The following is a 43,592-nucleotide window of genomic DNA, read 5'->3' as shown; positions in this document are numbered from 1 at the left end:
TTAATTCTCGCCCATTGGTCATCTCGTAGGGCATGGCGTCTTGTCATGAGGGTTTTACTCAGATTGCTAAATATAGAGTTACTATAGCTTATTCTAAAATAACTGTGCTAATTGATGACACGCCCTAGCTTATTGCAACATATCAGCCAAGTATCTGAATATAAGCGCCAGCACGTAGCTCTTGTAACCAGTCTTCTTGAGCTTGTGGTGCTAAGCGTTGATACAATGCTTGACGCGCCATATTGCGACGATATTGCTCGCTAATATCTTGATCGCGTTTACCATCGACTTTTAGGATATGCCAACCAAACTGTGTCTTAAATGGCGCAGAGTAGTCGCCAACTGCCGTATTTTTCATTGTGGCTTCAAATGGACCAACCATATCTTCTTCGCTAACCCAATCAAGGTCACCGCCACGTCCAGCAGAACCTGGATCATCTGAATACGTTGAAGCTAAACTAGCAAAGTCAGCGCCGCCACGAAGTTGCTCGTATAGATCATTGATTTTTTGTTCAGCAAGCGCGTCAGTTTGTAGGTCATCGACTTTAACTAGGATATGGCGAGTATGCCACTGTGGTATCAGCATCGTATTGCTGGCTTTTTTATCAGCAAGCTTGATGATGTCAATCCCTTCAGGAGTCAATAATGGCTCGCTTACAGTACCAACATCTAGCTTGGTAATTTTGCTGGACAGCTCTGTCGGTAAAGAAGCGGCCTTGTGAAAGCCCATATCTCCACCTTGCAATGGAATCGGATAGCTACCTTGGCTAGCAGCAACAGCTTCAGCGACATTGACATTTGGCTCAAGCAAACGTGTACGTAATGCTTGCGCGACTTTTAATGCTTCTTCACGTTGAGCGGGCGATAGGCGACTATAGTCATCTATATAAGGAACACGTACGTGAATGGTTTGATATTCGCTTTGATTCAGACGTTTGGCTTCAGGTGAGGCCAAAAATGCATCAATGTCTTGCTCGCTAATACGTACTCGGCGAGTAATTTGACGCTGCTGTAGCGCTTGGATAGAAGCCTCTTCGATCAATTTGGCACGTAGATTGGCATAACTGCCAGGTTGCGCGGCATCTAGACGTTGCTGCAATGCTGCGATGCTATTAAGGCCTTCAGCTTGAGCGATTTGACCAAGACGTTGATTGATCTCTGCTTCATCGGCAGACAGTCCCGCACGTTTGACCATAGACAACTGCAGTTCACGCAAAATAAGCGCGTTTAACACTTCAGACTGTAGTTGTGCTGAGTTTGCGATAGGCTCTCCAGCAGCTTTGGCACGTGCTTGAGTTTGCTCGATAGCATCAACCAATTCGCTTTTTAAGATAGCGTTTTCATTAACTAGGGCAATAATACCGTCTGTGCTATTGGCTGGCGTTAAGCGATCAACTGAGCTTTGCGCAGCAGAGGTAGAAGCTTGAGCCGCTGCAGGTTTGACAGTAGCAGCGTTAGCACTTAACGTAAGCGTAAGGCCTGCCATAGATAGCAATACTGCTCTGCTAGTCTGACGTAAAGAAAAAAATCTCATGATGCTCCTCATCAATGTCATTGCATCGGATGGTAGTCGGTCAACTCTATCCGATACCCTTAATAATAAAATATTCGACAGCGTTTCCCATAATAGGGGTTCAAATAGTGTCTTATAAATATTTACGTAAATAACTCTAATCTAGCAAAAAACCGGTTAGTCTTTCCATGCCGTCTGTACAGGTTCAAAGCCCAAAATCTTATCAGCAAGCAATCGTGTCAAGCGGCTACTACCGCTGCCAAGACCATTTAATCTAACTTCTGCCATAATAGCTTGTGTTGGCTCGTCTTTTACGTTTAGGTCATTGTAATAGCGGCGACCATAAACAGCAAAGCCGAAACAGCAGTCTTCGTAATCAACACCGATGAGTGAATCAAGCATCTTGTTACGATTATAATCGTACTGACCCTGAGCCAATATGCGCCAGCTGTTATTGATAGGGAAAACAGCGGAAGCGGTAAACGCAGATAATGGCAACTGATCGGTATTGTCATCACGCTGACGCTTAACATAACCCACATTAAATAAGCTGTTGTTTGACGGCTGATAACGTAGTTCAGTCGTAATGTAGTTCAAATCATAATTACTGGTTAGGGCACCGCTGACATCAACCCAAAAATTATTGTAAGGCTGAGTGCTGGTATCCCATACCATACCTGAAGAAGACGAAGTAAAAACAGGCTGATCGTCGTCAAGTGTTACACGTCCATCATCTAGATAGAACTGTTCTGCAATGCTACCATCAAAACGTGTCACACCCGTTGCATCGATGTAACGATAATTGACGCCAGGCGTAATAGAATGCAAATCCTGCAAACGATCATGACCTAAGAACCAACTGTCCGAAAACAGCTGCTCATAGTTAATAGAGGCAATACGCGTATTAAAGTTAGGAATGTCGTTTTGGTTTTTATACGGTGAATACGTATATTTTACGCGTGGGCTAAGTAAACGATAGCCGCCCATCGTATCGTCAAACGCACCAAATGGTGAGCCCGCTTGATAGAAGTGTAGTCCTGCATCGATACTGGCTTGCGGAACAAACACAGATTGACTGCCATCTTCTTCACTAAGCTGATTATCTTCCAAGCTATCTTCATCATATGACGTATATAGATGCTGCAAGCTAAGCTTAGGTTTGATATAACCCCAAGAAGTTTCCATTGGGTAGGCGGCGCTCAGTTTATTGTAAATACGTGCGCCACTTTTTTCATTTTCAGAGCCATCATCGATAGATTTTTTGAAGTATGCAGAATCATGAATACCAGTAATATCGAAGCGCTCGGCCCAAGGCAAGCGATAATTTAATTTGAGCTGTGGCAAACGTGAATACGGCTTGTCTTTGTCTTCTAACGCCTCACCGCTATCAGTGAATGCATCCAAAGTCTGGAAAGTTTCTACTTTCAGTTCACCATCGACATAATCATTGTAATAATTGACGCGGGCACGACGTGGCAAGTTTATGGTGCTGTCCGATAGTCCCAATGTATCAAAATCATTAAGGTAATCGGCATCTGATACATAGTTGTATTCAGCATCAGCACTTAACCGTGGAATGCTTTTCGACGACCAAGTGTGGTCATAAAACAAGCTGGTACGATCTTCGTCGTCATACTCTTTATCGTTTGGTAAGTATGAACCGTTTAAAATACCTTCCCCATAATTCTCAGTCAGATAACGAAACTCACCTGATAGCATAGGGTTACGGTCAGTATAAATATGCGTGTTAAGGGTGGCATCATAGTTAGGTGCTAAGTTGAAATAATAAGGAATATCAACTTCAAGACCGCTTTCACTACTGACGCTAGCACTTGGTAATAAAAACCCACTACTACGGCGACTGTCTATCGGGAAGTTAAAGTAGGGGAGATAAAATACAGGTATGTCAGCAACACGGAAAGTGGTGTTATACGCTTCGCCGCGCCCTGTATCAGTATTTAGATCGATACTTTTGGCTTCAAACTGCCATTTACGGTTGGTAGGTGGACAGGTACTAAACATCACCTGATCCAGCTCGTATTCACTCTCATTAGGTTTGTTTAAGCGTTTGGCATAGCCGTGCGCTTGTAGACCGACACTGGCAAATGCCACATCATTGGCCGTTGATTGACCAGTCTCAGTATTGTAATTCAAGCTGTCTGCAACGCCAATTAGGCCGCTTTGTGCCGCTCTATCATTAAAGCTGGCTTGGCCGCTCTTTGTAGAGACGTTGTTTGTAGCGGCATTGTTTGTAGAGACGTTGTTTGTACGCTGTCCAGTCGCATTATCTGTAAACATGACTTTGCCTTGAGCCGCCGCAACGCCATTGCTCAAGTCAATCATGACTTTTTCTGCTTCGATATGCTGAGTGCCTTGGTCAATTTTTACATTGCCAGATAGCTCAGCGTAGTTCACGTTATTGTAATAACCGTAATCTGACTCGGTAAATAAAGGGGCTTGATTGTTCGGAACGCTAGCTACATTTGGTGCTGGTTGTCCGTTTGCCGTACCAGCTTCATTCACAGCGCGTTGATAATTAGGGTTACTCTGTGGATATACCCATTGACCTTCGCAGCGTTGAGCACTGTCCACAGCATTTGGCAGTAGACGTAAATCTCTACCGACCTTTGGAATCGTCTGTGCAGCAGGCATCGCATTATTATGAGTATTGTTTGCTTCAGTGCTGACAGCCTCATTGTTTAATGTTGAAGCATCGGTATCTGGTGTTAGCTCATAAAACTCTGCTAAGCGCATTAGGCTGGCTTGAATACTCTCGTCATTAAGATCTAGCTTGCCATTATCTGTTGTTATCGCTTTAGGGACAAAGGCATTGCTATCTAGTGTATCACTGCTTGGTTGGTTGCTAGTTTCTGTATTTAAATTACTAGCATTAGAAACTTCATTGCTAAAAGCTTCAGAGTCAGCAGCCTCATTAATCTCTGTGATATTTAGGTCATTGTTCTCAGAGAATCTGCTATCTAACGCAGTATCATTTAATAAAGTAGCGTCATTCGTATTAGCATCGTCTGGATAGCTATCATTTAGAATATCTGCTTCTTGATAGCCATCATTACTTTGAGTACGACTAATACTATTGGCGTCAGTCGCCACACTATTAGACGCATAGCTGCCTGTACTATCCGTAGTGAGTGGTTCAGTTTTTTGCGTATTGGCATCACCAATGGCAGCACTGACAGTTAGGCTAGATAAGCCTAAGGCACCAAATAAGATCAAGCGGATGCTTTGGTAAAGCGGAGAATATAACAAGGGCACACCTATGATTGCAGAGCTTATTGGATTGCATGACTGAATTTAGTAGCGGTATCACCGAACGATATAAAGCAGTGAACGAGCAACTAAAATATGACTAATGTATTCTCAAAAATTTGGATGTTTTACATATAATGACGACTAATCATAGTCAAAAAAAACCAAATCAGCTACACTATTTACCAAAATTTATAATATAGCCATGCTGATTTTTAAGTAGCGATAGCGATTCTATCCGACATCAAGTATTGAATGATATAGCAATACGTCTGTGGCAGCTTGTATAGCACGGACACATATCGCTATTTTAGCAAGTATTTGTCAGACTTATCACTACTTTAATTATTTATGACTTATATTTAACCAGCGATGCCCAATATGACTGACAAAACGACTTTAGAGACTGATATGATCGATGAAAATAACAACCGTCAACAGCAATTAGAACAATGGTTACAGCAAGTATTTTTAGATCAAACTTTTAGTCTAGACAGCTTACCTGGTGACGCTAGTGCCCGCCGATATCATCGTATCGAACTATCAGAGACAGACAATAGCACCAATAAGCATTATATCGTCATGGACTCCGCTGACGAGCAAGATGCGATGCTGCAGTTTATCAATGTTGCTAAGCTGATGGCGCCTGCTGTCAACGTGCCGACTCTGACTGCACAAAACGTAGAAAAAGGATTTTTGGTATTACAAGATTTTGGCACAGTAGAGTTTGCCCATTTGCTTGTCGATGCCACCGCAGACCAAATCAATGACTACTATCAGCTAGCAATGCAGACATTAGTGGCGCTACAAACGGTACCAGTAGAAACGGCAAAGTCGCAACATCAGCTGCCAGATTATGACACAGCACTACTAGACCGTGAGATGAATTTATTTAGCGAATGGTTTATGCCTTATATTGGTATAGCGCTAAATGAGCAAGTTTGGGGAAACCTAAAAACAGCGTTAATGAATGAGATTTTGCGACAGCCACAAGTAGTGGTACATCGTGATTATCACAGCCGCAACCTTATGCAAGATCAAGCAGATAAATCAAAGTTGGGTGTGATTGATTTTCAAGATGCTGTCATTGGCTCGTATGCTTATGATTTAGTGTCGTTAGTCCGCGATGCTTATGTTGAATGGCCAGAGAGCCAAATATCTGCATGGATTGATGACTTTTGGCAGCTACAAAAACAAGAATCACTAACCACTGCTGATAGCGCGGTGCAGTTTGAAAACGATGTGAATGTCATAGGCGTACAACGTCACTTAAAGGTATTAGGGATTTTTATCCGTTTGTCTGAGCGTGATGGCAAAGACCGCTATTTGGCGGATATTCCTAAAGTCATGCGTGATTTGATTATTGAATTAAACTGGCTTGCCGAATATGGCAATGATGAACTAAAACAATCAATTATACCGTTTAATCAATGGCTACAAGAAGCAGTGCTACCTGCTTATAAAGAGAAGTTTGCTTCAGCATAGATGACGCTCAGCTAAATTAATTTAAATGATAAAGATAGGAGCGCAGATGTCTACCTCTACGATTACACAAGCCATGATTTTGGCAGCTGGCAAGGGCACACGCCTACGTCCATTAACGCTTGAGACGCCCAAGCCTTTGGTTGAAGTCGCAGGTCAACCGCTTATTGTATGGCACATTAAAGCACTACAAGCAGCAGGCATTACTGATATCACAGTCAATGCCTCATGGTTGGCAGATAAGCTAATGGACAGCTTAGGTGACGGTTCACAGTATGGCGTAAAGCTGCATTGGTCAGTAGAAGACGATGAACCACTTGAGACCGCAGGCGGCATTTTTCAGGCATTACAATCAGGTAAACTAAAAGATGAGCCGTTTATTCTGGTCAATTCTGACGTCTGGACTACCTATGACTTCTCTCAATTAACAGACTATACATTGGGAGCGGATCAGCGCGCGCATTTGTTGTTGATTGATAATCCAGAGCACAATAATGGCGGTGATTTCGCTATCAATAACGGTCTTGCTAGTGAGCAGCCGGTAGGCGATGCAGATAAGTATACCTTCGCGGGTATTAGCGTAATGTCACCCAAATTGGTAGAGCGGCTGGTTTCAGGACAGCCTGCTGCATTGGCACCACTACTAAAGCAAGCAATGATAAAGTTTCAGATTACCGCTGAAGTGACGACAGATAATTGGATAGACGTGGGGACACCTGAGCGTCTAACACAGGTTAATGAGTTTATCGAACAGAATGATATCGAGCATGCAGGTAAACCAAACTGATAAATTTAAGATAAATAAAAAGCAGCATTGATTATTCAACGCTGCTTTTTTTATGCATATAGAGATATTTTTTACGACATTCTTAAAAGAGGTATTTGCAAGACAAAAATGCAAATTTAGCATCTAGCAAGCTATTTATTAGCTAACTAACCAACTACTCAATCGTATGATTATACAATTACGCTAAACACCCATGGCCAGTTTAATTAGCTGAGCAATGGTAAACACCACTAAAAACCCTGCCAAATATAGACCAACGAACCATGCCCATTGTGATTGTTTTTTACTGAACTTTTTCATAGAGATCTCCTGATTAGCGTATGAAGTCTGACTACCATCTATAAACGATGATAGCCATCCTTTTTAGCTGATCCGTTGTCCGTCACGATTAGCGACTAGTACATTGGATTGTGATCAGACTTACCTTTAAAGGTATAGTAAGCAAATGCTGTATAGCTCAAGATAATCGGTAACATGATACATGCGCCAATCAGCATGAATGATAACGAAGTATCGGCTGCAGCAGCTTCATAAATCGTCATTTGATACGGTACGATATAAGGGAATAGGGCGAAACAAACCCCAATATAACCCATTAAAAATAGAGCCACCGTTAGTAAAAATGGACGATACTCACGCTCAGTTTTTAAGTCTTTACGCATGATGAAGAATAAGAGCATGACAATGATAGGCATAGGAGCGAGGTATAATAAATCTGGGAAACTAAACCAGCCTTCTAATGCGTCGATGTCTGAGAAGTACATAAACGCTGTGACCACAACCATCGCTACTAGTAACGCAGTAAGCATCCATCTAGAAACTTGGCGCGCCCATACTTGTAATGTGTGCTCTGTTTTTATAATAAGCCACGTCGAGCCAAGTAAGGCATAACCAATAATCATGGCAAATCCGCACACTATCGAGAAGGGTGTGAGCCAATCAAATGGGCCACCAGTATATAGACGGTTACTGGCTTCTAACCCTTGCACTAATGCCCCAAGCATAATGCCTTGAGAGAAAGTGGCAACGACTGAACCGACAAAGAAAAAGGTATCCCATACATGCCGGCGCGAAGAGGATTTAAAGCGAAACTCAAACGCCACACCGCGCATGATAAGACCGAACAACATGGCAGTCACGGGTAAATAAAGACCTGTCATAATGATGCCATAAGCAACAGGGAATGCTGCGAATAGACCACCACCGCCTAGTACTAGCCACGTCTCATTACCGTCCCAAAATGGCGCGATAGAGTTCATCATTCGGCTACGGTTTTTATCTGAGCCTGCAAATGGGAACAAAATACCGCAGCCCAAATCAAAGCCATCAAGCAGTACATAGACAAAGACAGACAAAGCAATCAAACCGCCCCAAATGAGAGGTAAATCTAATACATCACCGAAGTTAAACATTAGCGTAATCCTCCATCATCGACGTCGTTTGCAGGCTCATCTAAGCCTTCTTCAGTACCTTTGGCAGGATTACTATCACCACTTAACGCGCGGCCTTGGCTCTCGGTCACTGAGTGCTCGTAGAAATGATCTTCATTTGGATCTTCGTAAGGCTTAGGTCCTTGCGCGATCAACCGTAAAATATAAAAACTGCCTGCACCAAAGACAAATATGTACAGGATGATAAAGCCAATCAATGTCGTCGCCACTTGCTGTGCTGCAAGCGGAGACATACTTTCAGCGGTACGAATGACCCCGTAAACCGTCCAAGGCTGACGTCCTGTCTCGGTTACGAACCAACCTGATAATAAGGCGATAAAACCAAGCGGAGTCATCATCATCCAAGCACGGTGGAACCATACACTGTCAGTACTGAACTGCTGTTTTTTGAAGTATTTGTATAGGCTGAAGAGGCCGACCAACACCATAAGCATGCCAATACCAACCATGATACGAAACGCCCAAAACACAATAATGACTGGTGGTTGATCTTCAGGTGCCCAGTTTTTCAGCCCCTTAACTTCACCATCTAACGAATGGGTTAGGATTAAACCAGTCACATAAGGAATTTTTACTTCGTACTTATTGGTCTGATTTTCTTGGTCAGGAATTGCAAAGAGACGTAGTGCGGCACCGCGTTCATCCTCCCAGAGTCCTTCCATCGCAGCCACCTTAGCAGGTTGGTGTTCAAGGGTATTCAGACCATGTTCATCACCAATCAATACCTGCGCAGGCGCAACAAAGATGGCCATAATCATCGCCATACCTAGCATCACACGACCATGCGCGCGGTGCTCGACGTGTTTTTTAGATTGAATATAGTAAGCACCGATACCACCGATGACAAAGGCAGTGGTCAAAAAGGCTGCGGTCATCATATGAGCGTAACGGTAAGGGAATGAGGGGTTGAAAATAATTTCAAGCCAGTCAGTTGGATAGAGCAGGCCATCTGCACCCATCATAAAACCTTGAGGGGTCTGCATAAAGCTGTTGGCGGCTAATATCCAGAAACCTGAAATCAAGGTGCCGATAGCAACGATGGCGGTTGAGGCAAAATGCATGCGTTTGCTCACGCGACCCCACCCAAATAGCATAATCCCCAAAAAGGACGCTTCTAAGAAGAACGCTGTCAATACTTCGTAGGCGAGTAATGGGCCTAAAACGTTACCGGCTTTATCAGAGAACACTGCCCAGTTGGTACCGAATTGGTAGGACATCACCACGCCCGATACCACGCCTAAACCAAAGACGACGGCAAATATTTTGACCCAATGCTTGTAGACTTCAGCATAGATAGGTTCATCAGTTCTTAACCAGCGGAATTCAAGCACCGCAAGCCAGCTGGCTAGACCGATAGAAAAGGCAGGAAAGACGATATGGAACGAGATAACAAAAGCGAATTGGATACGCGCAAGCATCAGCGCATCGAGCTGGTCAATCATAAATGTAGCGAACATAAACGGTTACTCTCATCTGTTAGCTGAATAGCGCTGACTTCCATACAACGCTCAAGTAACTGTCCGTAACTATCCATTGATCAAAGTGGCAAGCATTACGGGCAATAGCTCAGTGACGTGGACTTAGCTCCATTAGACATAAATTGTGGCTAAGTTTGCGACTCACTGTTTAGCTGAATTGAATAATTTATGTCCTTATAAATTTACATATTACTGTCATGTGCTATAGATATATTATGCGCTCACCTAGATATACACGCAAGCAACCCAGTCTGTCTGTTGCAGACCTAAGAGTCATCAAAATAACATAATTCAAACATTGAAAAATAAAATTAATATTATTAAAAACAAAGCAGTATGCGCGAACATACTGCTTAGTTGAAACCTATGACTGATATTTAAAGGTTGCGATTTATGCGCCAAAAACTTTGTAAAATAACAAAAATCTACATCATTCTTGTAGCTGCTTATGCAAAATTCGTCTGAGTGTCAAAATAGTCTGTGGGTTGGTCTGGATACTGTGACCACCGTTGATGACCGTTTCGGAAGCTGCCCCATCAAGATGTGCGCTGGTATAAGGCACAATCCCATCTGATAGCCGTTCGGTCAACGCTTGGCTGATGTCTTCATTGACAGTGACTGCTGCGACCAAAGGCTGAGCGGGGATTTTTGACTCATCGCCAGCATTGAGTGGACTGTTGGTATCGTCATCATTAATATCAGTGTTTTCTTCTGTGGCTTGTGATAAATCAATTTTTGCACCGCCTGGCTGCATTTGCGCCAGCCCTTGGGTGATATCAGAGTCATTATTGGCAATGATTGAGTGATAAGTAATACGGTCACTGATAGTGAGGTCCTTCGTTAACTGTATAAAGGAAGACTTATCGCTAAGCTGGCTCGCCCCATTTTGCAGATATAAAGCACCTAATGGGTTTTGTGCCAAGTCACCTTGTGTGGCAATGGTTGCAAGGTTATCAGTAACAGTCTTCACTAGACCAACTGGCAGGTAGACAATGCGGCGTAGGGCACGGGTGAACCAGCGGTCTGCATAGTCAGTACCACGAAACGGCGCGGATAAAAACACAGCCGTATCTACTTGTGGTAACGCTTGTAGCTCAAATCGCTCTTTGAGTTGTTGCTCGCCAAATGACTCTCTAAGTGCATCACGAATTTGACGTTTTTCATTAGTAGACAAGACGTTTTGGTCATCAAGTCTGTCTAAGTCATCGACCAAATTATCGTTGGACAGCATCATGCGAGCGATGAGTGCACCCATACTGTGGCTGACGATGACGCTATTTTTACTGGCGCGATTTTGTCCTTTAGGGTCAGTCTGCTCGTAAGTGCTATTGATTAACTGCTGAATCTGATAACGATTTTCTAAAATAGGCAGATTGGTTGGATAGAATATTTGCCAAACTTGGTAATTATCACGCAGCTTGTCATCATTAAGAATATCGTTGGTCAGATTGACCCATGTGGCCGGACTAGAAGCTAGCCCGTGCAACATAATCAACACGCGTTTATCAGGATCATAAGGTTCAAGCATGAAGAGTTTGGGCAGCTGAGCATCTGGTTGGCGAGTAATCAAGTTTAGGTAGCCGACACCATCTAGCTGATTCTCTGACAACCATAAGCCGTAACCGGCGGAGAAGTTGGCAGCCAAGGGATACTTTTCATTCAGAATATTGACGTTTTCTGTTTGGTAAGGATTATAAAGGTGAATATCTAGCTGACGGCTGCTCAACACATCGAGCACGCTCTCGCCACTTGGTATGATTAGCGCAGTCAGCAGTAAATGACCGGTAGGATAAACACGAGAGCTTGGTTTGTTTTCCTCTGTATTGCTATCGTTTTGGTCATTGGTCAGTCGACCTGATAGTGACGATACCAATAGCTGACGAATCGTCGTCGTATAACGATCATCCAGTGATGCCACCAAACTAATACCCAATCCTGGACGCTTGCTGATTGAGTTAAGACCAGATAATCGTAGCTCATAGGTGGAGACCAAGTCTGCCAGTGCAGAGGTCTGTTTATGAGCGTTTTGCAGGTAGCTATTTTCATTTGGTAGGTAGACACCAAGGTCATAGTTTTCGACTGCTATCTTCATGACCTTGATTTGGTCGGTCGGTTTACTCTTTAATGGCGACAAGTTAGCGATGGAAGCTTGGTCACTACTGTCACGCTTGTTAGAGGCGATGGGTAGGTATTCTATTTCTGTTTCACCCATTAGCCTGTCTGAGCCATCAGATGACTTATAGAGTTGCGTAATAACGTCATTGCTGGCCGAGTTGTAGATATCTTGAGTTTGGATGTCGGTATCGTTTGGGATGCGACTCTGAGCACGAGACCTATTGCTTTCTTTATCTGCACCCTCAAAATCGTGTTCTAAGCTGTCATAGAATAAATAAGTATAACTAGACTTTACAGCGTCAAATAGACGCTCTTGATAATTGGTCAGGCATTGACTGGTGTTCTCTTGCTGAGCTTTGGCGTCTTTGTCACTCAGAGGTGCATTGGCATAATAAGGGTCAAGTGGCGGGCGAGCAAGGGCATCACGGCAGGATTGAGAGTCAGCAAGCTGGCGTGCCTTTGCATAATGTAGCTCAGCGAAAGTCGCTAATGCAGGGCGATAATGCTCATTGAGCATGCTGTCTGTCAGCTGAGTGAGGCACAAATCAAAGTGTTGCATACAAGCTTGCTCATTGAGCCCTGCTGATAACAACGCTGATGCGGTGTCGCTACTCAGGTTTTTGTCAGTGACAATATTGCCGCGCTGTGCAGTGATAGTTTTTGCGGATGCTTGCTTATTCACAGATACCGTACTACAAGCAGGAAGTAAGGTGACTGCTGCTAGTAGCGCCACTGAACCAATCGATAAGGATTTTTTATTAGCGTGCATTACTATGTGTTTAATAGGGCTAGCGAGAGTCATAGAGCAGTCCAGTAAGTGATAGTAATAAGAACAAATAGGTGGGTATGCGTGATAGTAGCTAAATTATAATAGCCAAACCATCGTAGCCATAAGTGTAGCGTAACTTTAGGCGTTAGACTATTTTATTATAATTACACTAGGACATGCCTAAGGTAGATACGGTGTTAGCGGATACAAAAAAGCGTCTTCACTTTATGTGAGTATAAAGTGAAGACGGCAAGTGATTTATGTTAGGACGGTTTGTGTGTTACTGCATAAAGCCGTAAATAATAGCTGGTCACGCCGTCTTAAACGCAGTCAATGGTGATGACTGTATATGACTGATTTTATACCCCTGGTTTTTGATTGATATCAGGAGCAGGGATATCCCAAATGTAGAATTTGCCTTCTTCAACGAGTTTGATTTGTTGAGGAATAACAGTATTGTTAGGGTATTGCCCTTCAAGACGACGTAGACGCTCTAACGCATTAGCGCGGCGGTCACTAAGTAGATCTGACTGTGCCAAGCTTTGTTCTGCTTCGGTATACCCTAGAGCGACCGCACGATCTAGATACTTTTGCCCTTCTTTGAAACCGCCACCTTCTGATAGCATCATACCGTATAGGAAGTTAGCCTCACCACTATCAGGTTGTAGTTTGATAGCGCGATCAATGTACTGGCCACCACGTACCGTGTAGTCTGAACCTAAGTCTAGGTTACGGCCCATACCGTTTAGCTTAGCGGCACGAAGCAATACATCATAAGACGCGTCTGGCGACTTGGCATATGGCTCGATCCAATCAGCCAATACTTTGATTTTTTCACGTGTGTAATGGCGCTGTGAGCGGTTAGGAAAGTTTGGTGGATAGTGGCGCGCGTTAGGGGATACGTCCGCGATGAAATCGTCTAATAAGCTAACATCAAGCTTATCAGTACCTAGACCTTTTTGTTGCGGGATCAGTACGGTTTTCACGAAGCTCATATCTGAGAGCTGTACTTGCGGTGTAGGAATATTTGGAAGTTGTCCACTACGCAAGTCGATACCAGTAGCTGTCATTGGACCAGGCTCATAGACACGAGTAGTGCCGTTCATGACAGGTGCAGCAGCAGGCGACATCATTTGCGGTGTTTGAGGTTGAGCAGTGCTAACAGATGCGTTGTTTTGCAGAGTGCCGCTTAGTTGCATGTTAGTTGTTTGCGCATTAGTCGGCTGGCTGTTGCTCGCAGGTGTTGCTGGCAAGCTTGTTTGAGCGGCATTGGCTTGAGCAGGACTGATGGCTGCATTAGGACGAGCAAGACGAATCACACGTTTGCTTGAGTCCATTGCACTAGGTACAGCCGTTGCAGTGGCGTCAGTTTCTGCTGCATTCACAGGTGCAGATAATAACATGGCACAGGTTGCAGCCATGACGGTCAACGTTGCAAACTTTGGTGACTTAATAGAGTGGCTACTAGAGAGAATCGCTTTCATAAAAATCGTTACCTTGTGTAATTTATTTGGTTGTTATTCATTGATTGGACGGTAATATAAATAGCGCATTGCTGCAAAATCGTACAAATTTTTAATACCGTAGCAAATTAAGCTTTACGCTATCTGTGGTAGGATTGTTAATCGCTAGAATTAAGCAAACCTACGTAAATCTGTGCAGCTATTAATTAGTAAGAAAATCGACAACAGCAACTAACCACAGTACCTGTAGCCATAAGTGATAAGCTATAAGTGATAAGCGGTATCTTTCATACGATTTGCCATCCATCGCATGGTCCGACGTACTGCCGGAGAAAGGGCAGCGCCGCCGCTTGCAAGTGCTAGCTCGCGATGATGCAGCTCCTCTTTATCCATTTGTGCCAGTATTTCTTTTGAGCGCTGATCATGTTCAGGTAATTGCTTGATATGATCCTGTAGATGCTCGCTGACCTGCGCTTCTGTTTCTGCTACAAACCCTAAGCTAAACTCATTTGAGATCGCGCCTGCGACTGCACCGAGTCCAAAAGACATACCGTACCAAAGCGGCGTAAATACGCTGGCATGGCTACCAAGTTCGCTTAGACGAGTCTCGCACCAGACCAAATGATCGACTTCTTCTTCGGCCGATTGTTGCATGGCTTGTTTGACACCAGTGTCTTTTGCGGCAAACGCTTGGCCATGGTATAGACCTTGCGCACATACTTCACCTGTATGATTGATACGCATAAGACCTGAAACGTGCCGCGCCTCTGTGATGGTCAGCTCAGGAATCTCATCGCTACTGACGGGCAACGGACGCGTGCTTGGATTGGAATGTGGCACGACAGCTCGTAATGCCTTATCTACCCCAAGTAACAACTGGTCAATTTTAGATAAAGGACGCAGGGTCATAACTCACTCCTGATGGTGTTAAAAACTGTCAATAAAATAAAATGTATTACCGTTTAAACGCAACGGCATAATGCGTATTACTATAGCAAACAATCTAAATTATCGGCTCGAATATTACTGTCTAGGTAGCTCATAAATAACTTGTAGATAGTTCGTAGGTTGCTATAGCAATAAAAGCAACGAAGTCATCAGCCCAACATTAGACTATATCTATGGAGCCAAACTTATTTACGGCGCTATACCATCGTTGGTTTGGATAACGGCATGCTTAATATGTTTATTGAGTTTGATGTATAAAAATGCGCCAAACACGATATTCAATAGCCCTGTCACCAAAAATAACTGCGGTAGCGTAAACCCTAAAACGTTTAAGATAACAATCGCAAAAATCGCTGAGGTAACCATAAATATCGCATTAAAAATATTATTCGCGCCAACAATACGTGCTCGATGACTCTTAGGTGCGTAGGCTTGCATAGAAGCATATAGCGGTACGATATACAAACCACCACTGAATCCTAATAAGAATAAATCCGCGAAGACACGCCAGCTACCACTTATATTAAACAAATCACCGATGCCAAGTAATGTGTCATTATTCACATTTATATCTAAACCTGAAAGTGAAAAATACAAATCAATAGCAAAGATACTTAATCCAGCAATACCAAATGGCAATAGACGCAAGCTGACTTTATTTTTGGTCAATGTTTTGCACAGTACTGAACCGATTGACACACCAACAGAAAACAATGTGAGTAAGAAAATAACAACTGACTCATCACCAAGCAAAATCACCTTACTGAACTCTGGCACTTGGGTCAAAAACGTCGCCCCATAAAACCAAAACCAGCTGTTGCCAAGAATGATAAAGAACAAAAAAGGCAAGGAGTATAAGTAACGTACAGTGGCTAAGCTGGTGGTAATGATATTCCAGTTAATCTTCAGGTCAGGCTGCATCGCTGGCATAGTAGGAATATAGCGTGCGGCTAAATATCCTAAAACAGCGACAACCAACACCGTGGCACTAATCCAATACAATGATTGTGATAGCTGAGTCAAAATACCAGCGACAATCATCCCGACCAAAATAGCCAGCGAAGTACCCATCTGAAAAAGGCCGTTGGCGCCGACCAGTTCATCTTCTTTCATCGCTTGCGGCAGATAAGCGTATTTAATCGGTCCAAAGAAGGTCGAATGTGTGCCCATCAAAAACAACGCGACAAATAGCAGTGCATACCATTCAAAGACAAAGCCGACTGCGGCAACTGCCATAATGACCAGCTCAAGGAGTTTGATAAACTGCGTGAGCTTTGACTTTTCATACTTATCAGCAATCTGTCCTGCCAAAGCAGAAAACAAAAAGTAGGGCAGGATGAATAACATAGCGGCCAAGTTATTGAGGATGCTGACCTCTACGCCCAATTTACTGGCGGCAGTATAAGTCAGCACCAGTATGAGCGCCTGCTTAAAAATATTGTCATTGAATGCGCCCAAAAACTGGGTGAAAAACATAGCGCTAAAACGACGGCGCTTGAATAACTGAAACTGGTTGGACATGGACATTCCTACAGATAAATCGCGACTGATAGAGAAAATAGCGGCGCTGAACGACAATTTTTTTATGATAATAATCGTAAATTTTATTAAAAACTATATCAAGATATAGCATAGGTTTTATCAATATTAAGCCGTATAATAGCAAGGCTTCGGTGAAAATACATGCAGTCAATGCTATGATTCGATATTTAACTAAGTTATGATTTATAAATTTTATGTGATTGTGTTTTAGGGTATAAATAGTAGTGAAAACAAAGGCTACTACTCATCAATGCTATTTATAAGCTAGTAGCCTTCTCTAAGCTAGTAGACCTACAAGGCGATAGACATACAGTGCTAAAGCCGACACTATAGATAACCAGTCATAAAATTAAAGTAGTAAACCATTAATTGCAGATAACTGCTATAAGTTTATTCACCGGTCAGACTTGACGATCGTTATCGTTGATAAGATTGTGCCGCGTGAGCTGATAGGACGTAAAGATGATAAAGCAGCCTTCAACTCGAGCATGCAAGGGTCTAATGATGCAGCGTGACATAGCCATAATCCAAAACGATAGTAATAATTTGAGTACATACCCAGCAGCGCCGCGTAAAAATTTCAGACGCTCTGCACTGTGCACTGCGCTTGCGACCAGTTTGTTCGGTATGGCACCTGCGGCAATGGCAGATACCATTAATAATGCAAACAATACGGCTATCACCAACTCATCTGCTGCTGACCAAACTGATAGCAATCAAATGGCTAGTAACCAGAATAACAATAGTCAAGCCGCGAATGATCAAGCATCTATCAAGCAATCGGCTACATTGTCAGATGACGATACTCAGCTAGATATGGCTCTAGATGCGCTACGTCTAAAAAAAGCAGTGGAACAAGGCATTATCGATCAGTCAGTATTGGACGACTATAGCGAACAGAGCTTGGGCATTAAGAAACCCAACTCGACAAAGTCAGGATCTAAAAACTCGTCCACGCAAAATGCCAATGCTCAAAACGCAACTTCTCAAAACAAAAACACTCAAAATCTAGAAACTTTCACTGATAGTTCAAGTACTTCATATAATCCAAATAACGCTCAATCAATCGCTTCTAATGATGACCTGTTGCAACAAGCAACCGAGATACAGCAGCAGGGTTATCAAATGATGACCCCTGAGCAGATCGATCGTGAGCTAGCGGCAATGGATGTGCAGAATGCTCAAGACATTGATAGTATCAATATTAGCAATAATGACAGTGACTTTGATGCGCCAATCGCTACGTTAGATGACACAACGTCGCCAATTGGTCTAGATACAGAGCTAGATGCAACAAACTTGCCAGCACCTAACAACCTTGATACGTTGGGTAGAAGTGAAACAACAGAAGAACAGGCGAATACAGCTGAAGGGATGTCACGTCCGATTGAGGTGAGTGGCGCTGTTAGCAATGAAGATGTCGCTAGGAATGAAGCTACTGTTAAGAATGAAAATGGTCTGACGACTGATGATAGTAGTAATGAGGTGATAGCTGGCACGAATATACCTGCCGATGTAGAAGGTACGACAACAGATATTATCAATCCTAATGACTATCTACCAGATTATCAGAATGATACTCAGGCCGTCGATCAAAGTATCGAACAAGCCAATAGACCACGGCCACGCGCGCGCAATAGAGGTAATATCGTGACGCGTCTGTACAATCGCTTTTTCAATGACGGTGGCGTGGTGGCTTTGCCAAATGTAGAAACCACTATTTATCTAGAGCGAGTATCCGCTGAAGACTCTCCTGATGGTAAGGCTCAGCTAGTTGAGGCTGATAATGACATTCAGCCAATGAAAAACATTAAAGCAGCACTGGATGACACTTCCGTTCAGTCGGTTATTGACTTTACTGCGGCATTGCCACGTTTGCGTGAGACGGCACAGAATGCTGCTAAAGCCGTTGGTTACTACGAGGTTGAGCTGCGTCTGACCCAACCTGACCGCGATACAGTCAATGTTGTGATTGAAGAGCTAGGCGAGCCGGTACTGGTAGACAGCCGTATTATTGAGATTCGCGGTAAGGGTAGTGAGCAAGAAGAGTTTGCATCGCTTGAGGCAGACTTGCCACCGCAAGAAGGTGATATTTTTAATCACCGGGTCTATAAGAGCAGTAAAGCGGCTTTAGAGGCCTTGAGCAATACCTACGGCTACTTTGACCAGTATTGGCTGAACAAATCTGTTGATATCATCTTGCCGGACAATAAAGCAGATGTCTCGTTGGTTTATAACACGGGTGATCGTTACGAGTTTGACGATGTGGTATTTTTTACCTACGACAAAGAAACCAATACGCTGACCCAAGACCCTGACAAGCTACCAGTAGAGCTTTCATTATTACAACAGCTCTATGGCTTTACGCCGGGTGAGCCGTTTTATCGTCCAGCAGTTACGAAGTTTAGTAACGACTTATCGGCAACTCGTTACTTTAATACGGTCAACGTCGAGTCGATACTACCACCAACTGATAGTAGTGAAGCTGGTACCTTGGCGTTTGACAATGCTGCTACCGAGGGTAACGACACATTAGATGACGACATTAACAATGTAGACAATGATAGCGCAGCTGCCTTAAATGTAACTGCTAGCACTGAAGATACGGTCAATGATAATAGCGACATAGGTGTAGAGAGCGATAATGCTCTGACTGCTAATAGTGGCGAGACGGTCAATGAAGCGGATATCGCTGCGATTGATTTTGAAGCTGATGAAGCCACCCTTGATAAGCTGCAAGCCATCAGACAAAAAGCAGAGCGACTAAGCCGCTTGCCAAATGATCGCGTGCTCGATGAAAAAGATCAGGAAGCTGATAATTTATTGGGCAAAATTAGTGATTCAATTAGCAATGTTGCACAAAAGATATTCCCCGACGAAAAGAGTCTGATTGCTGATGAAAACTTTGTACCGCCAACGCTAGCAGGACGTAAAACGCCGCAAGACGTTGCAGAAAGCAAAAAAGTACCTTTGTATGTGTTTGTATATGCGGACAAACCACGTGACGCTCAAGTTGGTCTGGGTTATGGAACAGATACAGGCGTTCGCGCCACCGCAAAAATAGACTACAACCTGCTCAATCGCCAAGGCTATCAAGCAGGTGCAGAAACAGAAGTATCGAGAATTAGCAAAAACGTAGCTGTGTATGCCAGTCGACCATGGAAGCACCCGCTTAATGATAAGCTAGATGCACGTCTTACTTATGAAGAGGAAGTGATTGACCAAGGCGAAGGCAACTTTGATCTGTCGACCACAACGCTAAAAGCGGCTTTGGCACGTAACATTCGTAGTGACACTGGTTGGAATCGCAGCTACTCTGTGCGTTACCGCTTGGATGAGCTTGAGACGGGGGTTGATGGAGCAGCACTAGATGATCTGCCTATCCGCTTTACCTCTTCAAGTCCGAAACAGCGCGCGCTATTGTTTGGCTATGGTATGAATAAAACAGATACTGACAATGCTACCAATCCAACGCAAGGTATGCGCCAGTACTACTCAATCGAGGCTGGCACTGATAGCGCATTCAGTGATACCGATATGGCGATTATTCGCGCAGGCGTTAGTGGTATCTATAGCTTTGGCGAAGACAAAAAGCATCAAGTATTAGGTAGTGCCAATGCCGGTTATATCTGGGCGGATGATTTTTACGATGTGCCTTATAAGTTGCGTTTCTTTGCAGGTGGCGATCAGAGTATCCGTGGTTATGACTATGAGAGCTTGTCACCACTAGATAAAGGCTATCTAACTGGCGGGCAGGTGCTAGCGGTCGGTAGTGCTGAGTATAACTATGAATTTAAACCAGGTTTCCGTGGCGCATTCTTCACTGATGTCGGTAATGCCTATGACAAAGATTTTGACACTGAGACAAAAGTCGGCGTTGGTGTCGGTATTCGCTGGGCATCGCCTGTAGGAATGGTGCGCGTCGATGTGGCTGCTGGTGTGACCGAGGAAAGCATTCCAGTACGACTACACTTCTTTATTGGTTCACCGTTATAATCGCTCAATGTAGTAATTCCAAATGTTTAGTAGTTCCAAATGTTCTAATTATCACTTATCGTACCGATTGCTGGTCTTCATTTTTTAACGTAGTTGAGTGTCATGCTGACAGAAAATACCCCGCCTAATAATGCTCCAGATGAAGATCCAGCACAGCGTGATGCCCGTGCCGTTAGGCGTTGGTATCCGTTGTCATTTCTGCTCAAACTTCTGGTATTGGTGCTTATCGTACTAGCGATTATGTTTGCCATATTCTTTTATGCAGCAGGTACTGACGCTGGTACGAAGTTTATATTAGAAAAAATCAGTGTTGAAACAGGTATTGATTTCAAATACGGACGCGGTAACTTGCGCGATGGTATTTGGGTCACCGATATCGATATTGAAGCGACTGAAGATCTTGAGATATTGGTAGATAAAGCCTATGTGAAAATAGGCTGGCGCGCAGTATTTGCAAAAGAAGTGCATTTAAGTGATGCAGACATTCAGACCATAGAGATTATCAATAAAAAACCGCCGACTGGTGAACCGTTTGATTATAAAACTTTAAAGTTGCCAGTAAACTTGCGTTTTGATCAAGCAAAAATTAAGAAAATTACTTATAAGCAAGTAACCAAAGATCCTATCGTTATTCAAGACATTACGGCGCGTGACCTGACGTGGGTAGGTAGTACGGTAACCGTTGGCCGTGGTGATTTGCAGTATGCTGATATCGTGAAAGTCAGTGCCTTACAAGGAGAGATCGACCTACAGGGCGACTATCCACTAGATTTGAGTGCGATTGCGGAAGTCAGCGCCCTTGAAAAAGCCTATATCGACCCGTTAAACATATCTGCAACGGGATCGCTCAAACGTACTGTTGGTAAAGTACGCAGTCGTTATAACGATAGCGATGTGAGAGGCGACTTTGTAGTACAGGGGTTAGATGCAGGTGCGCCGTTTGATGCAAAACTACAGTGGGATGATATTCTTATCCCTTACGCTGATAGCCAAAACATTCGCCTACAAAGCGGTACAGCCACAGCTTCTGGTGTCATCTCTGAGATACGATTGCGTATCAATACTGAATTGACGGCCAAAGACATTCCATCAGGTCATTATCAAGGCCGCGCCGTTATCGCCAACAGTCAGCTACGTATAGATCGCCTAGATGCTGACGTGCCAGCGGGACGTTTGGCATTACAAGGTATTCTAGATTGGAAAGACAGCTTTGAAGCCACGGTACGTGCGACGGGTAGTAACTTTGATATTCGCCAAGCTATTCCGGATGAATATACTGACTTCAAAGCTTATGCCCCGCAAACTCTAAACGGTAGGCTGTCATTGCGTTATCAGCAGCAGAATTCTACTGGTAATACGCAGATTGATGCAGATTTGCGTCAGCGCGATGGTGAGCATATCAATGCCAATATGGTCCGTGGTAAAACCTCTGCTAAATCTAAGCAAGTCGCGCCTTGGTATATTGATGCTAACTGGAAAAACTTAACCCGCCGCAACGTACCCAATATTGGCAATATCGACAGTCCTAGTGGGCAGGCAGACGTCATCGTTCGTGGTTCGACCTTATCAGTCGATGCCAATGCCGTTATCAATGAGCTAAATGCTGCCCCCAAGGGCAACTATGATTTACGTATACGTAAGGCTGGTGATGTCATAGATATCAATCGTCTTAATTATAACGGCATAGTAGGAGATTTATCCGGTACAGGACAGATTCAGTTAGCGAGCAAACAGCGTCCACTGACATGGCAGATTGATGCCAGTACCAAAGGTTTACTCCCTAAGAAATATCGTAGCGATTTACCGCTTGAGCGCCTAACAGGTAGTATAAGTGCGCGTGGTCGATTGCTAAACATCACCAAAAATGGTGTCAGCGGACAGCGTCACGTGATTACTTTAAACAATACTGATATGCAAGCGCAGCTCGATGCGACGCAAGCGGATCGTGCTATCGGTATTACCGGTGCTGGTGATGCCAGTGTCGATATCGTAGGTGGTGAGCTGTCAGTATTTGATGCGCGTTTTGATGGTCGGATTGATACAGCAGATGTACCACAAGGACGTCTGTCTATCGATGCTGCGGGTACACCAAAGCTGATTAGTATTCGTAAGCTGAACTATAAAGGTGAAGCGGGCGCAGTTGATGCGAAAGGTGTTATCGACTTACGTAAAAATATCGGCTGGAATATAGATGGTCGTTTTGACCAGTTCAACTTGGGTTATTTTTTACCTAATAATCCAGCGATAATCACAGGCGATCTAAAGACCAGTGGCGAATGGCAAAATGCACCAAAAAACAGCAAAAATACTGCAGGTACTTTGCAGCGCTTTGCCGTAAATTTCAACGGCATATTAGATGCCGAGCAATTGCCAGCAGGTAAGCTGAATATAGAAGCCAGTGGTGACAGTCAGCTGATCCGTATCAATCGTTTCCATCATGTGGGTGCGGCAGGTAGTATCGATGCCAGCGGTACCGTTGATGTGCGTCAAGGCGTTGCATGGGATATCAACGCGGTGATGGATCGCTTTAACATTGGCTATTTCCTAAAAGATACCCCAAGCCTTATCACTGGTACGATTGATACAGATGGTCGCTGGAGTGACACGCAGCAGATTGTCAATATTAAACAAGTCAATCTGAATGGCATGCTAAAAGGGCAGCAACTGAGTGCCAAAGGCAGCCTATCAGCGAAGATGCGTCTGCCTAAAGACTTAGCAAGTTATTTTAAACAGCTTCAGACCCAAGATGCCCAAGCACAGTATAAGCAAGTAAATGCTTTGATTGATAGCCTAAATGCTAATAACCTTGTGCTGCGTTGGGGTGACAACTATGTCACGGCTAACGGCAATGCCAAGCAGCTACAAACCAAAATTAACATCACCAGTCTAGATCAGCTGTCTAGTCAACTGGCTGGCAAAGTCACTGGGGGTGCCACGCTGTCTCAACCAGCTGGTCAAGCACTGCCTACTATTTATATTGATTTGGTCGGTGAGCGACTCGCGCTACCTGGCTTTATATTGCGTCAAGGCCGTGTACGCGGCAAGCTTGTCAACTTGGCTAATAGCCCAAGCCAGTTAATCGTGACGGCTGAAGGCCTAGATGCTGCTGGTCAAAGTTTCGATAGTGTTAAAGCGTCTTTTAATGGTACCGAAAAGTCTCATGTGGTCGATCTCAATGTGGCCAATAAGCAACTCGATGTCGGCGCTAGGCTAAAAGGTGGTTTTGATCGAGACAGGCTAAGCTGGTCAGGTGTCATTGGAAAAGGCCGCATTAAATCTAAATATGCGACTTTGAATCAATTGCAACCTGCACAGCTGATTGTGAATTTACCTTACAATCAGGGTGGTGAGAATCGTGATCTAAAAGTACAGCTTGCTGCTCATTGTTGGCAGGCCACGGATCAAACTGGCAAGCTCTGTCTACGAGAAAAACTAGTGGCATCGCCAGACCAAGGTGAAGTCAATGTAGCGTTGCAGAATTTAGACACGTCGTTATTCTCAGTATTCTTGCCAGAAGATATTGACTGGAATGGCAAGATTAATGGTAAAGCAATCGTCGGATGGCAACGTGGTCGTCCGCCAACCATTAATACCACGCTATACTCAGACAATGGCAAGATAGGCCTCGTTCAAGATGGTGAAAGCACATCAATGACCTTGCCATACAAGCGTGTCTCTCTTATTGCTCTGTCTGTGCCTGAGGGCATTAAGCTGCGTACCGATATCAATACTGGACGCGGGGCGCGTGGCTATGCTGAGGTGATCGTCGATCCTTATAAAGACCCTAAACCAATCTCTGGTGCATTGGTGCTGAACGAGCTTGATCTTGCGATATTTAAGCCATTCTTCCCCGGTATGCGCGTCCTAAGAGGTAACGTCACAATGGCGGGTGGCCTAGGTGGCACCTTAACCAAACCGCAGTTCTATGGCGACGTAAAACTCTCTGACGGCCGTATAGCCATGCTTGATTTGCCAGTGAATCTGTCCAAAGTAAATGCGGCAGCCAAAATCCGTGGCACGCAAGCGACCATTGATGGCACATTCAATAGTGGTACAGGTGAAGGCGAATTGTCAGGGACAGTCAATTGGCAGCAAAAACTGCAGGCCAAATTAAGTATCGTTGGTGAAGGTCTAGTTATCACACAGCCGCCATTACTGGTTGCTGAGATTGATCCTGATATTGATATTATCGTGCGCCCAGGCGACCGTTATGTTGATATAAAAGGGGCGATCAGTGTGCCGTCTGCGACCATTCGTCCGCCTGAGGCCAGTGAAGATATTATCACTCAAACCGAAGATGCAGTCGTACTAGATCGCCGTTTGATTGGTAATATCGATGAAGTACTGGCTATCTCAAAACCTTGGTCAATCAATGCGGATATCGGTGTTGATTTGGGCGATGATATCAACTTCCGTGGTTTTGGCGCCGTCATTCCATTGGCAGGTGCGATTAATGTTACGCAGAATGGTACAGGTATCATGCGTGCCAGAGGTGTTGTACAGGTCTCACGCCGTACCAATATCAATGCCTTTGGCCAAAGCCTAGAGCTGAATTATGGTCAAGTTCGTTTCAATGGTGATGTGATGAAACCGAGTTTGAGCATTGAAGCAGCCAAAACAATTAATGGCAAAACAGTCGGTCTGCGTGTCAAAGGAACGACCGAAAGCCCCAATATTATCGTCTTTAACAATGCAGGACTAACCCAGCAGCAGGCAATGAATGCGTTGGTAACAGGCCGCATTGATAACAAGAGCGCGACGCAAATCAGTGAGCAAGGGTTTAAGTCGCAAGTGACCAATAATTTGGCCGCTGCTGGATTGAGCTTCGGTCTGAGTGGTACTCGTAGCCTGACCAATCAAATCGGACAAGCGTTCGGCTTGCAGAGCCTGACAGTCGATGCCTCAGGTAGTAGCGAGGACACCAATGTCAACGTCACAGGTTACGTAACCCCTGATTTGTACATTCGCTATGGCGTAGGTGTTTTCAATGCGCAAAACAGTCTTTCTGTTCGTTATCAATTGACACGCCGTATCTATGTAGAAGCAAGCTCAGCAGCTGAAAATGCAGTAGATGTGGTCTATAGTTGGCAGTTCTAAATTGTTTATTTAGAGGACAATTGCTTTTTGATCAAATTTGATTGAGTTAGCTTCTAAAGTGATTTTTAAAATATATGACCTATAAAAAAACGCCTCATAACGAAGGCGTTTTTTTATAGAAGTATTGAAACAGATACTATTGAAATAGACGTTACTTGGTTAGAATCAAGCGATTGTTGCGAGTTAGGCGTAGTCGATACTCTTCGCCTTCATGCTCGATACGTACCTCTTTAGTCAGTGCAAATAGATGTTGTGATTGCAAAGTAGGCAGACGGTTTTCACGACAGTTTAAATAACGAGAGATGACCATGCTCATAGTAAATTCCTTTTGAGAAGAAGTGGCTTAAAAAATTGACTAACCATAGCGTAATTGTTTTTAACGATAATAATTATCATTTAGATTTGATAAATTTGCAAGGCAATTGATAAAATAAAATGCAGTTATTATGTAAACTTATCTAAGTTCGCTGTCATAAAAAATCTGTAATGGGTTTTTTATCTATATAAATTAATAGGTTAGGTAATAAATTAAATAAATAATCTAGCCTATAAAAACTATTAAATTACTAAAAATGATCAGAGTAAATACCGAAATAAAGGATATAAGTATGTTAAACGGGTCAAATCAACAATCAGAGACGAAGCCAGAAAGTAAGACAAATAGTAAGACGAAAACTAACAAACCCAGCATTGTAAATATCGTAAATGTTGCAGTGGCTGTCATTCATTATGAAGATCAGTATTTGCTTGGGTTTCGAGATGCTACTCAGCATCAGGGAAATCGTTACGAGTTCGTCGGCGGAAAGATAGAAGCGAATGAGTCAGCAGCGCAGGCGTTGATAAGAGAAGTGGCTGAAGAGACGGGTATCTTACTTGATGATAATACTATCGTTAAGCTTGGACGTTTGCATCATGATTATGGCGACAAGCAGGTCAGCTTACAGGTTTATAAGATTGAGCTGACAGCAAAGCAGTACGAGCAGCATAGACACTGTGATCAGGGTTTAGAAGGGCAGACATTAACTTGGGTGAGCAAATCACAGCTTTTGGCAGGAGCGTATCATCTGCCCGCTGCTAATAAGACAATCCTTGAATGGTTGAAACTTCCATCGAAGATAGCGATTACTTATCCTCTAGCACATTTTGGCACACACACTGATGCAGCCGCGGCATGGCTACAGTATCATCAAGAAAATCTAGCATCAGAGTCGTGGGTATATATCCGCTTGAAGGATGCAAATTCTAAGCATCTTGCTGAGCAATTGATAACGGCACGTCCAGATATTTTAGCGATTTTACCTAGTGATAATGAGCAGCCTTTAAATGGGCAAGGCTCACTAACCGCTAATGAGACAAAGATTGGCCAGCGGATAATTGCTAAGCATTTAACACAAACGGCACTGATGCAATGCTTTGATGAGGATGGCAGTTCTACAGCTCTAACGCAGTCGTTATCTAAAGACCATCCGCTTATCGTCAGCTGCCATGACATCGCGAGCATAACGGCAGCCAATCAACTTGCCAGCATGCGCATACAGAATGCATTGCCACCAGTGATTGGTACTTTCGTATCGCCTGTGCTCGCCACCCAAACGCATCCTGACGATACACCGCTTGGCTGGGAAGCATGGTCAGGGTTAGCAGAGTTAGCTGATATGCCTGTTATTGGGTTAGGTGGTCTAGAGCCTGCTATGCTCAATCAAGCATTGCAGTATGGCGGTATCAGTGTGGCAGGTATTCGTCAGTTTATATAATCCGCATGACTCAAAAAAGCTATAGGGAATCCATCGTGTCATTTGCCTGAATGTGACCCGTATTAGACTTGCATATTAAGCTTAGTAAGTTCAAATAACGGATTTTTAACTTAGTTATCCAGTAAGTAACTGTGTGGTTATGATGTGTTCAAACAACACTCAAACCCCATAGTTACTTACAAACCGTTGCGTTTTCCTACATTGCACTACTGTTTTAATAGTCCAGTTGTCCTTAATATATATTGCATATCTACGATACGTTGATCTTATTTCTATAGACGAGTGACTAACCAAAAGTAATGCTCAAAATACAATAATAAAAAAGCTTTTGTAGAGTCAAGTTTTGCACGAATAATTTATACCAAAGCAAATGGCTTTTAGAAAACGAGACCAAATAGATGCCGTACATAAAGCGTTTTTAACAATCACTATTTAAGAATGGTACTCCTATGAAAACCAATAAGTTACCTGAGTCAGCATGGACTGATTCACAGGCAGCTGGTTCTCAACTTCAGCAGCCTAAGCAATCGCTCAATGACAATGAATATGGCGATGATACACAACAGACAAACCAAGCTAGTAACGATGCTAGCTATAATCACGACAGCTCGAATGGCGAATATTCGCACCATCTGGCAAAAAACACGTCTTCGCAAGACAGCTATTTTGGATACAAAAGCGCCGACAAAAGCCTTAGGGCAAAAGAGTCAGCTATGAGTAACAATGAGATAAGCAAAGATCTAAAAAATAGCAATGAGGACAATCATGACGTGGCTGGTGGCTACAGATCATCTGGCTATAAGTCAGCGCGAAATAAGCAGCCACAAAAGCTGAATGAAGATGAGCCATTAATGTCGGGACTGTTAGAGGATCAAATAGATAATCTAAACAGTGGTTCTGAACAGGCTGTCGACGCTGAGAAAATCAATGATACATCAGCAAATAATTCATCCTACAAAGAAATACCGGAGCGCATATTTATGAATGGACTGATCAAACATACAGGCATTGCCTTAGCGATTATTATACCGTTAGCAGCGTTCTCAGCCTATGCGGCCACGCCGCCAGTGAACATGGCAACCAACAACACGGCAACTAATGAAATGTCTGATGATGCGATGAGTGAGAAGACCACGACCGATATGCTGTCGGTTAAGCCAAGTGATATTATTCATAAATCTGCAAGTACGCCAACTACTGTAGATAGCGTAGATCTAAATACCTATGCAGGTACTTGGTATGAAATTGGCCGTTTGCCGATGTATTTCCAGCGCAAGTGTGCTGGTGATGTGACAGCCAATTATGCTCAAAAAGATGATGGCTCAGGAATCACGGTTACTAACAAATGTGTGAGCGAGGATGGTTCAGGTATTGTTGCAGAAGGTTTGGCTAAGCCAGTCGATGAAAGCGGCAGCAAACTAAAAGTGACGTTCTTACCAAAGTGGATTCGCTGGATTCCAGTCGGCCGTGCTGATTATTGGGTGCTGGCACGTGATGCAGATTACAAAACCGCGCTAGTAGGGACGCCTGATAAAAAATACTTATGGTTACTAGCACGCTCGCCAAATATCAGTCAGGAAACGTATACTAAGTATCGTCAAATTGCTCAGCAGCAAGGTTATGACTTAAAAGAGTTTACATTGACGTCGCAGAGTAATCAAACGGTGAATCTAGCACCATAATAGATGTAACTGAATTTACTGCTTTAATTAAACCATATAGCGATTAGTATTTTATTACGTCTCGAATAAGGCAGCATATATAGCTGCCTTTACTTTTATTACTAGCTGTATATGAGAACTATATATAAGAGCTATATAAGATATAAGAGAATGAAACCTATTATGCACGCTAGCTAATCGGTTACTACTGGCAAAATGAGGCGTTTTAGGCTAAAATCTAGGCGATTCAAATACTCTAGCGTCAATAACCCATATTGATAGTGGTTGATTATCATATTAGAGTCGCCATTTAGAGTATACACGACCTATCTATTTTACACTTCTTCATATTTTATTGATCATACATTACTGACCATAAGGATGTTTCTCGTGAGCAACGCTGATACCTTACGCCAATTACATCAAGACCACTTGAACAACTACAACAATCAAGAGCAACAAGCGATTGAGCTTATGGGGCTACTAAACAAGCTCTATAACAAGCAAGACGTACAAGTGACTTTGTTTGGCGAAACGCTAGACTCTACCTCAGTTGGTCAAATACTTGCTTTACATCAAAAAGTAGCACTACGCGATCACGGAGCAAAAGCTATCGATATCGCTGATACTCTAGCGATGGTAAAAGTTATTTCAGAAAATACTGATATTCAAGCCACTCGTATCGATGTTGGTCAATTGATTGCTAATGATACTGACTTACAGACTGCTTTACAGTCTATCAATAACGCTGGTGCTGTAAATGGCGCAACGGACGTTGTGCTGTATGGTTTTGGCCGTATCGGTCGTATTTTGACTCGTCTGCTATTGTCACAAGCCTCAAGCGCGAAAGGTCTACAACTAAAAGCGATCGTTGTACGTCCAGCCGCTGCTGGTGACTTGGCTAAACGTATCTCATTGCTTGAGCGTGACTCAATTCATGGTAGATTCTTAGGCGGCATCAGCATTGACGATGATAATAACGGTATGATCGTTAATGGTCGTTTTGTACAAGTTATCTATGCCAAAGACCCAGGCGAAATCGACTATACTGCTTATGGTATCGATAATGCTCTTGTTATCGATAACACGGGTATTTGGAAAGACGAAGCAGGCCTTGGTAAGCATCTGCAGTCTACTGGCGTGAAAAAAGTACTATTAACAGCACCTGCTGGCGGTGATATTAAAAACGTCGTTTATGGTGTGAACAATGATACCGTTGGTGATGATACGATCGTTAGTGCGGCTAGCTGTACGACCAATGCGATTACACCAACGTTGAATGTATTGAATGATGAGTACGGTATTGTAAATGGTCATGTAGAGACTATCCACTCATTTACCAATGATCAGAACTTGGTTGATAACTATCATAAAGCAGACCGCCGTGGTCGTAGTGCTGTGATGAACATGGTTATCACTAGTACTGGTGCTGCAAAAGCTGTTGGTAAAGCATTGCCAGAACTAAACGGTAAGCTAACGGGTAACGCTATTCGTGTACCAACACCAAACGTCAGCCTAGCAATCTTGAACGTGAATCTGAAAACTGCTCCAGCAAGCGCTGATGCGTTAAATGAGTTCTTGCGTAAAATGGCTAATAGCAGCACTTGGCAGTCGCAGATTGCTTATACAGATTCTACAGAAGCGGTATCAACGGATTTCGTTGGTACGACTCATGTGGGTATTATCGATGCTCAAGCCACTATTTTGACTGACAACCAAGCCATCGTATATGTTTGGTATGACAACGAAGTAGGTTATAGTACTCAGGTATTGCGTTTGGCGACGCAAATGGCCGGAATCAGCTACGCTCAGATTCCAGCATAGATTACTAAATACAGTAGAGCAATAACGTCATACCAAGTATAGTAGAGCTATCGTGTCACAAGAATGGCGCTGCAGCAGATGCTACTTTGAATAGCTTGGTAGTACTTTAACTGTCATACTTAAACACCCGATAGTCCGATTGATTATCGGGTGTTATTGTCATAATGGGCACTAAGTAAAAGTAGTATTTATACAGTGTTTATTTTGACGCAACAACATAGCAAAACCCCAAAATACAACCGTTGGTTGTAACCAGTTTATAGACTGGATTGTGAATTAAGGAACGTAAGATGCGATTTATTGATGAAGCCGTCGTAACGGTAAAAGCAGGTGACGGTGGTAACGGAATCGCCAGTTTTCGCCGAGAAAAGTATGTCCCACGTGGTGGACCTGATGGTGGTGATGGCGGCAAGGGCGGAGATGTGTATGTCATTGCAGAAGACAACACCAACACCTTAGTCGACTATCGTTATACGCGTCGTCATGACGCCATGCGTGCTGAGAACGGCCATAGTAGAAACTGTTCAGGTAAAGGGTCTGATGATCTTTATTTACCAGTACCAGTTGGTACCACGGTAGTTGATACCGAGACAGACGAAGTATTGGGCGATTTGATTGAGATTGGCCAGACACTACTGATTGCCAAAGGTGGTGATGGTGGTCTGGGTAATACCCATTTTAAAAGCTCGACCAACCAGGCACCGCGTAAAGCGACGTCAGGTTTTGAAGGCGAGCTAAAAGTTCTTAAGTTTGAGCTAAAAGTAGTCGCTGACGTTGGTTTGATTGGTTTGCCTAATGCCGGTAAATCGACCTTTATCCGTCAAGTCTCTGCTGCTAGACCAAAAGTGGCTGACTATCCGTTTACTACCCTAGTACCAAACTTGGGTGTGGTCGATATTGGTCGTCATCGCTCGTTTGTGATGGCAGATATTCCTGGTCTTATTGAAGGCGCATCAGAAGGCGCAGGACTTGGTATTCGCTTTTTAAAGCATGTTGCGCGTACACGTCGTCTGTTACACTTAGTTGATGTTAAGCCTGTTGATGGCAGCGATCCAGTCGAGAATGCTCGCGTTATCTTAAACGAGCTTGAGCGTTTTTCTCCTGAATTGGCCAACTTACCGCAGATTTTGGTATTAAACAAAATCGATCAGGTCAATGATGGAGATTTGAATGCGCTTTGTACCCATATTGTGGCAGAGCTTGGTTGGACTGGTATGGTCTTCCGTACCGCAACGCTAACTGGTGAAGGCGTTGACGCAGTTAAATATCATTTGATGAATGATATCGAACTTGAGCGTGAGCGTGAAATAGAAGATCCTATCTTCGCTGAAGCACAAAAAGAACGTTTTGAGCGTCTAGAAGCTGAAGTACGTCTTAACACTGAAGCACAGCGTGAAGCATATCGTGCGGCTCGTAAAGCAGCACGTGAAGGCTTGGATGCGTCTGATTTTGACGACGATGATGACGATGGCGTTGAGGTAATGTACGTTCCTTAAGCTAGTATGCTTGAGCAGTTATACTTGAATTGTGAATTTAATCCCTACAATCAATTAATATGAAAAAAAGGAGTTTATATGGCAGATGACATAGCAAACACGATGGAAGAAGCAAGATTTGTTAAGCAAACTCGCAACTTTGATATTCAGCGCGTTATTGTCAAAATTGGTTCATCACTATTAACCAATAACGGTCGAGGGCTGGATCGTACTGCCATATATGAGTGGGCAAAGCAAATTGCTAAGCTGCACAAAAAAGGCGTTGAGGTACTGCTAGTATCATCAGGTGCCGTTGCTGAAGGTGTGGTACGTATGAACCTTGAGGAACGCCCCAAAAAACTAGCAGCACTACAAGCCTGTGCTTCTATTGGTCAAATGGGGTTGATTGAAACATGGTGGTCAGCTTTGATTCAGCATGGCATTCAAAGCTCGCAGCTACTGCTAACTCATGATGATTTGTCTAATCGTAGCCGTTACCTCAACACGACGGGTGCGCTGACACAGTTATTAGAATGGCGCGTACTACCTGTTATCAATGAAAACGATACCATTACGATTGATGAGATTAAATTTGGCGATAACGATACCTTGGGTGCGATGGCAGCCGCAATGGTTAATGCTGATTTGTACATTATCTTAACCGATCAAGAAGGTGTCTTCACTGATAACCCACGTGATAATCCTGACGCTAAGATGATTCGTCAAGAACGTGCAATGGCTGATTATTTATTTGATATTGCAGGAGACGGCGGTAAGCTTGGACGCGGTGGTATGTTGACCAAAATCCGTGCTGGACGCCTTGCGGCAATGGGTGGCTGTCCTACCGTTATCGTCAGCGGTGCTATCGATGATGTTATCACTCGTGTGGTATCAGGTGAGGCTGTAGGTACGTTACTGACGACTAATGACGAAGATAAAATTATCGCGCGTAAACAGTGGCTAGCTGCGCATCTGCGGATGTCAGGTAGCTTGGTCGTTGATGCAGGCGCTGCAAGAGCATTGACTGAGCACAATAGAAGTTTATTACCAGTGGGTGTTGTAGAAGTGCAGGGCGGATTTGATGAGGGTGATGTGGTAGAAATCATACATCAAGATACTGGCGAACGTATTGCCGTTGGGCAGGTAAACTTCTCATCGAATGATGCGCGCCGCGTCGCTCGTGAGCGTACTGAACAGTTCGATAAGATCTTTGGTAGTAGCGAAGAGCGTGTCGTCATGGTACACCGCGACAATCTTGCATTAACTGTATAGCGCTTTCGTATAACCTTTTTTATTCAACTTATTTTATCCAGCACAATATCCATTTATAAATATGGATATTGTGCTGTTTTGGAGATTTGTAAATGAGTGCTTCAGACGGTAGTAACTCGGTTCAGCAACAGTTTGCACCTTTAAAAAATGATAGATTGCTACGTGCATTACGTTTTGAGCCCATCGATACCACACCGGTATGGATGATGCGCCAAGCTGGTCGCTATTTACCAGAATATAAAGCCACTCGTGCTGAAGCGGGTGACTTTATGAGCCTGTGCAAAGATACAGACCGGGCTACTGAAGTGACTCTACAGCCATTGCGCCGTTATGATTTAGATGCTGCTATCTTGTTTAGTGATATTCTAACTATCCCTGATGCGATGGGACTGGGCTTGTATTTCGAAACGGGTGAAGGCCCTAAGTTCAAACATCCTATTCGTGAGCAGGCTGATCTTGATAGATTGCCAGTGCTTGAGCCAAACGACTCTCTAGACTATGTAATGCGAGCTGTAACCAGCATTCGTAAAGCATTGAATGGTCAAGTGCCATTGTTTGGATTTTCTGGTAGTCCGTGGACGTTGGCTACTTATATGATAGAGGGCGGTAGCTCGAAAGATTATCGTTATACCAAAGGCTTTTTGTATAGTAACCCTGATTTTCTACATCAGTTATTAGACAAGCTTGCGACGTCAGTTATTGATTATTTAGATGCCCAAATCGTCGCTGGTGCTCAAATTGTACAGATATTTGATAGTTGGGGCGGGGCGTTAGGCCATCGTCAATTTATCGAATTTTCACACATTTATAATAAACGTATTGTCGCCGAACTAAAGGAACGTCATCCACAAGTACCTGTAGTGCTATTCACTAAAGGTGGTGGGTTATGGCTTGATATTCAGGCTGACAGCGAAGCAGATGTGCTAGGTCTAGACTGGACGATGCCGATTGATCGTGCACGTCAAGTATTGACTGAAAGTCAGCGTCAATTAACCAAAAAGCATAAAAAACTGCAAAGCAGCAAAGCTATCCAAGGTAACTTAGATCCAGCGACGTTATATGGTTCGCCTGCAACTATCCGTTCGGAAGTGAACGCCATGCTTGACCGTGCTTACGCTGATGGTGAAAAGACTGGTTACATAGCAAACTTAGGTCATGGTATCACCCAATGGGTTAACCCTGACAACGCCAAAGTGTTTGTAGATGCAGTACACGACTATAAAATTTAACAGTCAGAATATTTAGGGAGTGATTCTGTATTTGTAGAATTGCATGATTTGTAGAACTACACGCATTACAGGCAAATATAGAATCTATCAGTGCATATTGAGTATTTACCAAGAAAAGGGTGTTTTATGATTTCAGCAGCGATCGTCGGTGGTACAGGCTATACGGGTATTGAGCTTATTCGCCTATTATCTGCTCATCCTGAGGTTTCTATTGATTTATTAACTTCTCGTAGCGAAGCTGGCACTCGTGCTGATGAAATCTTCCCAAGCTTACGCGGTGTGTCTGACATCGTTTTTAGCGACTTGGGTGATAATACGCTTGCTGCATTGCAAAAATGTGATGTTGTATTTTTTGCGACGCCGCACGGTGTTGCAATGAAGCAAGCTGAAGCGCTGACACAAGCTGGCGTCAAGGTTATCGATTTGGCTGCTGACTTTCGTTTGCAGTCACTGACTGACTTTGAGCATTGGTACAAGCAGTCACATGCTTGTCCTGAACTGTTGAAAACAGCAGTCTATGGCCTACCAGAAATCAATCGTGACAAGCTTGCGAATGCGTTACTAGTAGGCAACCCAGGCTGTTATCCAACCACTGCGATTTTGGGTCTAAAACCAATTATCGAAGCCCAGAATAAGCAAGAAGAGCGTTTGATTGAGTCTCGTATTGTAATTGATGCAAAATCTGGTGTGTCTGGTGCAGGCCGTCAAGCATCACTTGCACTTAACTATGCTGAGACAACGGATAGCTTTAAGGCTTATAGCGTCGAAGGCCATCGTCATTTACCTGAGATTGAACAGGGTGTTGCACAGTTATTAGACAGTCAGTTCGCGCATCGCATTCGCTTTTTGCCGCATTTAGTACCGATGATTCGGGGCATGCTAAGCTCTATTCATATGGAGCTGACCGATGCAGGTGCGGCTATCGATTGGCAGCAAGCGTTTGAAAATAGCTATGCGTCAGAGTTGTTTGTTGATGTCATGCCAAAGGGGCTTTATCCTGATACGCGCAGTGTTCGTGCTAGTAACCGTTTACGTATTGCGGTACATCAGGACAATGAGCGTGCTGAGCTAACAGTTATCGTTGTTCAAGATAACTTAGTCAAAGGTGCTGCTGGGCAGGCTGTGCAAAACATGAACGTGATGTTCGGTTTTGATGAGTCAATGGGGCTGAATTTTGCACCGATTGTTCCTTAATATCAACGACTTCATATTCCAATCATTCACATTTACGGTGCTAGGTATTGATTATAAATTCGGCTATAATGACTTGCCCTTACCCTTAAGAGATACTGTCTAAATGCGTGTTCAGCTCGTACTACGCTTTTGCTCACAGCCAGCACGTCTATCGTGTAAAGACTCGGTTATACCTAGCTTGGAGCGCAAACAGCATTCCTTCAGAAATAATAATGTCCCTATAAGTGGTATTGCTAGCTCACAACACGGCGCTTCTACATTGGTATTGGCACTGTTTGTAGTGGCCGTATTAGTGACAGCAGTGGTTGGGCTGGTATTCGGTCATAAGCTTGGTTACCAACGTGGCCTGCATTCGATGGAAACAGAAGCCAAGCAAGCAATCATCGATAGCACTGAAGCGACACAAGCGCTAGAAGATTTGCGCCTTAGCAATAAGATAGCTACTAACCAAGCGGCAACTGCCAAACAAGAACTGGCTATCAGTTTGGCTAATTTAAAAGAACTGCGTGAAAGCCAGCAAGAATTAGCAGTAGAAAATAAACAAGTGTCACAGCTCAATGAGCTATATTCAGATGTCATCCGTGAGAAAGGTGGTATGCCTTTACAGGTATTAGGTGCCAAAATTTCGCCACTACCTGAAAATGCTTTTGAGTATGGTTTTGATATTGGGATGCTCAGTAGCGATGGTCAAGCCAAACGCTTGAGGCCTGTATTGACGCTACTTAACAATGATGACCTTGTAGAAGTACCTCTTGACCCTGCATACCATATGATCGAAGGTATCGTTCGGATACGTGGTCGCTTTGTAATGCCATCAGGCTTTAGACCATTGCAAGCCAAGCTGACTTTGCAAGCTGGTGGTCAGAAAGTAGAGCAATTGTATGACTGGAAGCTCGGTGATAGTGTGGATAACATGCTACCATCGCTTTTAGATTTACCAGAAGTTGATGAAAGTCCTATCGTACCTTAATTACCTCATGTCTTATTGAAATACTCAGTGACGATGCTGTGGTTGAAATCGAAGCACAATAGCCCTATTTAGTGGTTGTGCTTTATACCATGCCTTATTGCCTGCCTTAACAATCTCTTCTATCTTAAACTTACCTTATAATTATATTTTGATTATGATGAAAAAAATGATATCACAAGCCACGCCAACGGTTGCTGATTGGCACTTTCCCAATATGCCTGCTCATCGTGCACAAGACGGTGATACCGATGGTGAAACGTCACCGCAAGCAGATGTATTGGTCGCAGAGCCTGAAGTAGCCAAACCGCCTATGTATGCGGTCGTTATGTACAATGACAACTACACGCCGATGGAGTTTGTTGTATACATATTGCAGTCAGAATTTCGTCATAGTATGGATTCTGCGGTCGAGATTATGCTGACTATTCATAATAGCAGCAAAGGTATTGCTGGCATTTATCCCAAAGATATCGCCGAGACTAAGGCCAAAAAAGTAAATAGTCTGGCACATCGTGAAGGTTATCCGTTATTGACCCAAATCGAACCACACCAAGGCGAGTAGAGCAATTTATTAATTTTTTATACTGATATATGGCTCTATTAAAGCTTTATCTAATATTTTGTACTTTTAAATAATTCATACCAGAGCTCACCTTTATAGTGAGCTTTTTTGACTTTCCAGTCACCCCTCTTATATACGAAATTTGACTCTTAAAATAGTTTTATTATCCATATAGCATTGATTTCTATAGCAAATAACCCTATCTATTAAACAGTCTATTCAATAGTTTTAGACTAAGTATCTCCGTTGAATTTGCTAAAACCACGTCATTTCTAGCTTTTCAAATATCAATCTCTCTTTCTATCTAATCAGTTTTTCAACATTTAATATTCGTTATTAAGGTTGTCGCTACTAGCTTGTAGCACGCTTTGATACATTTTAGTCTGTGTTAATAGATTGACTCCGTTGAAGTATCGTGTTGATATAAAGAAAAGCGGCCATTGATAGTTATGATTACTGTTGGCTGATAGCGAGATTATAGTATTTAATCAATAGTCTACCGCTCACCTCATTTATTCATGACTTCTAATAATACGAATATAGCCCTTGAACAATTCATCTACCGCCCTGATTTACTTACTAACTCATTCATAAAACTATCAATTATAAAGATAGATATAACCGTAGGAAGTTGTTATGTTAAGTCGTCATCTTGAAGTTTCTCTACGTTTAGCAATGACGCTTGCGCGCCAAAAATCGCATGAGTATCTCACTGTTGAACACTTGCTTTTGGCCTTATTAGAAAACACTCATGCTGCCAATACGTTGACTGCTTGTAATGCTAATGTCTCGGCGTTGCGTACTGAGCTTGAGATTTATATTAATAAACACACGCCAACCATCGATGCTGATACAGAACAGTCACCGCAGCCGACTCAAAGCTTTGATCGTATCTTGCAGCGTGCTATTTTTCACGTGCAGTCGATCGGTGGTGGTCGTCTGGTGGAAGGGTCTGATATTTTGGTCTCTATGTTTTCAGAACATGATACCTATGCTGTCTACCTGCTTAAAAAACAAGGCATCAGTCGCCTTGAGTTAACCCAGTATTTATCACACGGCCAAGATAAAGAAGAGCCTTCTGAATCACGCGGTTCTGCAGGCACTGAGCGTCGTAGTGCCTCTGAAAAGACCAGTAAAGATCCCTTAGTTGAATTTGCGACCAATCTAAACCAGCGAGCTGCTGAAGGTAAAACCGATCCTTTGATTGGACGTGCTTCTGAAATTGAACGTGCTGCCCAAGTACTGTGCCGTCGTCGTAAAAATAACCCATTGCTAGTAGGTGAGCCTGGTGTAGGTAAAACCTCTATCGCTGAAGGTCTGGCATGGTTAATTATTAACGATAAAGCACCAAAGCCACTTAACGGTTGCGTGATTTACAGCCTTGATATCGGTTCACTGATTGCGGGAACCAAGTATCGCGGTGACTTTGAAAAACGCATGAAGTCATTGCTTGATGCGCTAAAGAAAAAACCAAATGCTATTCTTTTTATTGATGAAATTCATATGATTATTGGTGCTGGTTCATCTATGAGCAGCAATATGGATGTATCGAACCTTATCAAGCCAGCGCTTGCTAACGGTGAGCTGCGTTGTATTGGTTCAACGACCTTTACTGAGTATCGCCAAGTATTTGAAAAAGACCATGCATTGTCGCGTCGTTTCCAAAAAATCGATGTCAAAGAACCTAGTGTGGATGACACCATCGATATCCTGCGTGGCCTAAAACCTCGTTATGAAGAATTCCATAATGTTGAGTATACGGATGAAGCGTTGGTCACAGCGGTACAGTTATCAGCCAAGCATATTCATGAGCGTTTTTTACCTGATAAAGCCATTGACGTGATTGATGAAGCAGGTGCGTACAAGCGCTTAGGCGTGGTGCCTGATGTCGATGATATCGAAGCGGAAGAAAGTTTCATTGCTGATTTAGAGCAAGATTTTGATGCGCAGATTGATGCTGATATCGAAGGTATCGATGGTGATACAGACAATGAAATGCAGGATGAAGCAGCGACTGCGAAAGCAAGCGATAGTGCTAAACCAGCAGATGGTGTGAAATTATCAAAAGGTCAAAAGCCACCGATGAAAATCGATGTGGCTGATATCGAGGCTATTATTGCTAAACTGGCACGTATTCCACCTAAATCTGTATCGAGTGATGACAAGAGTATCCTTGAGCATTTAGATCGAGATCTGAAGCACTTGGTATTTGGTCAAGATGAGGCGATTGCCACGTTAGCCGATGCTATCAAGCTATCACGTGCAGGATTAAAAGCACCAGATAAGCCAATCGGTTCGTTTATGTTTGCAGGTCCGACTGGTGTGGGTAAAACAGAAGTGTCACGTCAGCTAGCCAACTTGCTAGGTGTAGAGTTAGTACGCTTCGATATGTCAGAGTATATGGAAGCGCACACGGCATCACGCTTGATCGGTGCGCCTCCGGGTTATGTTGGCTATGATCAAGGTGGTTTGCTCACTGAAAAAATCAATCAGCATCCACATTGTGTGTTGTTGCTTGATGAGATTGAAAAGGCGCATCCAGATGTCTTCAACTTGTTACTACAAGTAATGGATCATGGTACGTTAACTGATAACAATGGTCGTGTGGCAATCTTTAAGCAAGTCATCGTTATTATGACAACGAATGTTGGTGCTGATAGTATCAGTCGCTCGTCAATGGGCTTCACGCAACAAGACCATAGCCGTGATAATACAGAGTCGCTGAAACGTGTGTTTACGCCAGAGTTCCGTAATCGCTTAGATGCCATTATTCAGTTCAACCCTCTAGATACGTCAGTTGTTGTATCAGTTGTCGATAAGTTCTTGGTTGAATTGCAAGTACAGCTTGATGATAAGCAAGTGACATTAGAGATTGATGATGATGTACGTGATTACCTAGCAGATAAAGGCTATGACCGTCTAATGGGTGCACGTCCGATGCAACGTCTGATTCAGGATGAAATCAAAAAACCATTGGCAAGTATGATTTTGTTTGGTGATTTGGTCAATGGCGGTGTCGTACACCTGACCTTAGAGCCTAAAGTCGATGATTCCCAAGAGAATGATACAATGAAGCTTGATAAGGTATCAGACAAAGGCTCAGCTGATAGTCGTATTATTCTGACAGTTGTTGAAACTCATGAACCACAACCTGACTCTGAGTCTTTAGCCAGTTAAGTTGTTTAATGTTGATGTCAAAAAAACGGCTACCGTACTACTGCGGTAGCCGTTTTTTTATTGCTATAATTCATCAACAAAGCAAACACCATTTTTTGTTAGTATGATTATTTACAGTAAGCTAGCTTTAACAAAGCTATGGAACTTATAACAAGATAACAAGTATAAAAAGGACACACTATGGAACTGTTTGATGAACCGAAAACAAAGACTCCAGAACAAAAACAAGCGATTTTAGACAATGTCCGTTTACCAGAGGATTGGAAAACGGCATTAGCAGATGAATTAACGTCTGAGAATATGGACAATCTACGTGCGTTCTTAAAAGAGGCGTATCAGTCGGATGATAGTATCTATCCGCCTGCACCGTTGATGTTCAATGCGCTGAACCTTACGCCGTTATCGCAAGTCAAAGTGGTAATCTTGGGCCAAGATCCTTACCATCGTCCAGGTCAGGCTATGGGGTTATCATTTTCTGTTCCTAAAGCCATTCCAAAGCCACCATCATTGAATAACTTGCTCAAAGAAATGGCAGATGACATTGGTATTCGGCCTTCAGCACATGGTGATTTGACGTATTGGGCGCAGCAAGGCGTTCTACTGCTTAATAGCTCACTAACTGTGCGAGAAGGCGAGCCAAATAGTCATCAGAATAAAGGCTGGGAGCAGTTTACTGACGCTGTCATCGATGCAGTTAATGAACAGACAAAGCATACTGTGTTTATTTTGTGGGGTAGTAAAGCCCAGAAGAAAGGTAAGTATATCGATACGGATAAGCATTTGATTCTGACAGCGGTACATCCATCACCACTTGCGGCAAACCGTGGTGGCTTCTTTGGCACTAAACCTTTTTCTAAAACAAATGACTACTTGGCACAGTATGGCCAAACTCCAATTGACTGGCAATTACCACAATAAATGCAAAATATTCAGAATATAAGCTTAATACCATATCAATCTTTAACTATTCAATCCCACACCTTTTGGTTGGCTGAAGATATTAAATGGATGCGAGAGGCAATTGAACTTGCTCAGCAAGGTGCTGAGCGAGGAGAGGTGCCGGTAGGTGCGGTATTGGTACATGATCAGCAGATTATCGGCCAAGGATTTAATCAACCAATTAGTAGCCATGATGCTACTGCTCATGCCGAGATAGTTGCATTGAGAGACGCCTGTACGCGTTTAGAAAACTATCGACTGCCGCTACAGACTACTCTATATGTCACTCTAGAGCCTTGTACGATGTGTATCGGTGCTCTAATCCATGCGCGTGTAAATAAGTTGGTGTACGCAGCAAGTGAACCGCGTGCTGGTATGGTTGGTAGTCAAATGGACTTATCATTACAACCTTTCTACAACCATAGTATTCAAGCCTATAATGGATTATGCAGGGAGCATAGCAGTCAAATACTAAAGACATTTTTTCGTGAGCGTAGGCAAGCGGTAAAAAAGAATAAGGCCACTATGTAAACTCAAAACACTAATAAACAAGATATCAGTCTTGGTGCTAGTGGTCACGATGATTTTTTGCTATAATATTGCCCTATTTGATAGCACCCATCTTAATGGGCTATTAAAGACTTAACATACGAATAAATATTGTTTTATTAATGACATATGATAAGCGATATAAGTAACGCATATTATTGAGTAAGTATTATGACTAGTTCTACACCTGATAATGTTTTACTCAATACAGAGGATAGCCACACCTCATCAGTGCGCTACCCTGTTATTTGTATCGATGGTCCTAGTGGCGCTGGTAAAGGTACGGTCACATGGCGTCTGGCACAAGTGTTAGGCTATCAGTTGTTAGACTCTGGTGCGCTTTATAGAATTGTCGGACTAAAAGCCTTTGAAGCGGGTTTGATTAGCGCGGATGCCAGCCAACCAATTGACGAAGATGCTGTACTGGCATTGACTGAAAGCTTGGAGATAGCGTTTGTACCGAACAATGACTCAGGACGTGTAGATATCATTGTTAATGGACAAGCAGTAGGTGAGCAAGTACGCAATGAAACGGTCGGAGGCTATGCATCACAGATAGCTGTCTTTCCACAGGTTCGTCAAGCATTGCTAAAGCTACAACAAGATATGGCCACTCGTTCAGGTTTGGTTGCTGATGGTCGCGATATGGGTACGGTTGTTTTCCCAGATGCTGATGTTAAGGTGTTTTTGACGGCCAGTGCTGAAGCGCGTGCAGAGCGCCGTGTGACTCAGTTATTGAACGCTGGTCAAACAGAAGATTTTGAAGCGATTTTAGCGACGATAAAAGAGCGTGATGACCGTGATGAAAATCGTAGTACAGCGCCGTCGAAGCCTGCGGCAGATGCTTTATTGCTTGATAGTTCAGCGCTTAATGCTGATGCAGTATATGAGCAGGTCAAAAAGCATTGCCAAGATAAAGGTGTGTTTTTCACTAGTTAGTCATTTAATAGCTAGGGCGTGTCATCAATTAAGCCAAATGACACAAGAAACCAGATAAATAGCACTCAAGAAATGACGGGCTAACTTATCATAGCGAGTAGCAATCGCACGATACTGCTTAATCTTGGCAAAGAAGTTC

The 43,592-nt window shown here is 43.3% G+C and carries 27 protein-coding genes and 1 pseudogene; 17 read left to right on the top strand and 11 right to left on the bottom strand.

Going from position 1 to position 43,592, the window contains the following annotated elements; translation table 11 throughout:
• Positions 1–142: 142 nt before the first annotated feature.
• The gene (locus QL898_RS12970) at positions 143–1,534 is read right to left on the bottom strand and encodes a peptidylprolyl isomerase (protein WP_201548052.1); all 1,392 of its coding nucleotides are present in this window, start codon (positions 1,532–1,534) and stop codon (positions 143–145) included.
• A gap of 156 nt (positions 1,535–1,690) precedes the next feature.
• The gene (lptD, locus tag QL898_RS12965; RefSeq protein WP_290177101.1) at positions 1,691–4,786 is read right to left on the bottom strand and encodes an LPS assembly protein LptD; all 3,096 of its coding nucleotides are present in this window, start codon (positions 4,784–4,786) and stop codon (positions 1,691–1,693) included.
• Positions 4,787–5,161: 375 nt separating this feature from the next.
• Here lptD and QL898_RS12960 point away from each other — a divergent pair, with 375 nt between their 5' ends.
• Positions 5,162–6,265 carry a phosphotransferase gene (locus QL898_RS12960; protein ID WP_290177100.1) on the top strand — a complete coding sequence of 368 codons (1,104 nt, stop codon included), beginning with the start codon at positions 5,162–5,164 and terminating at the stop codon, positions 6,263–6,265.
• A gap of 46 nt (positions 6,266–6,311) precedes the next feature.
• Positions 6,312–7,049, top strand: a complete 738-nt coding sequence (gene murU / locus QL898_RS12955) for an N-acetylmuramate alpha-1-phosphate uridylyltransferase MurU (protein ID WP_290177099.1) — start codon at positions 6,312–6,314, stop codon at positions 7,047–7,049.
• A gap of 183 nt (positions 7,050–7,232) precedes the next feature.
• On the opposite strand, the gene QL898_RS12950 is transcribed toward murU, so the two are convergent.
• From QL898_RS12950 to QL898_RS12920, 7 genes are all read right to left on the bottom strand, one after another.
• A complete protein-coding gene (locus QL898_RS12950; protein ID WP_101206161.1) occupies positions 7,233–7,349 on the bottom strand; it encodes a DUF2474 domain-containing protein in 117 nt (38 codons plus the stop codon).
• 95 nt (positions 7,350–7,444) lie between these two features.
• Positions 7,445–8,461 (bottom strand): cytochrome d ubiquinol oxidase subunit II, encoded by a 1,017-nt coding sequence (cydB, locus tag QL898_RS12945; protein ID WP_057759155.1) that lies wholly within the window; start codon positions 8,459–8,461, stop codon positions 7,445–7,447.
• Positions 8,461–9,942, bottom strand: coding sequence for a cytochrome ubiquinol oxidase subunit I (locus QL898_RS12940; RefSeq protein WP_290177102.1), 1,482 nt, complete (start codon positions 9,940–9,942; stop codon positions 8,461–8,463). Before QL898_RS12940 ends, cydB begins: the two co-directional genes overlap by 1 nt.
• Before the next feature lie 466 nt (positions 9,943–10,408).
• Positions 10,409–12,862, bottom strand: coding sequence for an alpha/beta hydrolase (locus QL898_RS12935; protein WP_290177098.1), 2,454 nt, complete (start codon positions 12,860–12,862; stop codon positions 10,409–10,411).
• Between the two features lie 359 nt (positions 12,863–13,221).
• Positions 13,222–14,346, bottom strand: coding sequence for a hypothetical protein (locus QL898_RS12930; RefSeq protein ID WP_290177097.1), 1,125 nt, complete (start codon positions 14,344–14,346; stop codon positions 13,222–13,224).
• 243 nt (positions 14,347–14,589) lie between these two features.
• Positions 14,590–15,234: a 2-polyprenyl-3-methyl-6-methoxy-1,4-benzoquinone monooxygenase gene (coq7, locus tag QL898_RS12925; RefSeq protein ID WP_201548047.1), complete on the bottom strand. Its 645-nt coding sequence runs from the start codon at positions 15,232–15,234 to the stop codon at positions 14,590–14,592.
• Between the two features lie 228 nt (positions 15,235–15,462).
• Positions 15,463–16,794 (bottom strand): MFS transporter, encoded by a 1,332-nt coding sequence (locus QL898_RS12920; RefSeq protein WP_057759165.1) that lies wholly within the window; start codon positions 16,792–16,794, stop codon positions 15,463–15,465.
• A gap of 567 nt (positions 16,795–17,361) precedes the next feature.
• On the opposite strand from QL898_RS12920, the gene QL898_RS12915 reads away from it, so the two are divergent.
• Positions 17,362–20,811 carry a BamA/TamA family outer membrane protein gene (locus tag QL898_RS12915; RefSeq protein WP_290177096.1) on the top strand — a complete coding sequence of 1,150 codons (3,450 nt, stop codon included), beginning with the start codon at positions 17,362–17,364 and terminating at the stop codon, positions 20,809–20,811.
• Between the two features lie 102 nt (positions 20,812–20,913).
• On the top strand, positions 20,914–25,908 hold the full coding sequence (locus tag QL898_RS12910) for a translocation/assembly module TamB domain-containing protein (RefSeq protein WP_290177095.1): 4,995 nt from the start codon (positions 20,914–20,916) through the stop codon (positions 25,906–25,908).
• A gap of 151 nt (positions 25,909–26,059) precedes the next feature.
• Here the strand turns inward: QL898_RS12910 and QL898_RS12905 are convergent, their stop codons facing one another.
• On the bottom strand, positions 26,060–26,224 hold the full coding sequence (locus QL898_RS12905; RefSeq protein WP_010200173.1) for a hemin uptake protein HemP: 165 nt from the start codon (positions 26,222–26,224) through the stop codon (positions 26,060–26,062).
• Between the two features lie 292 nt (positions 26,225–26,516).
• Here QL898_RS12905 and QL898_RS12900 point away from each other — a divergent pair, with 292 nt between their 5' ends.
• The 13 genes and pseudogenes from QL898_RS12900 (at position 26,517) to cmk (ending at position 43,453) form a co-directional block, all read left to right on the top strand.
• A complete protein-coding gene (locus QL898_RS12900; RefSeq protein ID WP_290177094.1) occupies positions 26,517–27,662 on the top strand; it encodes an NUDIX domain-containing protein in 1,146 nt (381 codons plus the stop codon).
• Positions 27,663–28,111: 449 nt separating this feature from the next.
• Entirely contained in the window at positions 28,112–29,344 is a 1,233-nt protein-coding gene (locus tag QL898_RS12895; protein ID WP_290177093.1) for a lipocalin family protein, read from the top strand.
• Positions 29,345–29,704: 360 nt separating this feature from the next.
• Positions 29,705–31,147 (top strand): glyceraldehyde-3-phosphate dehydrogenase, encoded by a 1,443-nt coding sequence (locus QL898_RS12890; RefSeq protein WP_290177092.1) that lies wholly within the window; start codon positions 29,705–29,707, stop codon positions 31,145–31,147.
• Positions 31,148–31,437: 290 nt separating this feature from the next.
• Entirely contained in the window at positions 31,438–32,643 is a 1,206-nt protein-coding gene (gene cgtA / locus QL898_RS12885; protein WP_290177091.1) for an Obg family GTPase CgtA, read from the top strand.
• A gap of 78 nt (positions 32,644–32,721) precedes the next feature.
• Entirely contained in the window at positions 32,722–33,894 is a 1,173-nt protein-coding gene (gene proB / locus QL898_RS12880) for a glutamate 5-kinase (RefSeq protein WP_057759177.1), read from the top strand.
• Between the two features lie 92 nt (positions 33,895–33,986).
• Complete coding sequence (gene hemE, locus QL898_RS12875) at positions 33,987–35,123, top strand: uroporphyrinogen decarboxylase (protein ID WP_191114928.1); 1,137 nt, start codon at positions 33,987–33,989, stop codon at positions 35,121–35,123.
• Positions 35,124–35,249: 126 nt separating this feature from the next.
• Positions 35,250–36,317 carry an N-acetyl-gamma-glutamyl-phosphate reductase gene (argC, locus tag QL898_RS12870; RefSeq protein WP_290177090.1) on the top strand — a complete coding sequence of 356 codons (1,068 nt, stop codon included), beginning with the start codon at positions 35,250–35,252 and terminating at the stop codon, positions 36,315–36,317.
• Between the two features lie 103 nt (positions 36,318–36,420).
• Entirely contained in the window at positions 36,421–37,287 is an 867-nt protein-coding gene (locus QL898_RS12865; protein WP_290177089.1) for a hypothetical protein, read from the top strand.
• A gap of 166 nt (positions 37,288–37,453) precedes the next feature.
• Positions 37,454–37,849: an ATP-dependent Clp protease adaptor ClpS gene (locus QL898_RS12860; RefSeq protein ID WP_101206289.1), complete on the top strand. Its 396-nt coding sequence runs from the start codon at positions 37,454–37,456 to the stop codon at positions 37,847–37,849.
• Positions 37,850–38,485: 636 nt separating this feature from the next.
• Positions 38,486–40,882 (top strand): annotated as a pseudogene (locus tag QL898_RS12855) (AAA family ATPase); the annotation flags it as partial.
• Positions 40,883–41,206: 324 nt separating this feature from the next.
• Positions 41,207–41,944: a uracil-DNA glycosylase gene (locus tag QL898_RS12850; RefSeq protein WP_201548035.1), complete on the top strand. Its 738-nt coding sequence runs from the start codon at positions 41,207–41,209 to the stop codon at positions 41,942–41,944.
• The gene (tadA, locus tag QL898_RS12845; RefSeq protein ID WP_290177087.1) at positions 41,945–42,496 is read left to right on the top strand and encodes a tRNA adenosine(34) deaminase TadA; all 552 of its coding nucleotides are present in this window, start codon (positions 41,945–41,947) and stop codon (positions 42,494–42,496) included.
• 189 nt (positions 42,497–42,685) lie between these two features.
• The gene (gene cmk, locus QL898_RS12840; RefSeq protein WP_290177086.1) at positions 42,686–43,453 is read left to right on the top strand and encodes a (d)CMP kinase; all 768 of its coding nucleotides are present in this window, start codon (positions 42,686–42,688) and stop codon (positions 43,451–43,453) included.
• A 24-nt stretch (positions 43,454–43,477) separates the two neighbouring features.
• Here the strand turns inward: cmk and QL898_RS12835 are convergent.
• The coding region (locus tag QL898_RS12835; RefSeq protein ID WP_201547709.1) for a transposase at positions 43,478–43,592 on the bottom strand (115 nt) is incomplete at its 5' end.

It is taken from the genome of Psychrobacter sp. APC 3279 (genome assembly GCF_030407795.1).
Classification (GTDB): Bacteria; Pseudomonadota; Gammaproteobacteria; order Pseudomonadales; family Moraxellaceae; genus Psychrobacter.
This window is presented reverse-complemented; position numbering and strand designations above follow the sequence as displayed.

Excerpts from the sequence above, each read along its gene's own strand:
- QL898_RS12905 (WP_010200173.1), bottom strand. The coding sequence starts at position 26,224 with ATGAGCATGGTCATCTCTCGTTATTTAAACTGTCGTGAAAACCGTCTG.
- QL898_RS12920 (WP_057759165.1), bottom strand. The coding sequence starts at position 16,794 with ATGTCCAACCAGTTTCAGTTATTCAAGCGCCGTCGTTTTAGCGCTATG.
- cydB (WP_057759155.1), bottom strand. The coding sequence starts at position 8,461 with ATGTTTAACTTCGGTGATGTATTAGATTTACCTCTCATTTGGGGCGGT.
- murU (WP_290177099.1), top strand. The coding sequence starts at position 6,312 with ATGTCTACCTCTACGATTACACAAGCCATGATTTTGGCAGCTGGCAAG.
- coq7 (WP_201548047.1), bottom strand. The coding sequence starts at position 15,234 with ATGACCCTGCGTCCTTTATCTAAAATTGACCAGTTGTTACTTGGGGTA.
- QL898_RS12895 (WP_290177093.1), top strand. The coding sequence starts at position 28,112 with ATGAAAACCAATAAGTTACCTGAGTCAGCATGGACTGATTCACAGGCA.
- QL898_RS12935 (WP_290177098.1), bottom strand. The coding sequence starts at position 12,862 with ATGCACGCTAATAAAAAATCCTTATCGATTGGTTCAGTGGCGCTACTA.
- QL898_RS12930 (WP_290177097.1), bottom strand. The coding sequence starts at position 14,346 with ATGAAAGCGATTCTCTCTAGTAGCCACTCTATTAAGTCACCAAAGTTT.
- hemE (WP_191114928.1), top strand. The coding sequence starts at position 33,987 with ATGAGTGCTTCAGACGGTAGTAACTCGGTTCAGCAACAGTTTGCACCT.
- cgtA (WP_290177091.1), top strand. The coding sequence starts at position 31,438 with ATGCGATTTATTGATGAAGCCGTCGTAACGGTAAAAGCAGGTGACGGT.
- QL898_RS12860 (WP_101206289.1), top strand. The coding sequence starts at position 37,454 with ATGATATCACAAGCCACGCCAACGGTTGCTGATTGGCACTTTCCCAAT.
- QL898_RS12900 (WP_290177094.1), top strand. The coding sequence starts at position 26,517 with ATGTTAAACGGGTCAAATCAACAATCAGAGACGAAGCCAGAAAGTAAG.
- proB (WP_057759177.1), top strand. The coding sequence starts at position 32,722 with ATGGCAGATGACATAGCAAACACGATGGAAGAAGCAAGATTTGTTAAG.
- QL898_RS12940 (WP_290177102.1), bottom strand. The coding sequence starts at position 9,942 with ATGATTGACCAGCTCGATGCGCTGATGCTTGCGCGTATCCAATTCGCT.
- cmk (WP_290177086.1), top strand. The coding sequence starts at position 42,686 with ATGACTAGTTCTACACCTGATAATGTTTTACTCAATACAGAGGATAGC.
- QL898_RS12865 (WP_290177089.1), top strand. The coding sequence starts at position 36,421 with ATGCGTGTTCAGCTCGTACTACGCTTTTGCTCACAGCCAGCACGTCTA.
- argC (WP_290177090.1), top strand. The coding sequence starts at position 35,250 with ATGATTTCAGCAGCGATCGTCGGTGGTACAGGCTATACGGGTATTGAG.
- QL898_RS12960 (WP_290177100.1), top strand. The coding sequence starts at position 5,162 with ATGACTGACAAAACGACTTTAGAGACTGATATGATCGATGAAAATAAC.
- tadA (WP_290177087.1), top strand. The coding sequence starts at position 41,945 with ATGCAAAATATTCAGAATATAAGCTTAATACCATATCAATCTTTAACT.
- QL898_RS12910 (WP_290177095.1), top strand. The coding sequence starts at position 20,914 with ATGCTGACAGAAAATACCCCGCCTAATAATGCTCCAGATGAAGATCCA.
- QL898_RS12970 (WP_201548052.1), bottom strand. The coding sequence starts at position 1,534 with ATGAGATTTTTTTCTTTACGTCAGACTAGCAGAGCAGTATTGCTATCT.
- QL898_RS12890 (WP_290177092.1), top strand. The coding sequence starts at position 29,705 with ATGTTTCTCGTGAGCAACGCTGATACCTTACGCCAATTACATCAAGAC.
- QL898_RS12950 (WP_101206161.1), bottom strand. The coding sequence starts at position 7,349 with ATGAAAAAGTTCAGTAAAAAACAATCACAATGGGCATGGTTCGTTGGT.
- QL898_RS12850 (WP_201548035.1), top strand. The coding sequence starts at position 41,207 with ATGGAACTGTTTGATGAACCGAAAACAAAGACTCCAGAACAAAAACAA.